Genomic DNA, 57,671 nt, shown 5'->3' on the forward strand with positions numbered 1-57,671 from the left:
TGGACCGGCTACGACGCCTCGCGCGCCCGCGCCGCCGCGCGCACCGGCGAGGACGAGTCGGTTGTGTGCGTGCGCGCGGACGTCGCCGGCACCCCGGCGGTGCTGATCGCGTTCGAGTTCGGCTTCCTCGGCGGCTCGCTCGGCGAGCGCACCGGCGACCGGCTGGTGGCGGCGCACACGTACGCCCGTGAACACCGGCTGCCGGTGGTGTCATTGGTGGCGACGGGCGGCAGCCGGATGCAGGAGGGCATGCTCGCGCTGACGCAACTCCAGCGGGTGGCACGGCAGTCGGCGCTCACCCGGGCCGCCGGGCTGCCCCAGCTGGCGGTGCTGCGCGACCCGACGACCGGTGGCGGCTGGGCCACGCTGGGCGCGGGGGCCGACGTGGTGCTCGCCCTGCCGGGCGTCCAGGTCGGCTTCGCGGGCTCCCGGGTGCGCCCGCCCGACGCGGACCCGGCGGCGTACACGGCCGAGGCACAGGTCGCCGCGGGCACGGTCGACGCGGTGGTGCGGCCCGAGCGGCTGCGCGCGGAACTGGGACTCTGGCTGGCGCTGGCGACGGCGCCCTCGCGCGAACCGGCGCCCGTGCCCGGTGCGCTCGGCCCGACCGAGCCGCCGGCCACCGGCTGGGACGCGGTACGTCGCGCGCGCGATCCGCGGCGCCCCCGCGCCCAGGCCTACCTCGACGCCTACTTCACCCGCCGCACCGTGCTCAGCGGTGACCGCTGCGGCGGCAGGGACGCGGGCATGCTGTGCGGGCTGGGCAGCCACGGCGGCCGAACCATCGCGTACGCGGCCCAGACCGGCACCGCGACCCGCCCCGCGGGATACCGCACGGCCGCCCGGCTGATACGGCTGGCGGACGCCCTCTCCCTGCCCGTGCTGACCCTGGTGGACACCCCGGGCGCCGCCAACGACGCCGAGGCGGAACGGCAGGGCGCGGGCGCCGCCATCGCGGACCTGTTCGGCGCGGTCGCCGCCGCCCGCACACCCCTGACCTCGCTGGTGATCGGCGAGGGCGGCTCCGGCGGGGCGCTCGCGCTGGCCGCGCCCGGCAACACCTGGGCCGCTCCGGACAGCTACTTCTCGGTCATCGCGCCCGAACTGGCCGCCGCCATCCTCAAGCGTCCGCCCGAGCAGGTGCGGGCGACGGCGGACCAGTTGCGTCTGCGACCCCAGGACCTGGTGGAACTGGGGGTCGTGCGGGGCGTCGCGGGCGGGGCCGCGGGCTGAGCCGGCCCACCCCCGCTGGCCCACCCCGACAGGCGCGGCCTGCCTTCTCGGCACACGATGGAGGTGGAAAGGACCGCCTCCCGGCGGCCACCCGCGGTCTGTTCTCGGAAGGTTGCCGCCATGACCGTCAGTCTGGACCAGCTGCGCCGCTGCCACTTCGCCGTCGACCTGGGGGCGGCCCGGACCCGTGTCTACGTCAAGGGTGAGGGGCTGGTCGTGGACCAGCCCAGCGCCGCGGCCGTGAACACCCGGACCGGTGCGCTGATAGCGGTCGGGGAACTCGCCGAGAAGATGACGGGACGGACGCCTTCGTACATTCGGGTGACGCGGCCGGTGTCCGGGGGGACCGTGGTCGACATCGACATGGCCCAGCGGATGCTGCGCCAGCTCCTGGGCGAGAAGCTGCGCAGGCGCCTGCGCCGCAAGCCCCGGCTGCGGGCCGCCGCCTGCACCCCGCACGACGCCGATCCGCTGGCCGAACGCGCCGCCATCGAGACCCTGGTGGGGCTCGGGGCACGGCGGGTGGAGCTGGTCGACACGCTGGTGGCCGCCGCCGTGGGGTGCGGGCTCCCGGTCGAGCAGCCCGAGGCGTCCATGATCATGGTGTGCGGGGCGGCCGCCACCCAGATCGCCGTGCTGTCCCTGGGCAACATCGTGACCGCCGAACGGGTGCCGGTGGGCGGTGAGGCCGTCGACCACGCGATCGTGCAGCATCTGCGGCACGCGCACGCGCTGATGCTGCCGAGCCAGTCCGTGCGGCCGCTGCAGATCGCCCTCTCCGACAACGGGCTCAGTCCGCACGGGCCCGTGTCCACCGAGATCCAGGGCCGGGACGTGGCGACCGGGCTGGCCCGCTCGGTGCGGGTGGACACGGCCGCCGTACGGGACGCCATCCAGACTCCGCTGACGGCCGTGCTCGACGGTATCGGCAAGGTGCTGCGGGACTGCCCGCCGGACCTGGTGGCCGACCTCGCCGACCGCGGGATCATGATGGTGGGCGGCAGCGCGCTGCTGCCCGGCCTGGACCAGATGCTCCGCCAGGCCACCGGCATGCCCGTGCACATCGCCGAGCGGCCCGACATCTGCGCCGTGCAGGGGCTGGGGGAGATGCTGGAGGGGAGGATCCAGCCCCTGGTGCTCAACCCCCTGGCCGCGTAGGCGGCGTGCGGGAAGGCCGGTTCACGCCGCCCGCCGCTGCGGCGCGTCTCGCGTCGCGGACCGCCGCGCGGTTACGGTGAAGGCGCAGCGAAGCGGTCGGCCACGCACCGGGGGACGTGATTGTCGTGTCTCGCACCAGCGTCATCGGCGTCACCGGGCACCGCAGGCTCCCCCAAGCGGTGCTTCCCCTCGTACGCCGCGGCATGACCGCCGAACTGTGCGCGGCCTCGACCTCCGGGGCGCTCAGCTCTCTGGCCGCCGGCGCGGACCAGCTCTTCGCCGGGCTCGCCCTGGACCGCGGCGTCCCGTTGACCGCCGTCATCCCCGGGATGGACTACGAGGCCCATCTGGGCGGCGAGGAGGTCAGGGCGTCGTACCGCAGGCTGCTCACGTCGTGCGCCGCCCGTGTCGACCTGCCGTGGGAGCGCACGCACGAGGACGCCTACGACGCCGCGGGCCGCTGGATCGTGGACCACGCGGACCGGCTGGTGGCCGTCTGGGACGGGCATCCGGCCCGGGGCCGGGGCGGCACCGCCGAGGTGGTGGCCTACGCCCGCCGCACGGGCGTGCCGGTGACGGTGCTGTGGAGCCCCGGCGTCGCCCGGGAGTAGTCGCCCGGGAGTAAGGGCCGACGCCACCAGGGACGCCCGCTCAGGACCCGAAGCGCACCAGCCAGTCGGTGTGCTGGGGGCTCACCAGCCGCTCGGCCTCCGCCACCGCCTCCGCCCACTGCCCCTCGGTGACCGTCGTGCCCATGGCCACCCGCAGTGTCTCCAGGTCCTGTTCGATGAGCGAGTGCGCGTACGTCAGCGGGCGGTGCCTGCGGACCTCCTGCCAGGCGACGGCCGCCGCCGCGCCCGCGCTCAGCAGCCCGGCGAAGTCCCAGTTCCCGAGCACCCCGACGGCCCGGAGCGCGGCGGCCAGCAGCCCGAGGGTCGTCAGCGCGGCCGTGAGGGAGGACCAGCGGACGGAGGCGCGATGGGACTGGGCGGCCCGGTTGCCGTACCAGACCAGTTGTTCGAGCACCCGGTCCCTGAGGTAGATGTCGCGCCGCGCGGCGAACGACTTGGCGCGGACCGCCCGCATGCCGGGGGTGATCTGCCCCGCGCCGCCGGCACCGCCGCTCCCGGCCCCTGCGCCCCCGGCCCCGTCCGCGTCGTCCCGGATGTCCTGCCAGCCGACCTTGCGCAGCTCCCGCAGCCGCTCCTCCAGCCGCTCCGCGAAGACGGCGTCCGGGTTGCCGACCCCGGAGTGGAAGGGCCCGCCGTGCACCATGTACTGCCAGGCGAGCGACTTGAGGGTCTCGGCGGCCGCCCGGTGGGCCTGCCAGTGGGCGCGGGCGCGGCGGCGGGCGGTGTGCAGCCCGATGACGGTGGTCAGGGCGTACAGGGCGGCGGCCACCCAGGACGCGAAGTGGCTGCGCAGGTGCTCGGCCAGCGCCGCCGCGGCCGTGGCGAGCATCAGGAAGGTCAGCTGGGTGCGGACGGCGCGCAGGGTTTCACCCTGCCGGGCCAACGCACGCCGGTCGTTGGCGACGTACAGAGGAGGAAGAACCGTGTCACCCGTGGTCGTGCTCGGTCCCGTGACGGTCACGTCGGCACCTCATGTGGTCGAGGGCCTCCATCGTGCGGCGTCCGGCCGGAGTAGTTCCAGGGCCTGGACGGGACTTCCGAGCGGCCGACCGGAGTCGCCTGGTGTATGTTTCGCTATCAGACCCGACATAGGTCGCGCAACAACCCCTGTTCGGGCCGGGCTGTCTCTCGCGCCACACGTCGAATCACCCTCGCAGCACCCACTGTGTGGCAGCGACCTCTGTGACAGGAGGCCGCCGATCCACCCCCGCGGATTCGACGATTCGACGAACAGACCAGAACGAGGCCGTCATGATCCTTCAGGTTAAGACGAGCGGTATGGCCCCCACCCGTCGGGAGCCCCAGCAGCACACGCCGCTCTCCGCCGCCGCAGCCCGCCCCCAGGACGCCGGCAGCCCGGCGCGCGCGCAGGCCCCCGCCAAGGCCACCTTCAACTCCTCGATCTGAGTACGCGCACCGCACGCGTATTCCAGAGCCCCGACCCGCGTCCCCGGCCCCGCGCACCACGCGACCCGGGCGCGCACCGAAGTGCTGGGCCTTTCGGATCCGTCAAACTCGCCCCACCAACTGGTGAGTTGCCTCGGCCCAGCCCTTTGGACCGACTACCGTGTCAGCGGTGACGACCGCGCCCGCGCTACAGCAACTGGTCCTCAAGGTGCACTCGCGTTGCGACCTGGCATGCGACCACTGCTATGTCTACGAGCACGCCGACCAGAGCTGGAGCCGACGGCCCAGGGTCATCTCCCCGGACACCGTGCAGCAGGTCGCCCACCGGTTGGCGGCCTACGCGAGAGAGCGCGAGCTGCCCAACGTCTCGGTGATCCTCCACGGCGGCGAACCCCTCCTCGCCGGCCCCACCCGGCTGCGCGCCGTCTGCGAGACGCTCACCACCGCGCTCACCCCCGTGACCGCACTCGATCTGCGGATCCACACCAACGGCCTGCAGCTCGGACCGCGCCATCTCGACGTGTTCCGCCAGTTCGGCGTCAAGGTCGGGATCAGCCTGGACGGCGACCGCGCGGCGAACGACCGCCACCGCCTGGACCGCGCGGGCCGCAGCAGCTACGACCGGGTCCTGCGGGCTGTGGACCTGCTGCGCGCGCCCCGCGACCGCCATCTGTTCGCCGGGCTGCTGTGCACCGTGGACGTGGCGAACGACCCGGTCGCCGTGCACGACGCGCTGGCCGCCCTCGACCCGCCGCGCATCGACTACCTGCTGCCCCACTCCACCTGGGACAACCCGCCGCCCAGGCCCGAGGGCTCGCGGGTGCCCTACGCCGACTGGCTGCTTGCGGTGTACGACCGCTGGGCGGAGCGGGGCCGGGGCATGCCGGTGCGGATCTTCGAGTCGGTGCACAGCACCCTGAGCGGCGGCCCCAGCCTGACGGAGGCGCTCGGGCTCGCGCCGTCCGACCTGGCGGTGGTGGAGACCGACGGCACCTTCGAGCAGGCCGACTCCCTCAAGACCGCGTTCGAGGGCGCCGCCGAGACCGGCTACGACGTCTTCCGGCACGGCTTCGCGGAGCTCGCCGCGCACCCGGGGGTACGGGCCCGGCAGCTCGGCATCGACGGGGTCAGCGCGACCTGCCGGACCTGCCCGGTCGTGGAGTCCTGCGGGGGCGGGCTCTACGCCCACCGCTACAGCGGCACGCGCGGGTTCGACAACCCGAGCGTGTTCTGCGCGGACCTGCGGGCCTTCGTCGAGGGCGTGGCCGAGCGTCGCGGCGGGGCGCCCGGGTCCCGGCCGCGTGCGGAACCGCGGCCTGGCGAGGAATCCCACGACGGGTCCCGTGACGGCTCCCATGGCGGATCCGGTGACGGATCTGGTGACGGGGCGGGGGACGGGTCGGGTGACGAACGCCGGTATTCCCAGGTCGAGTTGGCGCGGCGTCTGGTCGCCGCCCAGTTCCACCGGCTGGTCGCGCGGCCCGGCGGCAAGGACGCGTGGCGCCTGCTGGAGGAGCTGGACGCCGACCCGGGGGCCCGGCCGGCCGTCAACACGGTCCTCGGACACCCGTATCTGCTGCCCGTGCTCAGCAGCCTCGGGCTGGTCGACGGCGGGGGCGCCCTGTTCATGGCACTCGTGGCCGCCTGCGCCGTACGGGCGGGGAAGGCCGCGAGCCTGGCCTGGGACCACCCCTCTCCCGACCTCCACCTCCCCACCCTGGGCACCGTCACCCTGCCCGCCCCCGGGCCCGTGGACCTCACGGTCGGCGAGGACGGCTTCCAGATCCGCAGCGGTCCCGACACGGCGCCCGGATCCTGGCGCCCGCTGGCGTACGTCGAGACCGCCGAGGGCACCCCGCCCGTCCTCGTGGACGACGCCGACCCGCTGCGCCGCGACTCCTACCCGATGCCCCTGCCCGCCCCGCTGCCGGCGGACGCGCTGGACGCCTTCCGCACCCGCCTGCGCTCCGCGTACGCCCTGCTGGACGCCCGCACCCCCGACTGGCGCGAGGGCCCCGACACTCTGGACGTCACCACCGTCACTCCCCTGCCGCCGGGCGCGGGACTGCGTGTGGGCAGCCACGGGCACGGGGCGCTGGGGCTGGCCCTGGACTTCTCGGCGCGGGAGTTCGCCCGCGAACTGCCGCGCCTGGGAGGGTCGGTGCTCCCGGTGGACACGGCAGCGCATGGCTGACGCCCGCGCGCTCGGCGACGCCCTCGCCGCCCTGGGCGTCCGCCGGGGCGGCACGCTGCTGGCCCACTCCTCCCTGAGCGGCAGCGGCCTGCGCGCGGCCGACGTGCGTGACGCGCTCCTCGGGGCGCTCGGCCCGGACGGCACCCTCGTGGTGCCCGCCTTCACGCCCGAGAACTCGACCACCTCCACCGCCCACCTGGAGCGCGTCGCGGGCCTGACGGAGCGCGAAGCGGCCGCGTTCCGCGCCGCGATGCCGCCCTTCGACCCGGCCACCACCCCCTGCCCGTCGATGGGGGTCCTCGCCGAGCGGGTCCGCACCACGCCGGGCGCGGTGCGCAGCGGGCACCCCCAGACCTCCTTCGCGGCGCTCGGCCCGCGCGCCGCCGAGCTGATGGACGGCCACCACCCCCACTGCCATCTCGGCGAACGCTCACCGCTGGCCCGGCTGTACGAGGCGGACGCCCAGGTGCTGCTGCTGCGCGTGGGGTTCGCGGCGTGCAGCGCCTTCCATCTGGCCGAGTACCGCGGCGATCCGCCCCCGCCCCGACGGGCGTACCACTGCGTCGTGGGCACCGCGGGGAACTGGGTCACCTACGAGGATCTCGCCCTGGACGACGGCGACTTCGCCGAGATCGGCGCGGCGTTGCCGCCCGAGCGGCTCGCCACCGCCGAACTGGCCGGCCGGCCCGTGACCCTGGTGGGCCTCAGGGACGCCGTCGACCACGCGCGCGACGCGATGACCGGAATCCGACGATGAATGGCCCGAAAGACGCACCGTGTTACGGCGGGTCGTCGGGCACATTTGATTACTCCCGGCGGGGCGGTGCGCGCACTTCCCGCCGGACGGGTGACGTGCCACGGGTGTGCGTACCGGTCGTCGGGCGGGGGGTCGTGTGGATTACCCAGGACGTGGCTGGCTGTCCGACACCAGGCCCTACTTCTTCCTGAGTTACGCGCACACACCGACCTGGGGCTCGACCCGCGGCGACCCCGACCACTGGGTGTACGTGCTGTACAAGGACCTGTGCGACAACATCATGCACCTCACCGACCTGCCCGCCGGCGCGTCCGCGGGCTTCATGGACCGGGAGATGCACTCGGGCGACGGCTGGCCCGAGACGCTCGCCGAACACCTCGCGATCTGCCGGGTGTTCGTGCCGCTGTTCTCGCCCCGCTACTTCACCAGCGAGATGTGCGGGCGCGAGTGGTTCGCCTTCAACGAGCGGATACTCCGCGCCCGGGCGGCCGGGGCGGGCAGCCTGCCCGCCATCGTCCCGGCGCTGTGGGCGCATGTCGACTACGACCAGCTCCCCGAGTCCGTGCGCCACATCCACGTGGACCACGCCGCGTTCGGGCGGCGCTACGCGGACGAGGGCATCTTCAGCCTGATCAAGCTGAACCGGCTGCGCGACGAGTACGAGGAGACGGTGATGCAGCTGGCCCGGCGCATCGTCCAGGTCGCCCACGACTCACCGCTGCCCCCGAGCCAGCCGCGCCGCTACGAGAACACGCCCAGCGCGTTCAAGCCGCGCGGCCAGAGCACACGCAGCATCCATCTCACCGTCGCCGCGCCCACCCGCCACTCCCTGCCCGAGCACCGCGACCCGCGCCCCTACGGCGAGCACCCGCACGACTGGAACCCCTACCCGCAGGAGGCGGCCCGTTCCCTGCCGTCCCTCGCCGAGGAGTTGATCCGCTCCCTGGACTACCGGGTCACCGTCGCCTCCTTCGACGACGAGGACACCGGGCCCGAACCGCTCGCCGGGCCGGAGGACGACAAGCCGCCGGGACGGCCCGGCATCCTGCTGATCGACCCGTGGGCGCTCGGCGACGAGGAACGCTGCCGCAGGCTCTCGGTGTTCGACACCAACACCCGTCCCTGGATCAACGCCATCGTCCCCTGGGACCGCAGCGACGGGCAGTCGCAGAGCGAGGAGGGCAAGCGGCTCACGGCGAAGCTGGAGCGGACGCTGCCGCTCACCCTGGACCGCGGGCGCCGCACCGACTGCCGTATCGCCGTCAACGGCGTGCCCACGCTCACCGCGTTCACCGACGTGCTGCCGAAGGTCGTGGCGCACGCCACCAAGCAGTTCTTCAAGCACGCCACACCGCACCCGGTACCCGGACCGCACGTCCCGCGGCCGCGCCTGACGGGTCCGACGCCCTCGACCCACCCGCCCGCGCGGGACACCACGATGGAGGAGAAGCATGACGGCGGCTCCTGACGGACGCATCATCACCTTCTACTCGTACAAGGGCGGCACCGGGCGCACCATGGCCCTGGCGAACACGGCGTGGATCCTCGCCGCGAACGGCAAACGCGTCCTCGCCGTGGACTGGGACCTGGAGGCACCCGGCCTGCACCGGTTCTTCCACCCGTTCCTGGACACGGACGTCCTGGCCTCCACCACCGGTGTCATCGACATCATCACCGAGTTCCACTGGGCCGCCACCACCGGCGCTCCGCGCACCGGCGACTGGCACCGCGCCTACGCGCGCGTCCAGCGGCACGCCGTGTCCCTGCACCCCGAACGGCTCGGCTGGATCTTCCCCGACGGCGGGGGCCTGGACTTCCTGTCCGCCGGACGCCAGGACCGGGCGTACTCGGCGACCGTGTCCTCCTTCGAGTGGGACAACTTCTACGAACGCCTGGGCGGCGGCCAGTTCCTGGACGCGCTGCGCGACGACATGAAGGCGAACTACGACTACGTCCTCATCGACAGCCGCACCGGCCTGTCCGACAGCGCCGACATCTGCACCATGCAGATGCCCGACGTGCTGGTGGACTGCTTCACCCTCAGCGACCAGTCGATGGAGGGTGCCGCCGCCGTGGCGCGCAGCGTGGAGGAGGGCTACCACCCGCACGACATCCGGGTGCTGCCCGTCCCCATGCGGATCGACGAGGGCGAGAAGGAGAAGGTCGACGCGGGGCGGGCGCTGGCCCGCCTCAAGTTCGACGGGCTGCCCAAGGACCTCGCCGGCGAGGAGCTGACCCGGTACTGGGGCGCCGTGGAGATCCCCTACCGCCCCTACTACGCGTACGAGGAGACCCTGGCCACCGTCAGCGACGAGAAGGGCCTGGCCAACTCCCTCCTGTCCGCGTTCGAGCGGCTCACCGCCGTGGTGTCCGACGGTGAGATCACCCAGCTGCCGACCGTCCCCGAGTCGGTGCGACTGCGCTGCAAGGACGCCTACGTACGGCGGCGGCCGATGGCGAAGGTGGCCGAGGTGGTCATCGTGTACGTGGCGGAGAACCGCATGTGGGCCGAGTGGATGGAGTCGGTCCTGATCCGCTCCGGGTGCAGCGTCCTGCTGCGCGACGTGTCCACCGCGCCGATGGAGCGGCCCGGGCCCGGCAGCCGGGTCCTGGTCCTGCTGTCCACACCGTTCCTCAACTCGCGGCACGCCCAGGACACCTGGCGGGCCCTCGCGGACACCTCGGCGGGCGGGGCGGCCGTCCCGTTCGCGCCGCTGCGCGTCGACGACGCCCGGCTGCACTCCTCCCACCTGGAGCACAACCCGGTCGACCTGCACCGCCTGGACGAGGCGCACTGCGTCGCCGGCGTGCTGCGCGCCCTCGAACTGCCCGCCCAGCCGCTCGACCCCGGTGCCGGCGCCCCGCGCTTCCCGGGCAGCGTGCCGCGGATCTGGAACGCGCCGCAGCGCAACGTCACCTTCACCGGCCGCAGCCTGGTCCTGGAGCGGCTGCGCGACCAGCTCGGCGGCGGCAGCATGTCCGTCGTCCTGCCGCTGCCCCAGTCCCAGGCCCTGTTCGGGCTCGGCGGCGTGGGCAAGACACAGCTGGCCAACGAGTACGTGCACCGCTTCATGGCCGACTACGACCTGGTGTGGTGGATCTCGGCCGAGCACGCCGACAACGTGGTGGCCTCGCTGGCCGAACTCGCCACCCGGCTCGGCGCGCCCGTCGGCGACGACATCTCCCAGGCCTGCCAGGAGGCCCTCCAGCGGCTGGGGCGGGGCACGCCGGGCCGCTGGATCCTCGTCTTCGACAACGCGGACGACCCCGAGGAGCTCAAGGCGTACTTCCCCCGGGGCGGCGGCGGCCACATCCTGATCACCTCCCGCAACCAGGCCTGGGCCCAGCAGGGGCCCTCGCTGCCCATCGACGTGTTCCTGCGCGAGGAGAGCGTCGAGCACCTGATGCGCCGCGCGGGCAGCCTGAGCGCCGCGGACGCCGACCGGGTGGCGACCGCCGTGGGCGACCTGCCGCTCGCCGTCGCCCAGGCCGCGGCCTGGCTCGCCGAGACCGCGATGCCCATCGACGACTACCTGGAGCAGCTCGACCGCCAGACCGCCGACGTCCTCGCCCTCAACCAGCCCGCCGACTACCCGCAGCCCGTCGCCGCGACCTGGAACATCTCCATCGCGCGCCTGCGGGAGCGCTCGCCCGCCTCGGTACGGCTGCTGGAGCTGTGCGCGTTCATGGCCGCCGAACCGATCGCGGCGCAACTGCTGTACAGCAAGGAGATGATCGACGCGCTCAAGCCGTACGACCCCGCCCTGCAGGAGAAGCTCGTCCTCGGGCGGGTCATCCGGGAGATCGGCCGGTTCGCCCTCGCCAAGATCGATTCGATGGGCACCAGCATCCAGGTGCACCGGCTGGTGCAGGCCGTCATCCGCTCCCAGCTCTCGCCGCAGCAGCAGGAGGAGACCCGCCGGGTCGTGCACACCGTCCTCGCCGGCGCCCGCCCCGACGAGGACGAACCCATCGACGACCCGGCGACCTGGTCCCGGTTCGACCTGATCTGGCCCCACCTGGACGCCTCGGACGCCCGCGGCAGCATGGAGCCCGAGACCCGGCGGCTGATGATCGACCGGGTGCGCTACCGCTGGAAGCGCGGTGACTTCGCGCGCGCCATGCAGCTCGCGGAGGAACTCCTCTCCGACTGGAAGGACCTGCTGGGCGAGGACGACGTGCAGTATCTGTACCTGCGCTGCCAGCTCGCCAACATCCAGCGCTCGCAGGGGCGTTACATCGAGGCGCGGGAGATCGACGAGGAACTCCTGGCCCGGCAGCGGTCGGTGCTCGGCGCCGACCACCCGCACACCTACGTCACCACCTCCAGCCTCTCCAGCGACCTGGCCGCGCTCGGCGACTACCGCAACGCGGTGGAGCTGGCCCGCGAGGCGCACGAGGGCTTCAGCCAGATCTTCCACGAGTCCCATCCGCGCACCCTGAACGCCGCCAACAACCTCGCCCTCGCCCTGCGCATGGTCGGCCGCTACGGCGAGGCCCGCGCCCTGGACCAGGACGTCCTGGACCGCCGCATGGAGGTGCTGGGCCCGGACCACATCTACACGCTGTCCTCCGCCGCCTCCCTCGGCCGGGACCTGCGCGAGGTGGGCCGCTACGACGAGTCGGTGTCGCTGCTGTCCCGGACCTACGAGGCGCACAAGCGGATCCTCGGCAAGAGCTTCCCCGGCACGCTGTCCTGCGCCAAGTCCCTCGCGGTGTCCCTGCGCCGGGCGGGCCAGTTCGAGGACGCGCGCCGGCTGACGACGGCCACCCGCGCCCAGTACCGCGCCCAGTACGAGGCCCCGAACCCCGACACGCTGGCCTGCGACCTCAACATGGCGGCCGACCTGTACGCCGCCGACGAGCGGGAGGCGGCCCGCGAGGTGGCCCTGGAGGCGCTGTCGGCGTACATGAAGGTGCCGGGCGAGGCCCACCCCTACACCCAGGCCGCGTTGAACAACCTCGGCATCTTCCACTGGGGCTGCGGCGACACCGAGGAGGCCGAGGCCGTGTTCCTCCAGGTGCTGCCGCGCATGCGGGAGGTGCTCGGCGAGCAGCACCCGCACACGCTGTTCACGGGCGTCAACTACGCCAACACGCTCGCCGAGACGGGCCGGCTGGAGGAGGCGCGGGAGCTGGAGGACCAGGCCGCCGCCGCGCTGCGCACGGTGCTCGGCCCGCACCACCCGGAGACGCTCGCCGTGGTCACCAACCTGGCGCTGACGCTCATCGCGCTCGGCCGGGAGGAGGAGGGGCGGACCCTGCACGACGAGGCGGTGACCGAACTGCGGCTGCTGCTCGGCGACGACAACGGCATCACCCGGCTGGCCAGCCAGGACCGCAGGGTGTACCGGGACCTGGAGCCGCTGGCGGTGTGAGCCTACGCCGCCGCGGGGTCCGTGAGCAGCCAGCCCAGGACCGTCGGCAGGGCGCTGAACGCCGCGAAGTGGGCGGCCGACGGATCGAGCACGGCGGTGGCGCTCGGGATGCGGGCCGCCAGCCACGAGGAGTGGGCGGCCGGGGTGAACACGTCCAGTTCGCCGTGCCACAGCAGGACCGGCACCCGGATGTCGGCGGGGTCGAAGCCCCAGGGGCGGCACAGGGCGAGCACGTCGTCGATCCAGCCGTAGGCCGAGGTGCGCAGCGCCTCACGGTAGTTGTGCAGCAGGCCCGTGCGGATGCCGTTGTCCGAGACGATCAGCCGGTCGGCGTCGGTCAGTTCGCCGCGCAGTTCGTCCAGCAGACGGGCGGGGTCGCTGCGGATCGCGGCCGAGCGCGGGATGAGACGGGCCGCGAACCCCTCGGGGTCACGGCCGGCTCTGCGGAACTCGCTGACGTTCGACGGCGCCATCCCCTCGAACCAGTCGAGGCCCTCCGCGTCACGGGGCGCGAGGCCCACCATCGCGGCCGCCCGTGTCACCCGGTGCGGCAGCAGGGCGGCGCAGGCGAGGGCGTGCGGGGCGCCGCCGGAGCGGCCCGCCACCGCGAACCGGTCCACGTCGAGCGCGTCGGCGACGTCGGTCACGTCCTGGACGACGTCCACGACCCTGCGGCCGGGCCGCCGGTCGGAGCCGCCGTAGCCGGGGCGGTCGTAGCTGATGAGCCAGGCGCCGCGCTGGTAGAGGAACATCGAGCGGGGACGCGGCCCGACCCGGCTGCCGGGCATGCCGTGCAGCAGGAACACCGGGCGGCCGCGCGGATCCCCCGTGCACTCGACCCGTAACAGCCTGCCGTCGGCCGTCCGTACGTGGTCGATGGCGCGCGCCCGCTCCGGCACAGCGCTCCCCCTCCCTCGGTCCGCGGACCGGGACGACGCTGCTTCGACATTGCCCCGGGCCCCCTTCCACGAAACGAACCGGGCTCGCTCCCGGACCGCCCCGCCACCGGTGTGACGCGTGTCGTAAAGGTTGCGCATGGAAGCCGCTGTGCTGTCGGTGGCGTGCGGTACGGTCAGGTCCGGGCGCCCCTGATGGTGCCGTGGCCGCCCCGGTGGCGTGGCCACCGACCCTGACGTCGCCGATGTGCCACCGAACGGGGGAGAGATACGGCATGTCTGAGTTCGCGGGGCTCAACCCGCATCGTGTGCGCCTGCTCGCCGACAAGCTGCAGGCCCTGGCGGACACCCTGGCCCGCGAGTCACCGAACATCCAGAAGCTGTTCGGCCAGTGGGGCGGCACCCTCAACCAGGGCATGCTGACCCGTCAGGTGACGCAGGTCCACGACGACGCGCGGGACATGGCCAAGCGGGCCGACGAGGCGCTGACCCTGCTGCACGGCCCGCGACTGGTGGATCCGAACGACCCGCACAAGGACATGATCAACGTGCCCTGGGACGTCTCGAAGATCAACACCACGTACGAGGCGCAGCAGGAGGCGCAGTACCTCAAGAGCGCCATGGACGACCCGGACGACCCCGCCTCGCGCGAGACGATCAACGAGATCTCCCAGTCGCTGTCCGACCACAAGGACGACGCGGCCTACCTCCAGGCGTTCATGGCGAACGGCGGCATGACCCAGGCCGCCCGCGCCGCGCGGATCCTGCACGGACAGGACGGCACGCACGACGGCGAGGTGCTCTCCAAGGAGTCCCAGCAGATCGTCGCCCGCTTCAGCCAGGGCGTCCAGGCCGCCACCAGCCTCGCCCAGGCGGGCAGGATCACCCTGCCGGCGAACGCCGTGGACGCGCTGACGAAGCCGCAGGGCGGCGACATGTGGTCCGTCGGCATGCTCTTCAAGTACGGCCCCGACGGCGACAAGTGGGACCCGAACGTGCTGTCGGCGGTGGGTGGCGCGATGCTGGACTGGCGCCAGAAGAACGAGATGCGGCCCGACTACGAGAAGGACCCGAACGGCTTCGTCGGCAGCTATGTGGGAGCCGACGACGCCTGGTACAAGTCGCTCGGCATCGACGTCGACTACCGCCACGGCGGCACCCCGATGGACCACGCGCGCGACATCGCGGCCATCGACGCCAACGACCCGTCCATCGCCCTGATGCAGCGGGTCAGCGAGAACGCGGACGCCTCCCGCCTGCTGGTCACCGGGAAGGAAGGCCCGCAGCACGCCGCGGCCCTCGTCAGCGACAAGTGGGCCACCCCCGGCCCGGACTCGTTCGACGACGCGAAGTTCCCCGCGGCCGTCATCCGCGCGGCGACGCTGGACCGGCAGCACCACCCCGACGCGTCGGCGGAGGCGGCCGCCAACCTGATCAACGCGGGCACCGCCGAGTACAACAAGGAGAAGACCAAGGACGACTACGACCGGGAGCAGTACCCGGTCAACAAGGGCATCACGAAGGCCCTGTCGACGGTCTTCCAGGCGTACGTGCCGGACTTCGCGGACTCCTCGGGCACGCCGGGCATGTCGGCCTACGCCAAGAACGGCGTGATCACCGTGGGCCACGACCAGGCCCGGGACTTCCTCAGCGAGATCATGCAGAACAAGGACGAGGCCGGAAACGTCATGCAGGCGATCGACGCGCAGATCAGCCTGTCGGCGCAGAGCGGCCTGGACGACAAGTCCAACACCGGCCGCCTGAGCGACTTCGCGGAGCTGCGCGGCACGGCGTTCGCCGCCGGCAAGGCGGTCAAGCTGGACGCGGACGCCCTGGTCGACGCGGAGAACACCCAGCGGCTGCTCTGGTTCAACATCGTGGCCAGCGGTGCCGCCGCCATCCCGAACCCGACGAGCAGCATCCTGCCGAACGCCATCCAGGCGGCCATCTGGGCCGGAATCCCCTACGGCGACTCGAAGTTCACGACCAACACGCAGGCGACGGACGCGGCCGCGTTCGCGCACGAGGGGTACGACCAGGCCGCCTTCATGAGCGTGCCGATCGTCCAGGGCCTGCTGCGCGCGCACAAGATAGCGCCGCCACCGGAGCACCCGGAGTGGGCCGACGGGAACATCCAGTTCCGCAAGGACACGAACGACGCCAAGGACTTCTACGCGTGGTGGAGTCACGACGTCAAGCAGCGGTGGGGCTACCTGCCCGACCATGTCGACCAGGACATGGCCAACAGCTTCAACCGAGGGAACCTATAGGGGCATGGGAGTGCCGAAAGTGTCAAGGTCCAGGGGTCCGGCGTCCGGTGGACGCGGTGGTGGCCGCGCGCGTCGCGGGCTTCTGCTGCTGTCCGCCCTCGGCCTGCTCGCCGGCGCCACCGCCTGCAACGACGGCGGCGGTGACGGCGCCTGGGAGGCGCCGGGCAAGGGGCAGGCGGCGGTGCTGCTGGACCGCGCGCACTCCGGCGCCCTCGACCTCGGCGACGACTTCGACGGGTTGACCACGGCGTCGGACGGCAGCGTCTACGTGCTGCGCAGCGGCGACGGCATACAGCGTGTGGCGAGAGACCGTACGGTGAAGTCCTCGCACAGCGGGCTGCGCGACGCCTCCGGCCTGGTGGCGCTGCCGGACGGCTCCCTGGTCTTCGGCCAGGACGACACCGTCGAGAAGCTGGACCGCGCCGGACACGTCAGCGCGCTCGCGGGCGCCACCGGCCCTCGGTTCTCCGACGGTGCCGTGACCGCCGTCGGGGTGCGCCCGGACGGCGAGTTGATCGTGATCGACGCCCACACGGTGTGGTCGCTCACCGGCAAGCTCGCCAAGCGCGTGTACCAGGTCCCGGCCGACGAGCGCAGGTCCCGGCACCTGTTCCCCACCTCCGACCTCGCCACGGTCGGCCCGGGCGGGTCGATCTACGTGGGCAGCGGCCCGCCGAACTCGGGGACGGTCACGCCCGGCGAGATCATCGCGATCCACGCCGACGGCTCGGTCGCCCCTCTCGCCCTGCCCCGGTCCGTCGCCGGGCTTCAGGGGAGTCCCGCCGACCTGCGGGTCGGTTCCTTCACCGCGGACGGGGCCGACGGCATCTACACCGACGCGTACGACGACGCGGGGACGTACGTCCTGCATCTGCACGCGGGGCGGGCGGAGCTGGTGGCCCGCCACCTGAGGTCGAAGGACACGGAGAACCCGGAGGACTGCCTGTTCACGCATCCGGTGGACGCGAAGAACCTGCCGTGCGACCTGCCCTCGTCCATCACCTACGGAGCGGGGAAGCTCGTGCTGGGCGGCCACACGAACCACCTGCTCCAGATCGGCATCATGTGACGCGTCGCGTACGCGACGCGCAACGCCTCAAGCAACGGGGAACGGACCATGGGCATACCCGACGAAGACAAGCTCGGCTATCTCTGCCGACAGGACATGAACAAGATCGAGACATCCGTCTCCTCCATCCGCGCCGCCATCACGGCCGTCAACAACCTCATCGGCTGCGAGACCTGGGTCGGCTCGGTCGCCGACCAGTGGGGCACCGACTTCCAGGGCCGCATGGGCGCGCTCGGCAAACTGTTCGACTCCTACCCGCCGGAGGAGAACCGCCTGGTCGCCAAGGCGCAGAAGGACCAGGCGGCCATGGACAACAAGCGCACTGCCGGGGCGGGCTGAGGGCGCGCCCCCGAAGGGGCGCGGTGAACCGCGGCGCCGGGCCGCGCCCGAGCGGGCGTACCGGAAGCCCCCTCGGGCGCCCGGCACACCCGGCGGGGACTCAGGCGTCCTTCTCGAACCTGCTCGGGACGGGGAAGTAGTCGTCCAGGAAGGTCCTCAGCACGCGGTCGCAGCGGTCGAAGTCCGCCTCCGTGGACAGGGTGTCGTTGAGGCAGAAGACCTTCCTGTCGCGGTGCAGCAGCAGCCGGTCCATCCGGTTCGCCGCGTTGGGCAGCGACACGTCGATGTAGACGTACGACAGGTCCGAGGGCACCGCCCGCTGGGTGTGGAACGCGTGGTAGTGGTAGAGGGACGAGGCGACGGACACGTCGTCCGGCCCCCGGAAGCGGGCCCCGGCCGTCGCCCGGTGCTGTTCGGGGTACTCCCGCTCGATCTCCTCCAGGACGGTGCGCCGCAGGGCGTGCGGGACGTGGCGCATCTTCTGCACCAGCGTCGTGCCGAAGCGCTCCTGGACCAGGGCCCTGTTGTTCTTGCCCGCGAGGGCGACCGGCGGGTCCTCCTGGTCGCGGGGGCCGAGCGGCACCAGCGCGGGCGAGGGGAAGAACTTGCTCAGGCCGCTGGCCAGGAAGAAGTCCTCGGGGTGGGCCTCCTTGCCGAGGAACACGTCGTCGTTGAAGTAGAGGAAGTGCTCGGACAGGCCGTCGATGTGGTGGAGCTGGCTCTCGATCGCGTGCGAGTTGAACGTGGGCAGGTGCTCGCCCCGGCTGAAGATGTCCCGGTGGCTGACGACCTCGATGCCCGGCTGGCTGGTGTCCAGCCAGGCCGGGGTCTGGTCGTCGGTGACGAGGTAGACGGTGCGGATCCACGGGGCGTTCATGCACAGGGAGCGGATCGAGTAGCGCAGCTCGTCGTGGTTGGCGTAGCGGCCCGCGTTGGCGGCCTCCGCGTGCAGTCCGTCGCTCGACACCGACGCCCGGCGGCGCAGCCACGCCGGGTCGCTGCCGTCGACCCAGGTGTACACCGCGTCCACGGGGAAGGTGACGTCCCCGGGGAGCAGCGCCGTGAACTCCTCACGCGTGCGCACGGTGGCGGTGGCGGTGGGGCGTTCCGGTACGGCCGGAGTCGCGAAGGCGGACGCCGGGGTGCGCACCTCGGGGGCGTCCAGGGGGATGGACTCGCTGACCGCGTTGCGCCGCGGCGCCCTCAGCACACCGTCCTCCGCGTCCCAGAACTCGACCTCGCAGGCCTGCTCGGGACCCAGCACCAGGCGGCCGCTCGGCTCCGTGTGGAACCAGAACAGGCTCAGCGCCGGCGCCTTGGCGACGGAGCGCCAGGCGTGCGCGTGGTAGGCGGGAAGGACGCGGGTGCCGCCCTCGCCGAGGGTCAGCAGATACGCCGGAACCTCACGCGACAGCTCCTGGAGCGCGCGCACGGCCCGCGACCGGTCAGCGGCACGGACGCCGACGACGGGCACATGGCGCTCCAGGCCGCGTACGCAGAAGTAGTCGACGCCCGAGCGTTCCAGAGCGCCCGTCACCCGGGACAGGTTGGCCGCCCGGACCAGGTGCGGGGACAGGTCGTCCAGGCACAGCGCCATCCGCGCACGGCCCTGCGCCCACGCCACGACGGCACCGGCGGCCGTGATCCGGGAGCGGTGCAGTTGGGCGAGCCCCGAGCGCCGGGCGCGGCGCACCTCCGCCGTCATGAACGAACCGCTCATCACGGCCTTGAGCCGGCGCCGCCCCTCGGGCGAGTAGCGGCGGGCGATCCCACGACGCAGCCGGTTCGGCATCAGCGCACGGTAGGCCTTGACGAGGGCGGCGCCCTCCACGTTGACCGAGCGCTTGCCCGCGGCCGCTTCGGCAACGGTGTTGCTGGGCAGCGGCTGGGTCACGGTCGTCCCCCCTGGTGCAGTTGAAGCCATGGTCATCTCCCCCGGTTCACCGGCCCCTTGAGGGCGCGTGGATCGCGGCGCCACCGGTCGTAGGGACCTTCACGGCTGGGAGATGTCACAGAAAACGGACAGGTTCCCTCCACGAGGAGTAACGGGGCTCACACACGAGAAAGGGAACGCGGGGCAACGGAATGCGGTCCTGCTGGCTGGCCGACAAGTGTCCGTCCGGTGCGGACGCGACCCGTCCGGCCGCCCGTCGCATCCCATCCCGCCCCGGCCCGAGGTGACCGAGCGTCATGAGCCAAGCCCTGTTGTCCCACGCCGTGACGATCGCGGCGAGCGCCCGCCGTACCGCCGGACGGGCCCGCCGCGGCATGGAGCAGCTGCGCACCGTCCCCGCGTTCGGCGGCTCGGGGCGCGGCCGGCCGAGCCTGCGCCCGATCCACCTCTCGGTGATCGGCGGCGGGACGCTGAACATCGCGGTCCCCCTGCCCCCCGGCGCCGAGGCGCCGGAAGAGGCGTATCTCCAGGTGGAGCGGCGCAACGAGTCACGCCGGGTGCCCCTGGAGGTGGAGCCCCAGTGGGAGGGCCCCACCCTGCTGACGGCCACCACCGCGCTGCGCCACCCCCGCCATGACGGACCCGAGCGCCCCGGCCTCGACGTGGGCGACGGCCTGTGGCAGCTGACCGTCGTCCTCGTGCACCGCTCGGGCACCGCGCGGCGGTTCGCCGTCCTGGCCCCGCCCGCCCCCGTCTCGACCGGGCCCACGCTCGCCTCCAGCCCGAGCGGCGGCTCCGGCGCCGTGTTCCGGGTCATGCGCTCGCTCGACGGCCTCGCCATGCTCAAGGTCACCGCGCCCCGCGCCCAGGCCGAGCTGACGGGCTTCACCGTGCGCTGGGACCGTGTCACCGTCCGCGGCCGGCTGATCGCGACCGCCGTCCCGCCCGCGTCCTTCACCGCCGAGGCGGTCCCCCGGGCCGGGGGCGCCGCCGTCCCGGTCTGGACCGACTGGCAGGGCGACCGCTTCACCTTCGACGTGCCGTTCTCCGCCATGACCGGGGCCATGGCCGAGGGCAGGAAGGCGGCGCAGCGCTGGGACCTGCGGCTGCGGCACGGCCGTACGACCCTGGACATCGGCCGCCGGCTGACCGACGTCAGGAACCCGCACAAGGTCCTGCGCACCACGTTCCGCACGCTCGCCCTGGAGGACGGCACGCTGCTGCGCGTCCACCCCCACCTCACCGGAGCCGGCAAGGCCACCGTGAACTGCACCATCATCACCACGATCGAGGACGGCACCCGATGAAGATCACCTTTCTGCTCACCTGGGCGGACGGGATGGGCGGAACGGAGATGGCCGTCTACACCCAGGCGGCCCACCTCGCGGGACGCCACGAGGTGGAGGTGCTCAGCGTCTTCAAGACCCGCGACGAGCCCTTCTTCGAAGCAGGCCGCGCGGTGCCGCGCCGCTACCTCGTGGACCGCACCGGCGAGGTCGGCCGGCCGGTGCGCGCCAGCACCCTGGACGAGACGACCTGCGCCGTCCTGACCTCGCTCCCGAGCGAGATCATCAAGCCCGAGTGGGAGTCCACGTTCGACCGGCTCTCCGACATCGAGATGACGTCGGCCCTGTCGACCCTGGACACCGACGTGCTGATCACCACGACTCCGGCGCTCATGGCCGCCGCGGCCGAACTGGTGCCCTGGGACGTCGTCACCGTCCACCAGGAGCACCGCGCCTCCCAGCTGCGCGGGGTCACCGGCGAGCCCCTGCTGATGTACGCGCCCGCCGTCGACGCGCTGGTCTCGCTGACCGAACGCACCAGCGAGTGGTTCGCCGACTCCCTCGGCGCGACCGCGCCGGTCCTGGCCGCGATACCCAACGCCGTCCCGGACGGCTTCCGGCCGCGCTCGGACCTCACGAACAAGACGATCGTGCTGGCCGCCCGCATGACGCCGGAGAAGCAGCTCGACCATGCCATCGAGGCGTTCGCGTCCCTGGCCGAGGAGCACCCCGACTGGACCATGCGCGTCTTCGGCGACGGGCCGCAGGAGGTGCGCCTGCGCCGCATGGTCGACGGGCTGAACCTGCACGACCGGGTCCACCTGCTGGGCCAGAGCGACCAGATGACCAGCGAGTGGGCCAAGGCCGGCCTGGCCGTGCTGCCCTCCCGCAACGAGGCGTTCCCGCTCGTCCTGCTGGAGATGATGGCCGCCGGACTGCCCATCGTCGCGTACGACATCGTCACCGGCCCCGCGGAGATCATCCGCCACGGCGTCGACGGCCTGCTCGTGCCCGCCGGGGACAAGGAGGCCCTCGCCGAGGCCATGTCCCGGCTGATGGCCGACGACGCGCTGCGCCGCTCCTACGGCGAGGCCGGGCGCACCGGTGTCCGGGACAGGTTCTCGGCACAGCGGATCACCGCGCAGTGGGAGGACCTCTTCACCCGGCTGACGGCCCGCCGGGGCTCGGCCGCCCGCGGCACGGACCGCGCGGACCGCATGGCCCGCCGGGCCGCCTTCGGGGGAAGCCGCCACTTCAACGTCGCCGCCCCCGTCACCCTGCTCGCGGCCTCCACCGACGAGCAGAAGGCCCGGGAGGTCCTGCTCCAGGCGCAGGACCGGACGGGCGGCCTCGTCCGCAGCGCCGGCCGGCTCGCCGAGGTGCGGGACGACATCCCCGCCGCACGCATGGCGGAGCTGAACCTCGACGTCGTGACCGACGCGCTGACCGCGCACGACGTGCCCTACCTGATGCTGCGCGACGGCTCCGCCACCCACCGTCTCGCCGTCGAGGTGGAGCACCGCGAGCGAGTGCTCGACGCGCTGGCCACCGAGCTCCACGCCAAGCCCGTCTACGCCGAGCTGATCACGCCCAAGGGCGTGGCGCCCGGCGCGGTGCTGGCCGAACGGCTGCGGACGGTCGGCGAGGTGATGGGACTGCGGGTGTTCAAGCCGGTGACCACGCAGAGCCGCACCCTGCGCTACGGCCCCGCCTACGGCTGCCAGATCGAGTTCTGGGCCGAGAACGACGAGAGCGACGAACTGCCCGGCTGGCGCAGGGCGCCCCGCGGCACCACCCTGGTCGGGCCCTGCCTGCCCGACCTGAAGCCCACCGCGCGACTGCGCGTCGGCGAGCGCGAGCATCCCACGGCGGCTGCGTTCACCGAACGCCTCATGGGGGACATCGACTTCCCCGTCGACGTCGTCTACACCTGGGTCGACGACACGGACCCCGCCTGGCGTGAGCGGCGCGACACCGCGAAGAAGGCCGCGGGCATCCTCGACGAGGCGTCCGAGGCGGCCGACAGCGGCGACGTGCGGTTCCGCAACCGCGACGAGCTGCGCTTCTCGCTGCGCTCGCTCGCGATGTACGCCCCCTGGGTGCGCGACATCTACCTCGTCACCGACGACCAGACCCCCCACTGGCTGGACACGACCCAGCCGGGCATCAAGGTCGTCAGCCACCGCGACATCTTCCGCGACCCGAGCTGGCTGCCGACGTTCAACTCCCACGCCATCGAGAGCCAACTGCACCGAATCGAGGGCCTGTCGGAGCACTTCCTCTACTTCAACGACGACGTCTTCCTGGGCCGCCCCGTCACCCCGCAGGCCTTCTTCACCGCGGGCGGCAACAGCCGCTGCTTCTGGTCGCCGACCGCGATCCCGCCCGTGCCGCCGTCCCCGGAGGACGAGGGCTACTTCGCCGCCGCCAAGAACAACCGGGCTCTGCTGCAGCGGGACTTCGCGCGCACGGCGACCCACGGCTTCCTGCACACCCCGCACCCGCTGCGGCGCAGTGTGCTCGCCGAGATCGAGGAGGCGTACGCGACGGAGGTCGCCGCCACGGCGTCCGGGACCTTCCGGGCGAACACCGACCTGTCCGTGCCGTCCTCGCTGCACCACCACTACGGCTACCTGACCGGCCGGGCGCAGCCCTCCACCATCTCCAGCACCTTCATCAACGTCGGCCGCTACGACCACCACACCCGTCTGAGCCGCCTGCTGGCCAGCCGCAGCCACAGCGTGTTCTGCATCGGCGAGTCCGCGGACGCCGAGGTCCCCACCGACGAACAGGACCGCGTGCTGAGGGCCTTCCTCAACGCGTACTTCCCGGTGCCCTCGCGGTTCGAGCGATCCGGCGGGCAGGGCTTCGAGCGGAGCGGGGACCAGGGACGTGCTTGACCAGAACATCCATGACGGCGGGACGCGTGAGGTCCGGGAGCCGCGGGAGGACCGGGCCGCCCGGACCGGCCGGGCCGCCGGTGAACGCCCCCGACGCATCTACCTGTTGGACGCGCTGCGGCTGATCGCCGCGCTCGCCGTGCTGTCGTACCACTACATGGCCCGCGGCGGCGGCTGGCACACGGACGTCAAGGCGGTCTTCCCGACGGCCTTCCCGTTCGCCGCCTACGGCTGGCTGGGCGTCCAGCTCTTCTTCCTGATCAGCGGCTTCGTCATCTGCATGAGCTGCTGGGGCAAGTCGCTGCGGGAGTTCTTCGTCTCGCGGGTGGTGCGGCTGTATCCGGCCTACTGGTTCGCGGTCGTCGCCACCACGGTGACCGTCGCGGTGATTCCCGGCGGCGCCTCCAGGCCGCGCTGGAGCGACGTCCTCACCAACCTGACGATGCTTCAGGAAGCGTTCGGCGTCGAGCACGTGGACGGTGCCTACTGGTCGCTCTTCGCGGAGCTGCGGTTCTATCTGCTGTTCGCCGTCGTCGCCTGGTGGGGCCTGACCTACCGCCGTGTGCTGCTGTTCGCCTGCGTCTGGGCGGCGGCCAGCGTGCTCTACGCCCGGGCCCCGGTCGACGATCCGATCAGGGTGCTGATCATGCCGGACGACAGCTGGTACTTCATCGCCGGCATCGCGCTCTACCTCATGCACCGGTTCCGCCCGAACCTGATGCTGTGGGGCGTGGTCCTGCTGTGCTTCTGCTCCTCGCTGCCCTTCGCGCTGAACACGTGGAAGAACACCGCCACGTACATGGGCCACGCGGTCCCGTCCTGGCCGGTGGTCCTCATCATCGCCGCGAGCTTCGGGGTCATGGCGCTCGTCGCCACCAAGGACCTCTCCTTCATCAGATGGCGATGGCTGAGCTACGCGGGCGCCCTCACCTACCCGCTGTACCTGCTGCACCAGGTCATCGGCCGCGAGCTGTTCTCCCTCCTGGACGGCCGCATGCCCACCTACGCGCTGCTCGCCCTGGTGGTCACCGGCATGCTGGCGGCCGCCTGGCTGGTGCACCGCTTCGTGGAACGCCCGCTGGGGCGGCGCCTGAAGCACGGCCTCGCCCAGCTCTGATCCGGGCCGCCGGATCCCCGTACGTCTCTCCCCGCTCTACCCGTTGTGGAAGGTCCCCCAGGCCATGCGTCTGTTCAATCGCCTCTCCGCCGTCTCGCTCCCGGGCCGGCGCCCGCCCACAGGCGTGGCACCCCATGTCCAGATCTGCGCCCACACCGACGACGATCTGTACTTCATGACACCGGACCTGTGGGAGGCCGTGGAGGCCGGAACACCCCAGGTCAGCGTCTACCTGACCACGGGCGAGGCGGACGGCGTCAACCTGGCCATGGACGATCCGGCCCGCAAGGACGCGACGCCGGACTTCCCCGGCTACACCGCCGCCCGCCAGCACGGCATCCGCGCCGCCTACGCCTTCATGGTCACGGGTGACCGCCGGGCGCCCTGGGAGCGTTCCACCACGCGGATCGGCGACCTGACAGCGGAGATCAGCACCCTCGAGGACGGCCGCATCACCCTGATCTTCCTCAACCTGCGCACCGGTCGAGGCGCCCCGGAGGCGAACCTCGCGGCCCTGTGGCGGAAGTCCAGCGCCAGGATCGCCACCCTGCGTCCGACCTCCAGCCCTCTCCCCGCCCGCGAGGACGGCCAGTCGCTGACCCGGGACGCCGTCATCGACGTGCTGGCCGAGGTGCTGCGGCGCCACGAGCCGTCCGTCGTGCGCATCATGGACCCCGACCCGCAGTGGACCGCCGTCGACAAGGCGAGCGGCGGCATCACCTACTGCGACAACCCCGACCACACCGCCACGGCGCTGTTCGCCATGGCGGCGCTGGAGAGGCACGAGAAGTCCGGGCGGCGGCGGCCGGCGGCCGTCGAGAGCTACGTCGGGTACTGCAACAAGCTGCGCCCCCGCACCCTCAGCCCCCAGCAGGCAGCCCGCAAGTTCTCCTACCTGACGGTCTACGGCGGTGAGGACGGCCACGACTGCGAGCAGCCGCCGGGGCTGTGCGGGGACAGGCCGCTGGGCGACCGGGCGTACAACCGCTTCTACGGGCAGAGCACCAACTACCGCTGGCAGACCAGCACCAGCTGGCTCCAGCAGCTGGCCGACGGCCGGCTGGCCGCGTTCACCGTGCTCGGCGGCCGGCCGGTGGTGTGGACCCAGGACCGGCCGGGCGGCGACAGCTGGTCGGGTCCGGCGCCGCTCGGTCGCGTCCCGGACGGCGACGGACGCTTCCTGCCCCGCCTCGACGTGACGCGCGACGCGGACGGCCGTATCCACGTCCTCGGGATGCGGGCAGCGGTCGGCCCCTCCCCCGAGCACCAGCAGCGCGACCTCATGCACCTCACCCAGGACGGCGCGAGCGGCCCGTTCGGCACCTGGACCGACCTCCGTAGCCCCTACGCCGCCTCCGCGCCGCACGAGGCCCGCCGCCGCTCCCTGGGCATGCCGGTGCTCACCGCCTCGGGCAAGGGCGTTCACCTCGCCCTGCGCAACTACGGCTCCGGGCTCAGCGGGCGCCTGTTCACCGACGGTGAGTGGGGGCCGTGGAGCGACCTCAAGGGCGGGGTCCTGGAGGGCCTGTCCGCGCTCACCCGGCGCGACGGCAGCGTCGAGCTGTACGCCACCAGCAGCAACCGGGACATGGGCATGCTGCGCTGGCACCAGTCCGCCCCCGGTGTGGACTTCGTCCGTGATTACGGCACCCAGCTCCCGGCTCCCGCGGCCCCCGCGACCCTGGTCGAGCAGCCGGACGGCCGTCTGCTGATGTTCTCCCGCCAACCCGGCACCGGCTGGCTCGTCGCCCACCACCAGGACCGGCCGGACGGCGCCTGGACCACCCAGCCCGACCTCGTCGCCACCACACCGGGCTTCGGCCCCCTCGCCCACACCGTGCTGCCCTCCGGCCAGGTCGCCCTGGTCCAGCGCACGGACGAGGGGGGCCTGAGCCTGTGCGTCCAGCCCCTGGACGGCACCCCGGTCCACACGCGCTGGACGCCCCTCGGAGGCGGCCCCTTCGTGCACACCCCGGCCACCGCCCTGGACGCCCACGGCCGCCTGGTCGTCGCCCACATCGACCCCCAGACCTGTCTGCGCACCCTCACCCTCGACCCGTCCGACGCCCACGGCGAACCCGCGGTCCCCGGGTGGGTCACGCATCACGTCCCGGAGTGCCGCCCGACGGCGTGAACGCGCGGGGCCGGTTCGAACCGGTTCGCAAGGGCACACATTTACCCATATCTTGTGAAGATCACATATCCTCCCCCTCTCGCACATCGATCAACCGCCGTGGCCGCCCGCCCCGTTGGAGACATCTCCACACCTCAGACCAAGGGCGACCACGCAGGGGGGAAGGAAAACCCATGAAGAAGTCGACCACGCTGCGGCGCCGCCTCGCCGTCACCACGCTCACCGCTCTCACCGTCGGCGCGGGCGTCCTGGCGACCGCGCCCTCGGCCGCGGCCAAGGCGAACGCGCTCACCATCAACCGCGTGTCGCTCCAGAGCCCGGACGTGCAGGTGCAGCTCACCTACTCCTGCGACCCGGACCTGGGCACGGAGCTCGTGGCCAACGCGACGGCCATCGGCGGCAAGACGGACGGAGCCGTCGCCGCGGGCATCCTCAGGGAGAACAAGCTCGTCTGCGACTACGGCGACCACACCACGAAGGTGACCCTGCACCCGGTGGGAGGGACGCACCTCGCCAAGGGGGACAAGGTCAAGGTCGCCGTCTACTACTTCGACCGTGACGGCTACAGCACCGCCGACCAGACGGCCGTCGTCGTCCTGTGACCCGACGCCACTGACACCCTCGCGTCGGGGCGGCACCCGACCCGGGCGCCGCCCCGACGCGTCACCACGCACCCCCGGTCGCCACCGCCGTCAGCGAACGGACCACCGCACGCCGCGGCCGTCGAGCGACCCTCACATCTGACGACCCCGCCCCCTCATCGGCTCCGCCGCACGGAGGCGACCACCGCGCAGACGACGCCGGTCGCGGCGAGGCAGCCCAGCATGACCAGCCCGACCCCGATGACGAAGAGGCCGCTGGAGTCGTCCGACCAGTCGTAGAAGGCGGCGGCTGTCAGCCCGGCCGTGGTACCGGCCACGGCGGCCACGACATGCCGGCGCCACGCCGCCCAGCACACCGGGACCAGCAGCGTCAGTACCAGTCCGGCGATCTGCCACGCCCCGTACGGGCCGGTCGTCGTCCCGTCGGGGTGCGCGTCACGCCGCTGATCCCAGCCCATCCAGCCGGCCCACGCCCCGACCGCCAGCGCGGCCAGGGCGACGAGCGCCGCCGTCTCGGACACGGGCTTCCACAGTGCTGTTCTCATACGACGAGCCTGCCGGTCCACCGCAGCACCGCCCAGAGCACGCGTACTCAACCGCCCCTGAGTACGGCCGGCCGCCACAGGCACGGTCAGAACGGCCCGTGCCGCATCTGCTCGACGTTCTGGCGGACAATGGCCAGAGCCTCCTCGGGGTGCCCGAGGTCATGGGCGGCACCTCCTTGTCCCCCACGAGTCTCACGACAGCCTGGCTCCTTCGCGTACGCACAGCATTGGCACGCTCCATCAAAGGATGACGGGCGGTTCATCCTCCTCTACGAGAACACGGCGGAACCGGCGGCCGAGACTGGACAGGTCCCGAGGCGGAGCCCAGGCGGCGGCGCCCGGGAGTGCCCCGTGCTCCTCGACAAGCCCCGAACCGGGAGGGATCGTGTCCGTCCTTCGTCTCCGCGCGCCAACCTCGGCACCCGCACCCGCACGGTACGGGGCCCTGGCCCGGGCACTGGGCGGTGGCCTGGTCATGGCCGTGGCACTCGGCACGGGCACCGCACTCGGCCCTGCCCTGGCGCATGCCGCCGGTGTCGACGGCCTGCCCGCACGGCTGATCCCGGCGGCGTTCGTCACCGCGCTGGCCGTACCGCTGATCGTCCGCCTCGCACGCCCCGGCTCCCTCGGATTCGGCAGTGCGGCCCGCAGTGCGCGAGCGTTCCTCACCGGTGCGGGGGTCACGGCCGCGGCGGCGGCGCTCGTTCTGGGCGCGGGCACGGCCGGCGGCATGCTGCGTTGGGGGCGGCCCGACCTCGCGTCCCTCGCCGGATTCCTCCTCTCCAACACCGCGGTCGCCCTCCTGCTCGAAGCCCTGCCGGAGGAAGCGACCCTGCGCGGCTACACCTGGACCTCGCTGCACGAGCGCTTCGGCGCCACCGCCTCTGCCCTGGGCACGACGGCGGTCTTCCTGCCGGTACCGGGAGTCGCCTCGCTGGTGCATGCCGGAGTGGCGCGGCTGATCGGCGAGGAACCGGGGCCGGTGGGACCGGCCCCGGACGGGCAGAACCCGGTCGACTACCTCATCCTGCTGACCGTGTTCGGACTGATGCTCGCCGCTGCGAGAACCGCACGGGCAGGCGCGCCGTTGTGGACCGCGATCGGAGCTCACCTCACCTTCCTGACGGTGAACCGGATCGCGCTGCAGGGCACCGACCGTGCCGCGGGCTGGTCCGCGGAGCAGACGACACCGCACGCGGCGCTGCTCATCCCGGCCTACGTACTGGTCGCCACCGCCGGCTTCCTGGCCTGCGGCCGCATCACACGCCGCGGCTCCTGAACACCCCGGTCAACTCCCCGACCCAGGCAGGGGCGTACACCTTGAGGGGCTACGGGGCGGGGGCCGAACGAGGGATCCTGCGGGGGTTCGGCGTGGAGGGCGTGGGGGCGCCTCGGCAGTGCTAGGCGTGAAACCGAGGTTAGTCGCGAAGACGTCCCTGTCGTTGAACGGCCGGTGGAACTGGCGTCTGTTCGGTGGCTTCCCGAACGGCTTCGTCGGTCCCACAAGCAGTGCAGATCCGAACGTCACGGTCGAGTGACATCCGGGACCAGCGGGCCGTCCGCCGAGTGGGCCGCAGCAGCCCCCGACCGGCTCGCCAGGCCCGCCGCGGCCGTGGTCGACGAATCCCATCAGCGGGTGGTGCCCGAACGTCTCCTTCCAGGTCGCGGCGGCGTCATGCTTCCTGGAGTGCGCCAGGACGAGGATGCCTCGAGGTCCACGAGCACCTGCTCACGTGCGTCCGACGCCGCATCCCCGGCCAACCGCCATACGGGTGCGCGCACTTCGGCGCGGGCGCTGCGGAGCGCGGCCAAAATCCGCTTGCCGCCCGACGCCAACTGGCCAACCAGGCGGGAGACCATCGAGTCGAAGGCCACTGGCCCGAACACGGCCGGCCCAGACGTCGTAATGACGAACGAGACCCGAGTAACTGTTGGATTAGATATCAGATATCCCAACCAACAGCTCAGGGGCCTCGTTCGTCACGCTTCGCGGAACTTCACCTGGTACGCAGTCAGGTCGCTGTCACTCTCGTCAGGGAGTCTCCCGCCACTGCACCCCGCAGCCGTGTCGAATTTGAAAGGATCCGCTGCGAAGGCTCTTCACCCAGAAGCAACAGGTCGACATACCCTGGAATTTCCACACCACCGTACAGGACTACTGAATCCCAGTCATCGGCGTCGGTGATTCCGCGATAGTCGCACACAAGCGCGCGGGTAGGTGTCGACACTCGAGACACGGTCGACATGACGGCAGAACTGAACGCCTTGATCTGTTCAAGCCTCAAGCCATCCACCCAGAATGTCTGGACTTCGCAGCCAAGCGGTTCACATGCATACGAGTCAACGACATTGACATCCGCCGTGATCCACCAATTGATGCTGATGGACGGAAGCCTGAGCCCAACGAGTTGGTCGAGTACATCAAAATCGACGGGAACGTCATCGCCGTCGACGTTGACCACCGTGGCGACCTTGGTCGTGGGGTGCTCGAGAGTCACGCCGTGCTGATTGAATGCAGTCACCTGATCGGAAAAGACCGACTCGGCACCCGCCTCACGGTACCAGCGAATAAATCCGTCTCCCACTGTCACCCCTTCGGCAGGTTGAAAAGATGAACGTTGTCGGGACCAAACACTTTGCGCGCTTGGTTGATTGCCGACTCGGGCGTATTGGCCGCGTCCAAGTAGTAGATGGCTGGGACGCCCGCCTCGTCAGCGGCATACTTGTTGATTTTGAGCGCCTTTCCGAACTTCGCAGGATCGGCCGCTTTCGCTCCTCCGCCCACGTAAACGTATTCGCCGTTCGGCCCTATCACATCTAGACCACTGGATCCTACATTAGGCATGACGATCTTGATGTCTTGCCCCTTGGCATTCTTAGCGACCTTGCCCCCAATCAGGTCTGCTACATAGTCTTCTCTTCGATTCCCCAGTGCTCCTGCCTCCGCCCCCTTGGAGGTGCCTCCACCGCCTGATGCACCTTCCGCTTCGCGGAGGGCTTGTCCAAGGCCGTCGCTGAAGCGATCGATGCCGTCTGCGGCGCCGAAGGCCCCGCCGACCACCAGGGTCGTGCTGGCGACGATCGCTGGGGCACCGGCCAGGCAGCCGATTCCGGTGATGCAGAGTACGCCGCCGGCTATGTCGCCGCTGACGCCGACGCCGATGCTCAGGACGCTGAGCCCGGTCTCGCCCAGACCTGTCCAGATATCCGAGTTGCTGATGATTGCGGCAGTGTAGGTGCCGACTGTGTTGGCGGCGTCCTTGAGCCAGCCCGGTATCCAGCCCCCGTCGTCATCCTGCTGGCTCTGCTTCTTCTGCTCTTCGTACCACTGCCGCCACTGCTCCGCCTCCTGCTGCTGCTTGAGGACTACGGTGTGGTAGGCGTCGGTGGCCGCTTGTTTCGCGGCGACGGCGTCTTTGCCCGCAGCGGTGGCTGAAGCCCTGGCGTTTTGGGCTGCGGTCCAGGCAGAGTCGGCGGAGTCACGCGCCGAGCTGGCTGAGTACTCGGCTTGGGTCGCGGAGGTGATCGCTGCGGCTGCTGCGTTCTCGGCGTTCAGTTGGGCGTTGCGGGCGGTGTTGGCCGAGGCTGCGGCGTCTTTGGCGGACTGTTCAGCCTGCGTGGCGTAGCTGTCGGCCTGGGCCGCGCATTTCTGGGCGTCCTTGGCGGCCTGTTGGGCTTGTTTGGCGTATCCGGCGGCGTCGGTCGAGGCCTTGGCGGCGGTGGCCGCGGCGTTGCCTGCTTCGGCCGCGTTCTTCTGCGCGGTGGCGGCCACACCCGCAGCCTGGGCGATCAGTTGCTGGATCTGAGTCTCGTGGGTGGCGGTGAGCTGGTCCTGCCGCTGGGCCTTGTACTGACCCACGGTGATGAAGGCGTGGAGCAGGCCGGAGGGGCCTTCCAGGGCGATGCGGGCCGCCGCTTTCACCTGTGGGCCGGTGCTGTGGTTGCCGGGGTCGGCGAGTTGGGCGGCGCGGACGCGTTCGTCCTGGACGCGCGCCTGCGTGTCGCCCGTGGTGATGAACTGGCGCAGGGCATCCGTTGTGCCGACGTCCAGTACGGCGCGGCCGGCCTGCTGTTCGATCGGGCCGGCGCTTGCGATGGTCCGGGCGACGACGAGGCGCATGTCCTGCTTCATGGCTTCGTACTGGCCAACAGCAAGGAAAGCACTGGCTGTTGCGTCGTCACCCTGCAGAGCCTTGGCGGCAGCAGACCGGACGTCAGGAGAGCCGGCGACTACCGCGAGGCGTCCGGCGTCCTCGCGGTCGTCTTGGCCTGTGGCGTCTTGGCGGCCGGTGCGGATGTAGGCAGTGATGTCCGTGTCGGAGCCGGCCAGGGCTACGAGGGCTGCGGACTGGCTCCACGGGCGCCCGGTCCTGGCTGTTGCCAGGGCCACCTTCCGGATCTCGGGAGCGATCTTCGTCGGGTCGGCGCCGGGCTGGGTGGCCTGATCGGCGAGCTTGTCCGCCTGGGCCTGAAGGTCCTTCGCCTGCTGGACGGCTGCCTGCTGCGCAGCGGTGCGCTGGTCCTCCTGGGCTTTGAGGTCCCTGGCCTGGGCGATGGACTCGTTGGTCCGCGCGGTCAACTGCTCGGCGTCGATACGGACGGCGAGGTCGTGGACCTTCTGAGCCTTGGAGACCGCGGCGCTCGCGGCGTCGGCATCCTTTTTCGCTTCTTTGGCGTGCGCTGCGGACTGCTTGGCGGCGGTCGCCGCCTGTCCCGCGTGGGCGGCGGCGTCGTCGGCTGCCTTGGCCGCGTTCTCCGCGTGGGTGGCCGCGTCGTTCGCGGCGTCGCGGGCTTCCGTGGCGGCGGACGCCGCCTCGTTGGCCAGGGCGACTGCGGCGTCCGCGGCCCGGGCCGCCTCGCGGGCGTGACGGTGCGCGGCAGCCGCGGCGTTCTGTGCCTGGGCGGAGTGAGCTCCGGCCTGGTCGGCCAGGGCGTTCGCCTGGTCGGCCGCGTCCGCGGCGTTGTCGGCGTCGCTGCCTGCGCCGCTGGCCTCCTTCGCGGCGTCGGCGGCCGAAGCCGCAGCGGTGCGAGCCGAATCGGCGGCCGTGGCGGCGGCGTGGGCGCCCGCAGCGGCGTCCCGCGCGTCCTGGGCCGCCTTGCGCGCGGTGCCTGCCTGATCCGCGTGGATGGCGGCGTTGGCGGCGGCGTCCCGGGCGCGGGAGGCGGCCTCGGCCGCACCGGACGCGGCTGAGGCCGCCGCGGCGGCGGCGTTGGCGGCGACACGGGCGGCGTTGGTGGCGGCCTGAGCGGCGGTGATGGCTGTCTGCGCCGCGTCGGCGGCCTGCTGGGCGGCTGATGCGGCTCGGGCGGCTGCGGCCGCCGCGTGCTGGGTGTCCTTCTGCGCGGCCTGGGTCTGCTCGGCGGCCTTCTGCGCGTCAGCCTTGGCGAGCTTGGCCGCCTTCACCGCACGGGCGGAGGCGTCCTTGGCGGCCTGGGTCTGCTGCCCGGCCAGCCTGCCCGCCTTCGCCGCCTGGTCGGCGAGCTGCGCGATCGTGGCGTGTTCCTGGTCATGGGCGCGGGCCACGTACTGGCCGACCTGGAGGAACTCGTGGACGTCCTCCGGCGAGCCGTTCAGCGCGATCCGGCCCGCCGCCACCACGTTCGTGCCGGCCCCGCTGAGGATCTGGGCGACCTGGACGCGCTCGTCCTGCTCACGCCGGTCGAACTGCCCGTCGGCGAGGAAGGCGCTGATGTCGTCGGGTGAGTTGCTGTCGAGCGCGGCGCGTCCCGCCTTCTGGACTTCGGGGCCACCCACGTCGATGATCTGTGCGATGCGCACCCGCTGGTCCTGGAGCAGCGGCGCCTTCCACCCGTCCTTCAGAAACGCCTTCAGGGCGTCCGACGAGTTGCTGTCGAGGGCCTTGCGCGCGGCATCCTGAAGGCTGAGGCCGCCGATGCTGGCGACCTGCGCGGTCGCGACGCGGTCGTCCTGAAACTGGAGATCGGAAGACTGCGCCAGAAATGTCCTGACGTCGTCGTCTCCTCCTATGAGAGCCACCTCCGCGGCAGCCCTCATACCCGGCCCGCCCGACTCCCACAGGCGCACCACCTTGGCCCGCTCGGTATCCGGAAGGGGGGTGCTGCTACCGCTGTCGGGCGCGGGGTCGTCGGCTCTGGCGGGGCTGGGTGCGGGGCCCAGCAGACCCAACACGAGCGCACCGGGCAGCAAGCTCAGACACAGCGTGCGGAACGCACGCCGCCGGCCTGCCACAACGGCTCCCCGTGAGCGTCGTGGATGTATCACTGCCAACTCTCTTCATCTGGTGGAGGAAGGGTCTGCCGCACGATCGGGTGACATCTGATCTGGCTTGCCCTGTAGGACAGGTGGGAAGGATGTCGCTGTGCCCAAGCCCTATCCGGAAGAGTTCCGCCAGGACGTCGTGCGGGTTGCGAGGAATCGCGGCCCAGGCGTCACCGTGGAGCAGGCGGCCGCCGACTTCGGCGTCCACGCGATGACGCTGTGGAAGTGGATGCGCCGCGCGGACATCGACGAGGGGACGAAGCCCGGCACGACCACCCAGGAGAGTGCGGAGCTGCGGGAAGCGCGTCGGCGGATCAAGCTGCTGGAGCAGGAGAACGAGGTCCTGCGCCGGGCGGCGGCCTACCTGTCCCAGGCGAACCTGCCGGGAAAAGGATCTACCCGCTCGTGAAGGAGCTCGCTGGGGACGGGGTGCCCGTCGCGGTGACGTGCCGGGTGCTGAAGCTCGCCAGACAGCCCTACTACCGGTGGCTCGACTGTCCGGTGGCGCACACCGCGCTCGAGGGGGCGTATCGCGCGAACGCGCTGTTCGACGCGCACCGTGACGACCCGGAGTTCGGCTACCGCTTCCTGGCCGACGAGGCCCGCGGCCAAGGGACGCGCATGGCCGACCGGACGGCGTGGCGGATCTGCCGGGACAACCGCTGGTGGAGCGTGTTCGGCAAGAAGCGCGGCCGGACCAAGAAGGCAGGCCCGCCGGTCCATGACGACCTGGTCCGCCGGGATTTCACCGCGCCCGGCCCGAACCGGCTGTGGCTCAACGACATCACCGAACACCGGACCGGAGAGGGGAAGTTGTACCTCTGCGCGATCAAGGACGCGTTCAGCAACAGGATCGTGGGCTACTCGATCGACGCGCGGATGAAGTCCCGTCTGGCGGTGACCGCCCTGGACAACGCCGTGGCCAGGCGCGGGGACGTCGACGGGTGCATCCTGCACAGCGACCGCGGATCTCAATTCCGCGCAGGAAGATTCGTCCGGGCGCTCGGCCGGCACCGGATGGTCGGCTCGATGGGTCGGGTCGGGGCCGCAGGCGACAACGCGGCCATGGAGTCCTTTTTCAGCCTGCTGCAGAAGAACGTCCTCGACCGTCGCGCCTTGGCCACCCGTGAGGAACTGCGGATCGCGATCGTGACCTGGATCGAACGGACCTACCACCGACGCCGCAGACAAGCCTCACTCGGCCGCCTGACCCCCGTCGAATACGAAACCGTCATGCCACCGGCCACCCTGGCCGCGTGACCGAGCCTGTCACCTGAAGGTGCAGCAGACCCGGCGGAAGAAGCTCGCCAAGCTCACCGCCAAGGATGTGCGCACCTGGCTCAACCAGTTGCGCACCACCTGCCAGTGCTGCACGCGCGGCCTCGACGCCGCCCGCGACCAACCCATCTGCTGCGCCGCCGGAACGTGCTGCTCCAAGCGGCTTTCGCCGCTGACCCTGGCCTACATCCACTCCGTACTCAAGTCCGCTCTGGAGCACGCCGTGCGCGAGGAGGAGATCCCGCGCAACGTCGCCCGCAACGTCCGCACCGGCACACCACGGCCCCGCCGCTTCGACCCCCTCACCGCCGCGGAAGCGCGCGAGTTCCTGACCGCCGCCAGCGGTCACCGATTGCAGCCGCTGTTCGAACTCGCTCTGCACACCGGGCTCCGCAAGGGCGAACTCCTCGGCCTGCGCTGGGAAGACCTCGACCTGGCCGGCGGAACCGCCAGCATCCGACGCACCCTCCAGCGCACCAACTCCGGCGGCCTGACCGCCCTCCCGACCAAGACCAAGAGCTCCGAACGGCGCATCGCCCTACCGACGCCGTGCCTGTGCTCTCTCAAACAGCACCGCGACCGACAACTCCAGGAACGCGAGGCAGCGGGGACGGGCTGGAAGGATAGCGGCTTTGTCTTCACCCGCCCGGACGGCGCTCCGGTCGAGGGGTCCACCCTCACCCGGCACTTCAACACCCTGCTCCGCCAGGCCAGACTCCGCCGCATCCGGTTCAACGACCTCCGCCACTCGACGGCGGCCCTCCTCCTGGAGCAGGGAGTGGAACTCGTCGTGATCAAGGAGCTGTTGGGCCACGCCCACATCGGCGTCACCGCCACGGTCTATGCCCACGTCCGGCTCCGCCTCCAACGCGACGCCATCGACCTCCTCGGCCACGCGCTCCGAAACCCCGCCGAGATCACCGGCAAGCCCGACGACGGCGACGAACCACCCCTCGTCGGAGCCCCTGTCCGCTGACGTTGCCGTCAACTAATGCCGTCAAGAGCCCCAAGTGCCCCACCAGCAACAGTCGCTGGTGGGGCACTCTGGCGTTTCCTGGCCACCCAAGGAGGGGGCTTAATTGATTTCTAGAACGACGCGGAGAACCGATCTAGATCTCTACGGATCGGCCCAGAGCACGGAATGCGCGTCCACCACCATCCACGGACCTTAGACTCACCACCATTAAGCCGAAGGAGGGCGCCCAGTTCGTCAACTTCCGTGTAGGAGAGAAATCTCGAATCCGCCTCATCGAGGGCGACGAGGTAATTTCTCGCCCCTCCCTCCGGGATGCTCTCCAACCCTCTGGCGATGAAATCTCGCAGGGAATCGGCCGCAATCAAGTCATGCGCACCCCAGACGGACCTGTCGGAATCGGGGAGGTCGAGCTCCCTCTCCATCCGCGTCACGTGCTCGTACCAACCAAGTAGCAGCGCGACCAGGCCCAACGATCGAGCAGGGGCCACACTGACCACAGTCCGATCAAGTTGGTCTGCTTCAGCGACTCCCAGGTGGCGACCAAGCCACTCACGGGCTTGAACTTCCGACATGACATCACCTTCCGGGGTAGTAGGCCGTCGATTTCCATGGCATATCCCAGTTCACGATGACGCGAACTCCATCATGGTCGAATCGCGATGAATTCTGCCCTTCGATCTGACGGGGCCCAGCTTACCTCAACGTGGTTTCTACCTCTGCCGCCGAAGGTCTACCCATCGCCGGATTCCCATCACCCGTATGCCCATTCACGAACTCAGTGATCTCGTCCAGGGAGTATTCACTACCGTGGAAATCTTCCCCGCCAAGGTGGTCACCATTCTTACCCCCAAGCGGAACCCCGCAGTTTGGTCCTGAATTGTGAACGAGTACCGGCGTCTGACCAGCAAGTACATAGTACGTGTGCTACGCGGTACCCCTCTACCTGCTTCTTCGCAGGTCAGCGCGTGATTTGCGTTCCGCTGGAGTCCGTGGATGTGCGGGGAAATCCGTGGGCGTTGCCGTCGCTACTGCCGTCAACGGCTCGGGGCACGCGATTGCGCTGGCGTGGTGTCGGTGCAGCGGGACTCTACTGCCATGCCCCGGGTTCGGCGCGGACGAGGGCACGGGCGGTCTGCTCGTACAACTCATGGCCGCTCTGGGCGCAGTGTCCGGCGATCCAACGGGTCAGTTCGTCCGGGGTGTGCAGTGTGCCCGAGGTGGCGCCGCAGTTGCGCTCTTCGCCGGTGACGCAGACCGCCTCGAACGCTGGCAGGGCCATGGGGTCGGGGGCGGTGGTCACGTGGTACTCGCGGAAGCGGTAGCGCCCCCGAGCGGCGTTGCGTACTGGTGCGCTGGCGTTCGGAGAGTCAGGCATCCTCGGCTGCCTCTTCCTGATCCGGGATGCGCTGCCCGCGCGAGTCCGCGACCCTGAGCGCGTCCGCCAGGGCTTCGGTCAACCGGCAGGCCAGCCAGCGGTATTCGGTCGCCGACAGGGTTTTCGCGCTGGGTGCCGTGGCGTCGCGGGCGTATTCCAGCAGTTCCTGGCCCATGCTGAGCTGTACCGTCTCGATGCTGTCGGCGAGGGTGGAGAGGTAGCCCCGGCCGTCGCTGCTCAGGTAGCAGGGCTTCCCCTCCGGGCTGGTCCACGGCAGTAAGCGGGGACCTCCCCGACCCGACGCGGCGTCGTACAGCTCTCTGCGACGCATGCGGTCGGCATCGCTCCTGGGCTTGGTCACTGGGCACCCCCGGCCTGGGTCACTGACGGTGGACGCACTGACCGTAGGCACTGACGGATCGACACCCCAGGCGGTAGCTATGGCAGTTCGAGACTCCTGGTTCACGAACTGCCACGCTGCGTGGCAGCTACCCGACAACGCCCAGGTAGTCGGCCATTTCGCGCATCTCCGTCGTGAGGGTCCGCTTGCGCTTGCCGAGGATCTCCTGCATGGTCTCGGCGGCCCCGTTCTGGTGCCGCAGCCACTGTGGTGCGGCTTCCCTGGCACGGGTCAACTCGTCCATGGCGGCGGACAGGTCGCCGGTCCGGGTGTGGGCGCGCGCCACGTCGAGGGTGAAGCGGTTCCCGTCGTTGGTGCTGGGCCTGCCCAAGCGCTTCCATGCCTTGGGCGACAGCTCCTCCTGCTCGCCTGCCTTGCGCACCACCGCGCGGGCGTCGCCGATGACCAGGGAGTCTTCGAGGGCCTTGACCGCGACGGTGACCGGGCCGAAGACGGACCAGTGCCGGGAGACGTTGCGATGCGCCGTCCCGACCGCGGTTGCCGCAACCCGGGCAGCTTGACGGTACTCCTTCGCCTCGTCGGGACGGTTGTTCCTCGCGGCTGCGGCGGCAGCTTCCATCGCCAGCCCGCCCCACACCGCGTAGTGGTCCGGCTCGGCCCCGGTGATCTTCGGCTCCACCGCGTCCATGCTCCGGGCGGCGACCTGTTCCGCCTCGTCCAACCTGCCCTGCCTCACCAGCAGCCAGCACATGCAGCCGACACCGGAGCCCGCCGCAAGCAGGTCTCCGGCCTGGCGGGCGTCCATGATGGCGCATCGCACAGCGGCGTACGCGATGTCGTACTGCCGTACCTGGGTGAGGTAGGTGCCGGCCAGACGCAGCGCCTCGGCGCGGGCCAGCAGGGCCTGCCGGTGCTCGTCCCCACTGTCGTAGTAGGCGACGGCTTGTGCGGCATCACGCAGCAGGCCCGGCAGTTGAGTCGCGACGCTCTTGTAGCTGTCGGAGAAGTACAGCACCCGCGCGTCTTGCAGCGTCCGCCGGAAGATGCGCAGGTTCGGTTCCTCGGCCACGGCTTCGGCGTCCTGGTCCACGAGCCCGACGGCGGGCGTGAGCGCGGCGCGGAGCTGGATCAGGTTGACCCGGTTCGGCTCCTCGGCCCGCCCGACGGGCTCCGGTGCATCCGAGGCCATCAGCGCGGCCGTGGTCACCCCCAGCGCGCGGGCAAGCGTGTGCAAGGTCTCCATACGGATGGTGCCGCCCTGCTCGGCCTTGCGCACGGTGCCCGGCGATACGCCTGCGGCGTGGGCCAGTTCCTCCTGGCTCATCCCTGCGCGACGCCGGTACTTGCGGACGTTGTCAGCCAGCTCCGTGGTCATCAACTCACCACCTCCCACTCCACGGTACGCCCGGCCGGCACATCAACCGGGGTGATCCGACAGGCACCCGCCCACAAAGGTGCCCCACCTTGCGGCGGGCCGGACTCCGGCAGGACCGGGGGCCTGAGCGGGTGGGGTCCCTCGTCGGTCGGGCAGCTTCGCCGTACCAGGGTTCCCCGGGGGCCGCCAAGGCTCACCCCGTGACGCTTGCGCTCGGCCTTGGCGGCCCCCGGGGGTTCCTGGTACGCCTCCGGTGACCGGACGGCGAGGGACGCCACCCGCGCCCCGCGACCACTCACCACGACGAAGCCGCACCCGTAAGTCGGCCCCCTGCCCCTCGGAGGAAGGGCCGGGGTCTGGGGCAGAGCCCCAGGGTGGTTCGCTGTACGACTGTTGCGCGCCCGGACCGGCGGGGCCGACGGCAAGCGGGGCGGAGACAGGAGCGGGCGGCGGCCCCGCAGGGCCGGAGCGCGCGCGGGCCGCGTCAGCGGGCCGCCTTGATCAAGTAAAGAAACTCTGAACAACACTCCCCGTGCTACGCGTCCTGCGGCTCCCCCGGGTGCGGCAGGTTCAGCGTCGGCGTCTGCCTTCGTTCAGCCGGTTGTATAGGCGCTGGACGCTGGCGGCCTGCTCTTCGGGCGTGTAGTTGCCGCTGAGGCGCTTGCGTTGCTCCATGACGGCGCGCATGGCGTTGCGGTGGGCGGTGGCGGCTTCGAACTCAGCGCTCGCCTTGGTGAACCGTTCCTCGGCGGCTTCGAGTTCGGCGGCTACCTCGTCGTCGCTCTTGCCGCTGAGCCGCACCACTTCCTCGTCCGCCCGGCGCTGCGCCGCCATCTCCTCCAGCCCCTCGTTGTAGCGCTTGAGGAACTGATCGCGCGGGCTGAGCTGGCGGACGAAGACGCCCCGGCCCTGCACGGAGTAGATCAGCCCCTCCTCCTTGAGGACCCGCAGGGCGTTCTGCGCGGTGGAGTTGGCGATGCCGTACTGGGCTTGCAGGTCGCGGGCGGACGGGAGCTTGGCCCCCGGCGCGAGCCGACCGTCCTGAATCTGCTTGCGGAGCTCGTCCGCGGTCCGCACGTACGGGGGGCGTGGATCGTCAGCGGGACTGTCGGCGGTCTGCCAGCCGCGCCGGAGGTCGCCGAGACCTGTGTACACGGGATCGGATTCGCCGGAGTCGGTCTCGTCGCCCCCTGCGGCCTCCGTCTCCGCTTCGGCCGGCGCTTCCTGCGCGCGTACGTAGCTGCCTCGGCCCAGGACGGAGTAGATCAGTCCTTCGTCCTTGAGGAGCCGCAGGGCGTTTTGGACTGTGGAGCTGGCGATGCCGAAGCGGCGTTGCAGCTCGCGTGCGGCGGGGAGCCGCTCGCCTGGGCGCAGCTCGCCGTCGTGGATGGCGGCGCGCAGGACGTCGGCGGCCTGGACGTACGGCGGCCGGGAGTCCTCTCCCAGGGGCAGCTTCATGGCACGAGGGTAGCGGCGTCGGTACTCGCGGCACACCCGGGCGTCCTCTGCGTCTCAGCCGTATCGGTGTATCGATACGAATCGAGTGTTGCGGGTGTAGCGAGTGTGCCGCTATGGTCATGGCGAGTCGATCAAGCGCTCCATTGAACAAGGATGTGATGGCATGGCCATGACCCGTATCCGTGTTGCCCTGCTGCCGTCGGCGGTGTGCATCGCGGGCACCGACCCGGCGCTGAAGATCAAGGACCAGCAGACCGGGGAGGTCGCCACCGACCGGGAGACCGGCGCGTCGCTGTACACGGTGACCGTGATGCTCATGGAGGACGGCCGCGCCGAAGTCCTGAAGATCACCGTTCCGGAGACGGGCCTGGCGGCCGGGCTCAAGCCGGGGGCAATGGTGCGGCCAGTGGAGCTGTTCGCCACCCCGTGGGCGCGGATCTTCAACGGTCAGCTCTCCGATGGCGTCGCCTACCGTGCCGCCCGCCTGGAGCTGGTGACGGTGGAGGCGGCCCAGTGATCTGCCTCGAACACCACGTGCCGGAACGGGAGTTCTTCGCACTCCGGCCCCTGCCGAACACCGAGGGCAAGGCCACGTTCGCCGCCTCGGCGGCGGTGCTCGACCTGCTCGATCTGCTCGACGTGAGCCCGGAGCACGCGGCTCGCCTCGACCTCGGCGACGTGCTGCGCCTGATACACGAAGAGGGGGTATGACGTGGAAACCGTGGCGGGATACGTCTCGTACGCGCTGCCGATCGCTACGACGCTCGTCGGTGTGTGGCTGCTGGTGACAGTGGTCCGCTACGTGCGTGCCGACAAGGGCACACGGGCCAGCATGCGGCAGGCCCTGCGGGTCCGCTGGGGCTGGATGCGCCTCGCGCGGATGGCCGGGCTGACGGTCACCGACAAGACCCCGAGCCTGCTGGCACAGATCACCGCGCAGAAGGACGGTGCCGCTCCCACGCCCCGGGTGCTGACTCCGAAGATCAAGGTCAGGCCCGACCAGTTTGGGGTGATCGTGCGGGCGAGCACGCTGCCGCGGGTCGGGTTGGAGGAGTACCAGAAGGCGGCGCGGTTCCTGGCCGATGCCTGGCGGTGCACCAGGGTGTCAGTGCTACCGGACGGCCCCGGCAAGGTGGTGATCCGGGGCGTGCGCTCCGACCCGCTCACCACGCCCACCCGCCATCGGCCCACCGGCCGCCCACCTGCGGATCTGACGCGCTGGGAGCTTGGCGTGGACGAGTACGCCGCCCGGGTGTGCGTGTCCCTGGCCAACGTGCCCGGGGTGACTGTGGCCGGCGTCCCGGGTGCGGGCAAGACGTCGGGGGTCAACAAGTTCGTGTGCGACTTCGCGCCGTCGGCTGCTGTGCAGATCGTGACGGCGGACGGGAAGGTGTCGCGGGCCTCGGAGGGCGATTACGCCGACCTGGTCAAGCGGATGTTCGCGTTCTGCGGGGACGACCTCGATGAAGCGAACGTGCTGTTCAAGCGGCTGGTGGAGCTGCGCAAGCGGCGTTCTGCGACCATCCGGGACGTGCTGGGCGTGAAGAACATGTGGCACGTCGGCCCGTCACCGGAGTGGCCGCTCACGGTCCTGATCATCGATGAGGCGCACACGTACTTCCGCGAGTACAAGGGCGGCGACGCCGAGACGAAACGTCTTGCCGCGCTGACGGCGGAGAACGCCCGGCTGGTGGAGGACCTGGTCAAGAAGGGCCGCAGCGTCGGCATCCTGGTGATCCTGATCAGCCAGAAGACCACCGGCGACGCCATCCCCACCTTCATCCGCGACGTGTGCCCCGTCGGGCTGTCGTTCGCACAGAAGACCGTGGAAGCCGCGGTGGCCGCACTCGGCGAGGACATTCGCAACTGGCCCGACGCCAGCCCCGTGACCTTGCAGGACCCCGCCTACGTCGGCGTCGCGGTGATGGCGATGCAGGGCCGCCCCGGCTACACCCGCATCCGCACCCCCTACGTCTCCGACGCCGACGGGGCCCGCGTCGCCGAAGAGACCTCGCATCTGACCGCCGACCCGGACCTGTGCCTCGACGCTCTTCTCCGCTCGACCGGCCGGACGACGACCCCCTTGCCGTCGCTCACCAAGTAGCCCTGAAAAGCCACGCCAGAAAGGAGGTTGAGGACATGGCGGAGGAACGGTTCACCCGGCGCACCGTGACCGTGGTCATGGCGGTCATCGCGGCCCTGGCCTTCGTCTTCTCCTTCGGCAACGTCTGGGCCCTCGCCCTGCGCCTCGGCGTCCCGCATCCGATCGCCCCGCTGATCGCGCCGATGGTGGACCTGTCGGTCGTCGGCCTCCTGGTCGCCCTGCGCTTCCTGGCCCTGCGCGGTGTACCGAAGGCGGAGTTGCGGGCCGGTACCCGGCTGCTGCACCTGTGCGGCCTGCTCACCCTCGCCCTGAACACCGCCGAACCACTGCTGACCGGCCGTTACGGACGCGCCTGCCTGGACACCGTCGCCCCGCTCCTGCTGCTCGGCTGGGGCCACGTCGGCCCCGCCTTCCTCGCCCAGTTCCACACCCCCACCCACCCCACCGAGAACCCGGAGGCCGCCACCCCCGTCTCCGAACCGGTGCCCGACGAAGCACCTACATCCGCGCCCTCGACGCCCGCCCCGGTCGTCGCCGCCTCCCCCGCCGTGGAACCGCAGCCCGATCCGGCTCCGACCGCCGTCGCCAAGACGGCCCGGCCCGCTTCCGGCACGGCTCTGCCGGTCGCCCTGCTGAACGCGGCCCGGCATATCGCGGACACCCACCGCACCGAACACGACACACCCATCACCGCAGCCCAGTTGGGCCAGCGCATGGGCGTCGCCCTGCCGGTCGCCACCGCCGCCCTCGCTCAACTCTGAGCCCCGGCCCCACCACCCGCATCACCCCTCGCCCGCCCCTGGGCTCGGTTCGTCATGCCCCGAGCAACACCAACACGCCTTCCCTCCTGGCTGGTTGCTGCTCGGGACAGCCCACCCGAACAGAAGGGACACGCCCCGAATGGTCACCCTGGACCTGCGCCACGTGGCAAGCCCCGCCGTACGGGACCTGCTCCACCTCACAAACCACCCCGACTTCGACCGCGCACAGCAGCAGATCGAACGTCTCGGCGGCTGCACCGAACCCATCCGCCTGACCGGCCACACCACCACCGTCGACACCACGACCGGCGAGGTCCTGCGCTCCTACACCACGTCTGACGAGCCCACGGGCAGCCTGCTCACCGCGTGCGGCAACCGCCGCGCCTCCCGCTGCCCGGCCTGCTCCCGCCTCTACGCCGCCGACACCTACCACCTCATCCGCGCCGGCCTCTCCGGCGGCAAGAACGTCCCCGACACCGTCCGCACCCACCCCCGCGTCTTCGCCACCCTCACCGCCCCCTCCTTCGGCCCCGTCCACAACCGCCCCGACGCCCGCCCCTGCCGCTGCGGCACCCGCCACGAACCCGCTGACCCTCTGCTCGGCACACCGCTGAATCCGGCGACGTACGACTACGCGGGTGCGGTCCTCTTCAACGCCCACGCCGGGGCCTTGTGGGCACGCTTCACCACCTACCTGCGCCGGGAGCTCGCCACCCGACTCGGCCTGACCCAGAAGGCCGCCCACGCGGTCCTGCGAGTGTCCTTCGCCAAGGTCGCTGAGTACCAGAAGCGCGGCCTGGTCCACTTCCATGCCGTGATCCGCCTCGACGGACCCAACGGCAGCACTCAGCCTCCGCCCTCGTATGCCACCGTCGGGGTGCTCAGCGACGCCATCCGGGCTGCCGCACCGCGCGCCCGCAGCACGGTCGAGTCGGGCGCAGTCGGGGAACGCCAACTCGGCTGGGGCCCCCAGCTCGACGTACGCGAGATCGCCGCCTTCGGCACCGACGCCGAACTCACCGATCAAGCGGTTGCCGCCTACGTGGCCAAGTACGCCACCAAATCCGCCGACGCCTCCGGCACCCTCGACCGCGCCCTCTTCTGCCGCCCCTGCCAGGGACGCGGCGCCACCCTCCTGCCCCACGGCACCCCGCTCCCCTGCACCACGTGCGACGGCACCGGCCAGGCCCGCCCGTTGCCGCGACTCGCCGTCGCCCGACACGTGCGGCAGATGATCCGCACCTGCTGGGACCTTGGCAGGCTGCCCGAGTTCGCCCACCTCAAGCTCTGGAAGTGGGCGCACATGCTCGGCTTCCGGGGCCACTTCTCCACCAAGTCCCGCAGCTACTCCACCACCCTCGGCGCGCTGCGCGCCGCCCGCCGCGCCTGGCGCACCGAACAGGCCCGCGCCCACGCTGGCCTCCCCGATTCCCATGCGGACACGACTCTCGTCGTCGGCCACTGGGACTACCTCGACTCGGGCTACAGCCCCGGCGCCGCACTCCTCGCCGCCCACGTATGGCACCGCAGGGAACTGGAACGGCAGTTCACAGCCGAAGGGGGCTGCTGATGGCCTCGCCCCCGCTCACGGCCCTCCACCGTGCGGAAGCGGCACCGGTGCTGGATCTACTCACGGTGCCCCAGGTGATGGCCCGCCTCCAGCTCGGCCGCTCCGCCGTCTACGACCTGCTCCGCACCGGGCAACTCGGCTCGATCACCCTCGGCCGCGCCCGCCGCATCCCCACGCACGCCCTCACCGATTTCATCCGCACCCGCATGGAACAGGAAGCCGCCTGATGACCTCGTCTCGCCCCGCTTCGTCCCGCCGCTCCCGTACCCGTGCGAACGGCGACGGAACCGTCTACCAGCGCAAGGACGGACGGTGGGAAGCCGCCGGATACGTCCTGGCCCCCGGCAACACCCGCAAGCGCGTCCGCGTCTACGGCACCACCCGGAAGGACGCGATGACCAAGCTCACCGAGAAGATCGCCGCCAGCAACCGCGGCCTCCCCGTCGCAGCGGCCGACAGCACCGTGAGCGCCTACCTCACGTACTGGATGGACGGCGTCGCCGTTCACCACCTGCGGGAGAACACCCACACCCGCTACGCCGCCGCCATCCGCCTCCACCTCAACCCCCGGCTCGGCGCGAAGAAACTTGCCCGGCTCACCACCCGCGACGTCCGCACCTTCCTCGATGGACTCCGCACCACCTGCCAGTGCTGCGCCCAGGAACGGGACGCTGCTCGACGGGCCTGCTGCGCCATCGGCCAGTGCTGCGAGAAGCGACTGTCACCGCTGACCGTGACGTACGTCCACGCGGTCCTCAAGTCCGCCCTGGAACACGCCGTGCGCGAGGACGAACTGCCGCGCAACGTCGCCCGGAACGTCAAGACAACCGCGCCCCGCCCCAGGCGCTTCCAGCCCCTCACCGCCGCCGAAGCCAGGCAACTCCTTCAAGCGGCCAACGGCGACCGGCTTCACGCCCTGTACGAACTCGCTCTGCGCACCGGACTCCGCAAGGGCGAACTCCTCGGCCTCCACTGGGAAGACCTCGACCTCGACAGCGGCACCGCCACCATCCACCGCTCCCTCCAGCGCACCCGAAGCCAGGGCCTGACCGTCTTGCATACCAAGACCCTGGCCTCCGAGCGGCGCATCGCCCTCCCCACCGAATGCCTGAGTTCCCTCAAGATCCACCAGGAAGAGCAGCAGGAAGAGCGCCAGGCGGCCGGAACGAGCTGGACGGACAACGGACTCATCTTCACTACCCCGAAGGGCAGGCCGCTCGACCCCGGCAACCTGACCCGCCGCTTCCGCCGCCTCCTCCACAACGCAGGACTCCGGACGATCCGCTTCCACGACCTCCGACACTCGACCGCCACCCTGCTCCTGGAACAAGGCGTCGACCTCGTCGTCATCAAGGAACTCCTCGGCCACGCCCACATCGGCGTCACCGCCGGCGTCTACGCCCACGTACGGCTCCGCCTCCAGCGCCAGGCCATCGACACCCTCGGGGGCATCCTCAGCCAGACCGACGCCCCGGACGACCCGCCCACCGCAGCCGTCGTCCGCTGACGTTGCCGTCACCGTTGCCGTCACAAGGCGCCAGGCCCCGCCGGAGATCATTCCGGCGGGGCCTGTTTAATCTGTTTTCCCGAGCAATGTAAATGCTCCGGCTATTAGCCGTACCGCACCAGGCGCCTACCGAACCCCTTGACTCGATCCAACCTATCCGCGCGAAGAAGTATCACTCGCCGGAATCGTATAGGAGGCTGCGAGACTCTCGTCGAAGAACACGATCAGCTCGTCAGGCATATACGTGAACCCCTCCCCCTCAGCCGAACCTAGAGCAATAACCAGGCTTGACCTATTGGAGAATCCAAGGCGATACGCCCACGGCATTTCAGGACACCCGTCATTGGGAACGTGCCAGGCAGGACTGATCTCCACAATATCCGCCCCAAGGAACCTCTCCCAATCGACATGGTCGCTCACGTCGACAGTGTCCCCAGGCAAGTCGGCGTCCGACTCTCCAGGTTCCCTAAGCTCGATTGCCATCCCTTCGTTGAGGCCATCCATCGCCCAGGACAGGGACAGTGCAGCCCCGGTACTCATGACCAGATCAACGGCCATGTCGACTTCATGAGCACGATCCTCCCTGTGCCCTTCGGGCCAGGTTTCCCCCTGCGGAACTACGTAGCGGACCGCACTCACAGACGCCCCCGCGATCGCACCCCGAAGGTCAGCGAGACTAGCGTCGCCGCGCGCCTTTGCATCCCACGGCTCGATTACCAACATGCCTAGTACCGCCCGAAGTATTGGAACTGTCCATTTGCGTCGAAGGTCGCACCGATCCCGCGCCCACCAGCAGGGTCCGGCATGATATACCGCGTTCCGCCCGCGAAGTTGCCGGAATTGACAGCGGACGTAGTGGTTTGCGGATTGGTCAGAATATCGTCCAACAAATCCTGCCCGGCGGTCTTCAATTCCTTGCCGGGAACCACAGGAAGATCGCCGCGGTTCATGTGCTTCTGGTATTCACGGCCTGCATGAGTCGTCTTCCCCTTTGCTGGACGCATTCCACTCTGCGAAAGCGCATCCAGATCAGGGCAGCCTCCGGAGTTATGCACGAGCACGGGAGTCTCGCCCGCCAGCACATAGTACGTGTGGACGTCATTGATTGTGAGGTCGTATGTGGTCTGCCGCTTTACGAAGTGGCGGACTGAGAGGATTTTGACGGTATGTCCGCCCGAGGTCAGCAGGGTCAGTCCGGCATGGAGATCGCCACCGTTGACCCAGTCTCCCTTGGAGGGGGACCAGAAGGGGTGAGTGGTTGTCGCAGTCACCGACCCCTTGGGGGTGCCATCTGATGAGGCGGCCAAGGTGACCGTGACGAAGCTCTTGTCGTCCTTGGTGATGATTGTGCGCACAACGTTGCGCGTGCTGCTCTTTCCGGTTTCCGGGTCGGTTGCTGTGACTCTGTCACCGACCTTGACATCTTGGATGGGCTTGGAGTCGCCGTCGGCGAGTTGCACCTCGGTGCCGCTGGTGAAGCTGTGGCAGCCCCCGGCCCCCTCGGCTGCACCTCCCTTTCCGCGATACGCCTCCCCGGCAAGCAGGGAAGCGGAGATGGTGTCCTGCAGGGCATATGAATGGAACGGGGACTCCACCAGGTGTCCGGTGAGCAGAGCCTCAATGGGGCTGTTGCAGTGAAGGAACTGGCAGTAGTTGTGCAGAAAGTATGAAATCTCGGATTCCGAGAGGCCGTACATCCACAGCTGGAGTGCCGCTTCATCCGCAAGTCCGCCATTCGGCTTGTCGTACATGCGGAACGCTCGGTGGACTTCTTCCTCCGAGGTGTTGCTGGGGTTCCTTACCGTCTTTTGGCCGCGGGTGTACAGGTAAGTAGCGACGTCGTAGGCATCATGAGTTCTCGTTACGATGGCTTTGCTTGTTGCGCCCTTGATCCCCGGGACGTCCGTGCCGCAGGTCTCTTTGTAGCAGCCAGGTGTGGGGCTTGCGGGGCCGGCGGCGACGCCGGGGGGCGCGGGCTCGTTGTGGCCGGTTCCGTCGTCGAGCCACATACCGGTGGGGTCGCTGCCGGAAGCGGGGTTGTTGTCGGCGTAGCTGTAGCCGTTGAGGGATTGGGCGTCGCTGGTGTCGAGGACCGGGTCGACGCTGAGGAACTGGCCGGTGGTGGTGTCGTATTCGCGAGCGCCGATGTGGGTGAGGCCGGTGGTGGTGTCGCGGGTTTTGCCGAGGAAGCCCTTGTCGTCGGGCCAGGGGCCGTTGAGGGGTTTGCCGCGGTCGGCGCCGAACGGTGTGGTGGAGCGCTTGGTGAAGGTCTGGGTGGTGTCCGGGTTGACGGTGAGGGTGGAGGTGCCGTGGTGGTCGGTGGTGAGGTAGGTGAGTTTGTCGGTGCCGGACTCGTTCGAGCGCATGGCGGCGGTCATGCCGCCTGCGGTGTAGTAGCGCTGCGCCCAGGTGGTGCCGTTGGTGCGGAGGTGGAGTTCCGTGGCGCCGGCGTACAGGATGCGCTCGCCGTTCTGGGTGGCGCGTGTCAGGAGGGTGCCATCGGCCCCGTAGACGTAGTCGGTTGACTTTCCGCTTTCGGTGAGCTTGGTGAGTTTGCCTTCGGGTGACCAGTTCAGTTCCTGGGTGGCCGTGGTGCCGGGGCGGTGCCAGGTGTTGCCGGTCTTGTCGTAGTCGTAGGTGCGGTCCGGCCTGGTGCAGTCGGTCTTGGTGGTGGTGCCGGTCAAGGTGTGTGGCTGCTTGGTGTTGGTGTAGCAGTAGGTGGTTTTCGTCGCGCTGCCGGCCTGGTGGGCTGTCTCACTGGTTCGCTGGCCGGCGGTGTTGTAGGTGTAGCTGGTCCAGTACGGTGCCGGGCCGGAGAGGCTGGCGGCGTTACGGGGGTCGGAGCACTTCTGTGACGCGGGTGTCCAGGCTTCGGTGAGGCGCTGGTAGGCGTCGTATGCGAAGCACTGGGTGTCGGCGCTGGAGGTGCCGCCCAGGGTGGTGGGATCGCTGATAGTGGTGACGTTGCCGGTCTGGTCGTAGGCGTAGTTGAGATCCTGCAGCATGTACGGGTGGGTCTGGTCCGTGACATGGCTGCGCGTCAGGCGGCCGGTGCCGTCCTCGTAGGTGTTGGTGACGAAGAAGGACTTGTTGCCACTACCGCCAGTGCCCAGGGTGAACTGCTGCGGCTGGGCGAGCGCCGAGTAGGAGACACCGAGAAGGTAGCCGGTCGCTCCGCCGAAGGAAGTCAGGTCGCCGAGGTCGTCATAGCGGTAGTCGATGGCTTCGGATGGCAGCCCTCCCGCGGCGGGCTCCTTGGTGCCCTTCACTGTGCCGTCGACGTTGTAGTACGTCTCGAAGGCCAGAGTGGATGGCGTGCCCGCCTTGACGAACGGGTCGTTGGACGGCAGGACCAGTTGGCTGCCGGTGGGCCGGTTGAGGTTGTCGTAGGCGGTGACGGTATGGGTGTACGCGGAGCCCGCCTTACCGCCGATGTAGCGGGTGGCGGAGGCAGGCATGCCCTTGAGGACGGAGTCGTACGTCAGGCTGGTGAGCTGGTTGGCGTCCGTCTTCGTTCCGGTCCAGGTGCCGGTCGGTCGGCCCAGTTCGTCGTAGTCGGACAGGACCGTGGTGCCGCGTGAGTCCGTGGACTTGATGGCCTGGTCCAGGGCGTTGTACTCGGTGGTAGTGGTGCCCTTGTCCGGATCGACGGTGCTGGTCTGACGGCCGAACAGGTCGTAGCCGTAGGTCCACTTGGCGTTGTCCGGGCCTGTGACCGTCCCTTGCCGTCCGTCCAGGCCGTAGGTGAACTTGGTGGAGGTGTACGGGGTGCCGGGGCTAGTGCCGAAGTCGCTGTCGGTCGGGCTGGTGCCGGCGTACCGGCGGGTTTCGGTGGTCCGCCCGCGGATGTCGGCGATCGTGCGTTGGGCGGAGCCGCCCTCGAGGCCGGTTGTCGCCGTGGAGTCGCCGGTGTAGCTGGTGTTCGTGGTCCACTTCTTGACGCCGAACACATACAGGCTGGAGGCCGTCGCCCGGCCGGCGCCGTCGAACACCGTCTGCGTCTGGGCAGGGGCCTCGCCGTACTCGGCTCTGGTGTAGGTGTCGTTCGGCGTGCTCGTGGTGTCGAAGATGTCCGCGTAGCTCTCGTAGGCGAGCCCGCGGGTGTCATAGCGGGTGTCGGTCAGCAGACGGCCTCCCTGCGGGGTCGGCGACTGGGTCTGCAGCGGGCGAAGCAGGGAGTCGAAGAGCGCGTAGCTGGTGTTGTAGGTGTCGCTGTTCTTGAGTTTCGAGGTCGAGACCCAGGACGGTTTGGTGTTGTCCAGGTGGTAGGTGAACGTGGTGTTGGCCGCCTGGCTGCCACGGATCCGGTCGGGCAGCCAGACCTCGGTGAGTCGGCCGAGCGCGTCGTAGTTCAGCTCGGTCTTCTTCAGGTTGGCGTCGTAGCTGCGCAGTGTCAGGCCGCGCCGCGGGTCGAGGAAAGCGACCACCTTGTACTGCTTCGGATTGGTGATGATGGTCTTGGTGAGGGGGCCCGCGTCGGTGGGGGTGTAGGCCGTGGAATTGGTGTGGCCCGCGCTATCGGTGATGCTCAGCGGACGGCCGAGCGTGTCGTAACCGGTGGTGGCGATCGTCTGCCAACCGGTCGCAAGCCGGTCGCCGTCGGCGTCGGGTGTGGTGGCGTAGCCGGTGGGGCGGCCTGTCCAGGTCACCTCGCCCTTGGTGGGCTTCTGGGTTGCCGACCATGTCACAGCCGCGGGGTTGTCGTAGACGGTGGCTGTGTCCGACAGGACGTCACCGCTGGTGGTCGTGGTGGCCGGGAGGCTGAGGCTCGCGTCCGTGAGCGAACAGGCTCGGGCGACGGTGCGGGTCCGGGAGGTCAGGCTGGTGATGCCTACCGCATCGTTGCGGGCGTACCAGGTACGGGTGCAGGTTTCGTCGCCCTCGGTGGATTGCTGACCGGAGTCGCTGATGGTGACGGGCATGCCGTAGCCGTCGAACGTGGTGCTGACCGAGCTGCTGCGCCACGTCCGCGAGGCGGTCAGGTACGTGTACATGCTGGTCTTGGCGATGCGCGTATAGCGGGCCACCATGTCGGCGGCGTCCGGGGCTTTCTGCCGGGCGGTCTCCTTCGCCCAGGGGTCGTTCACCGTCGCGGAGATCGCCGTGTCACCGTCGTAGGTGACCTGCTCGCGCAGCTGGCCTGCGTACTGGGTGTTGTCGGTGAGAGAGGCGGCGCCAAGACTGGGTGAGGAGAGCGGGGCGAACTGAACGGACTTGGTGGTGCCGTCCTTGTTCTTGTCCCCGTCCATGCCCTGCATGTAGAGGGAGACCGTCTTGGAGCGCGTCACGCTGGTCGCGCCGGTCCATACGGTGACCTGCCGGTATCCGCGCCAGTCGGACCAGGTGCGTTCGTCCTTCGGTGTGAACGGGTCGTCGGCGTAGTGCCAGGCTGCGCCGCTGTAGTCGTAGGAGTGCTCGACCGCCTCGTTGTTCGCGGCCGGGTCCGAGACGGTCACGGCCAGGACCCGGTACTTGTGGAACCAGTCCACCGAAGCGTCCTTGGCACCGTTGATGTGCCAGTACTGCGGATAGCAGGAACGTGTGTTGGAGTCCTGCGCCGCGTTCAGGACCTGGCTGCGTACGCACTCCGGTGAGGACAGCGTCACCGTGGTGATCGCTCCGGTCTCCGAGGTGAGAGTGGAGATACGGGGCCGGGTCAGCGGCAGGATGTCATCCGTGGCATCCACGCGGTTGGGGCGCATCTGGTAGGTGAACGAGAGCGGCTTGAGGGGGATGCTCGTGTCGCCCGCCTTGCCGGTGTGAGTGAGTGACGTCAGTGTCAGGACCTGGTCGGAGGTGTCACCGATGTCCCCGCCGTCGAGGTACTGCTCGGTGAGCGCCCAGGAGTCGACCGGGTCGTAGTAGTTGCTGGTGGCGTTGTAGGAGGAGGTGTCTATGCCGGTCAGGCGTTTGCGGGTGAAGAACGAGGGGCCGGCGGTGTTGCAGTCGTCGTCGTCCTTGGAGCAGATCGCGTCGAACGGGATGTCCGGCCAGTTGTCCGCGGTGTCCTTGGTCAGGCTGGAGCAGTCGGAGGCGGTGCAGCGCTCCGCGTAGTCGAAGGAGACCTTCGCGTCCGCCTTGTCGGTGAACAGGGCGCCCTTACGCAGCCCGTACTCGATCTGGGTCAGGTACCCGCCGCGGGTGTAGGAGGCGCCGGCCGTGGTCGCCTTGTTCTTCTTGTAGTAGTTGGATTCCTTCGCGTACCAGTATGTGGCCGCGTTGCCGTGCGTGTCCTCGACGTAGTCGAGGTTCCAGCGCCACGCCTGCGTCAGGGCCCGATCCGCGAAGGTGCTGCCTCCCGCATAGCCGGGTTCGCCCGAGTCGTCGCCGAACACCGGTACCGTCCATGTGGAGTTGGTGCGCTGGGTGTCCGCGCCGTCGAGCTTGTCCAGGCCGAACACGTACTTGACGCCGTCGCCGGTGGTGACGGTCCAGTACTCGCCGTCGTCGTCACCGTTGTCCGCCCCCGTGGACCGGGTGACCTTCGAGGCGTTGTCGTCCTCCAGCCGCCACTGGCCTGACGCGTCGTCCTTGACCAGACGCGTCGACTTGCCGTTCAGCACCAGGCGGGCGTTGTCGTACTTCCAGCACAGGTCGGAGACGTCCGCATGACCGTCGTCGTCGCAGGAGCCGTAGCTGCGCTCGATGTAGGACTCGGTCAGGGTGAAACCCTCACCGACCGACGTGCCCTGGTTGTTGGTCGTACCAGTGCGTCCGTCCACACTGCCCGAGTCGTACGACAGCGACAGCGGCGGCACCGGGCCGGCAGCCGCAGGGGGCATGGTGAAGGCGTACGACCACGTGAAGGCGCCTGAGTTGCCGCCGGCCTCCCAGGAAGAGGACGCTGACAGAGGCGTGGCCGAGTAGTTCCCGGTACCGGCCGCGGACGGCCCCGAGCCACCGCCGCTGCCACTGGCCGTGGCTGCGGTCAATGCCAGCACGGTCACCGGGCCGGCGGTGCCAGAGGCGGAACGCGTCAACTGCGAGGACAGCCCGTGTGTGGCCCCGGCCAGGCCTACCTTCGCCGACACCGACTGGTGCGCGATGTCGTTGTCAGAGGTCAGCGGTGTCTGCTTGCGGCATTCCGTCTTGTCCGGGGTTGTCAGCGCGCAGGCGGGCAGTTGCGCCAGACGCAGCCGCTGGGACCAGCCACCGCCGATCGTCGAGGCGAATGTGCTGTAGTCGACGCCGACGGTGACGGTGCCCGCCGTCTCCGCCTCGGCCGTCAGCAGGACACCCGTGACACCGGCCTTCCGGGCCGCGTCCTGGTCGAGCACGGTGACCTGGGCCGTACCGCCGGCTCCGTCCTGGCCCGCCCGGTCCTTCTCGGCGGCCACGGGTGCCGAGGTCATGGTCACGGAAACGCCACTCGGTGAGGCGTTGACCGCCTTGCCACCGGCAAGATTGAGCGTCGCCTTGCCCTGCTTGGGCCAGGCCGCCTTCTGCTGTGCCAGGGCTTGCTTGGCCTGGGACGCGTTGGCGTTCTTGTCCCGACTGACCTTCTCCCGTGCCTTTCGCGCGCCAGGGCCATCGAACGCCTCGACCTTGCTCACCCGGGACTTCGGCACACCGGGCCGCCCGAGTCCCTCCACACCCTTGGCATCGGCCACCTGCACCACACCGACGGGCACTACCAGTGCCAGGGCCAGCGACTGCATCAGCAGTCTGCCGGCGCCGAGTCTCACGAGGCCGCCACCCCTCTTTGAGGCGCCCATGCCAAACAACATCGTGTTCTTCCCACCCAGTCCCGTAGAAAGTTCCCGCGAACCATGCGCGGACCGTCGTGTCCGACCTGTTCAAAGGGTGGGGCAGCCGGTGAGACCGGCTGCCCCACCCTCATCGATCAGTCGCCCACGGATTCCCCGACCTGTTCCCAGCCGGCCATCGCACCGGCCCACAGACGTGCCTCCGCCACGCGGCCCGGCAGATAGTGCTGCCACGTACTCTTGGTGAATCCCTTGCCGACCGCGAAGTCACCGGAGCCCGCCTTCGCCGTGAACGCGGCGCCGTCACCACTCGGGTTGCCCCCCAGGTAGAGGCTGATCTCGCCCGCCTGGGCGTCGAAGACACCGGTCAGCCGGACCATGCCGTCCACGAGGGCGCTGTCCTCGGACGACACCGCGCTGAACGAGCCGTCCGCGTTGAGCCGACCAAAGCGCCACAGGCCGACGGGCACGGTCTTCTCCTTGAGTGTGTCCTCGTCCAGGACGGTCTTCTTGTCCGTCACCTGATACCACAGCCCCCAGGCCGACCCGTCAGCCGTGCGCTGCCCCAGCACCTGCGCGGTGTACCCGACGGGCTTGGCGGCGAGTTTCTCCCCGTCCAGCGAGACAAGTGTGGTGACCGTGAACGATCCGCTGTCGTCCACCACCGGTCCGGCCGTCGACGCCGCGCCGTCCACGCCGTCCAGAACGACCGACTCACCATCCAGCGACGCCCCGCCGGACAGCGTGAGCGATCGGCCGTAGCCGGATGCAGTGTCGGGCACGCTGATGCCGCTTCCCTGGTCTGCCGACCAGTCGGCCACCAGCTCCACGCCAGCGGACTTCTGCGACGTCAACAGCTTCGCCTCGTCCGCGATCTCCGTCGACGTCAGGGCCCGCTGCCATGTGGCGACCTCATCGACGTCACCCTGGAAGTAGTCCACGTAGTTGTCCGCGTACATCGCTCGGCCGAACTGCAGCGGACCGGTCGCCTTCCACGCGGCCCCGGAGTCCACGGTGGACTGCAACGCGCCGTTCAGGTAGAGGCCGATCTTCTTGTTGTCCGCGTCGAACACCGCCGCGACATGCGTCCATGCTCCCCGCGGCGTGGCCTGCTGTGCTTTGGCCTCATGAAATGATCCGTCGCCGGCCATCACGCGCACGCTCCACGTGTTGTCCCCTCCACCCGCGTACGACAGCAGGAACGGGCTGAACTTCTGGCTGAAAGGACTCGCGCTCTCCGGTGTCTGGCTCAACACCGTCAGTGTGTGCGACACACCGGAGTCGACCCGCATCCATGCTGAAACCGTGTACGACGAGGACGTGTCGAGCACCTTCTCGGTGGTCGCCGCGTACGCGGTCGTACCGTTGAGGCTGAGCCCCTTGTCGGTGACCGGTGTGTCCAGCAGGCGTCCCTGTGCGTCACGGGTCAGGAGACCACGGCGGCCACGGTCATCCCGGGTGGCACCGCCGGTGAGGGTCGCGTTGTGTCCTGTCGTACCGGCTGCCACGGAAGAGTCGATCGCGTCACCCCCGGCTTCTGAGAAGTGCCAACGTCCGACCGGACTGGTCCCGTCATGGACGGCGAAGTCGAAGTACTTCCAGGCACCGGCTCGGCCGGAACCGACCTTGTCGCGGGCACGCACAGCGAGGTGGTAGGTACCCGCGTGATCAGGAGTGATCACGGCTTGCCACCCGATGAACAAGGGAGAACTCTCGGAGATCGACTGGCAGTACTGAGATATCCTGCACACCTTTTTCGCGCTCGCCCAGTTCGATCCGGAGTTCAGACTGTACTCATAGGCCACGTTGTTCGTGTCGCCCGCAGCAGCCTTGAACGTCACGGTCGCACTCCGACCGGGGCTGCCGCCGGCCGCGCAGACGTTGGTCGTGCATTCCGTGTACGGCGAGCTGATGCTCACCTGTGGTGCCTTCGGCGCGGTGGGGTCGACCTTGAAGTAACACCAGCCGGTGGTCGATGCGCTCGACGGTCCTGACAGGTAGTCCTTGCCGCCGTTGTAGTAGGAACGCACCACCGCCTGGTACCGGTAAAGGGTGCCCTCGGTGAGGGCTGACCAGGTCAACGAGGTCTTCACTCCGTCGCCCACGTAGCCGGTGGAGGGTCTCAGATCACCGTTGCCGGCCGAGGTGTCGGACCACGTGCCGTCACTGCGCCTCTGACTGATGTCGAAATTCACCCTCAGCTGGGCGTCCTGCTCCCCGCCCGACTGGGTCTGTGCGGTCGCCATCAGTGATGGTGTCGGCGCGGACACCAGCAATGGGTCCGTCGAACTGGTCGAACACATGGGTTTGTTGTCGACGTTCAGCCCGACCCCGGTCGCCTTGTCCGGCAAGCCGACGAAGTCCACCGCCAGCACCGCGTCGTCCTTGAACCGCTTCCACGCCGATGCGTCCGACTCATCGTGCGCCCGCACCTCCAGCGTCAGCCGGGAGAACTTCCCCGCCGCGAAATCACGCACCGTCGGCGTCAGGTTCTCGTCCGGCTCATCCGCACTGTCGTGGAACTCGATGGGCGCGTCCGGGGAGTCCGGATCGCACATCGACCCGCGTCCCGCAGACACGGACCGGTCCACCATCCAGTCCAGTTCCTTCGGCCGCGTCGACCATGTCGTGGAGGAGGAGATGTTGTCCGTCCGCACCAGATCCACCAAACGCGGATCGCACTGGAACGCCCACGGTTCCGTCACCCGGAACGTCGCGTCCAGTACCTTCTTGCCCTTCAGGCTGGACGGCGAGAACTCGAAGTACAGCTTCTGCACATACCCCGGACCGCAGTAATAGCCGTTCCAAGAGCCACATTTGCCCGAGCCCTTGCCCTCACCGTCATCCCCGTTCCCCCACCCGTAGGACTCGTACCCGTCACTTCGCAGCAGGGTGCGCTCCGACTCGCCCCATGTCACCGTCGGGTCGATGAACACCGGAAACGCCGACTTGCCCGTCCTGTTGAGCATCCGCGCGTCCGGGACCACCGACAGCTTGTCCTCGCCGACCTCGACGTCCATACGGGCCACCGTGTCGCCCTGCCCCGGCTCCACACCCGATCCCGAGGGCGCCGACTCCGACGGGTCGGAAGGCTCACCCTCGTCCGCACCGGCCGCCCTTCTCAACGCCAGCTGAGTCTGCGGCGCCG

The 57,671-nt window shown here is 70.2% G+C and carries 38 protein-coding genes and 2 pseudogenes (2 of these 40 only partly in view); 26 read left to right on the forward strand and 14 right to left on the reverse strand.

Annotation, left to right across the window (positions count from 1 at the left end; translation table 11 throughout):
• The 3 genes from AB0C59_RS07590 to AB0C59_RS07600 all read left to right on the forward strand — a co-directional run.
• Positions 1-1,233 carry the 3' portion of a carboxyl transferase domain-containing protein gene (locus AB0C59_RS07590; RefSeq protein ID WP_363001645.1) on the forward strand. 105 nt of this gene lie to the left of the window's left edge, so only the last 1,233 of its 1,338 coding nucleotides appear in the window; its start codon lies beyond the left edge, outside the window; it ends in the stop codon at positions 1,231-1,233.
• Between the two features lie 120 nt (positions 1,234-1,353).
• Positions 1,354-2,391 (forward strand): rod shape-determining protein, encoded by a 1,038-nt coding sequence (locus AB0C59_RS07595; RefSeq protein WP_363001647.1) that lies wholly within the window; start codon positions 1,354-1,356, stop codon positions 2,389-2,391.
• Between the two features lie 125 nt (positions 2,392-2,516).
• Positions 2,517-3,002, forward strand: coding sequence for a hypothetical protein (locus AB0C59_RS07600; RefSeq protein WP_363001649.1), 486 nt, complete (start codon positions 2,517-2,519; stop codon positions 3,000-3,002).
• Positions 3,003-3,042: 40 nt separating this feature from the next.
• Here AB0C59_RS07600 and AB0C59_RS07605 read toward each other — a convergent pair whose 3' ends face one another.
• Positions 3,043-3,984, reverse strand: coding sequence for a DUF4231 domain-containing protein (locus AB0C59_RS07605; protein WP_363001651.1), 942 nt, complete (start codon positions 3,982-3,984; stop codon positions 3,043-3,045).
• 290 nt (positions 3,985-4,274) lie between these two features.
• Between AB0C59_RS07605 and AB0C59_RS07610 the strand changes: the two genes are divergently transcribed.
• The 5 genes from AB0C59_RS07610 to fxsT all read left to right on the forward strand — a co-directional run bounded on the left by AB0C59_RS07610 (position 4,275) and on the right by fxsT (position 12,759).
• Positions 4,275-4,430, forward strand: coding sequence for a hypothetical protein (locus AB0C59_RS07610; protein WP_363001653.1), 156 nt, complete (start codon positions 4,275-4,277; stop codon positions 4,428-4,430).
• A gap of 169 nt (positions 4,431-4,599) precedes the next feature.
• The gene (locus AB0C59_RS07615; RefSeq protein ID WP_363001655.1) at positions 4,600-6,624 is read left to right on the forward strand and encodes an FxsB family cyclophane-forming radical SAM/SPASM peptide maturase; all 2,025 of its coding nucleotides are present in this window, start codon (positions 4,600-4,602) and stop codon (positions 6,622-6,624) included.
• Entirely contained in the window at positions 6,617-7,381 is a 765-nt protein-coding gene (locus AB0C59_RS07620; protein WP_363001657.1) for an AAC(3) family N-acetyltransferase, read from the forward strand. The genes AB0C59_RS07615 and AB0C59_RS07620 overlap by 8 nt, the downstream gene beginning before the upstream one ends.
• 136 nt (positions 7,382-7,517) lie before the next feature.
• Positions 7,518-8,849 (forward strand): TIR-like protein FxsC, encoded by a 1,332-nt coding sequence (locus AB0C59_RS07625; RefSeq protein ID WP_363001659.1) that lies wholly within the window; start codon positions 7,518-7,520, stop codon positions 8,847-8,849.
• Positions 8,833-12,759 (forward strand): FxSxx-COOH system tetratricopeptide repeat protein, encoded by a 3,927-nt coding sequence (gene fxsT, locus AB0C59_RS07630; RefSeq protein ID WP_363001661.1) that lies wholly within the window; start codon positions 8,833-8,835, stop codon positions 12,757-12,759. Before AB0C59_RS07625 ends, fxsT begins: the two co-directional genes overlap by 17 nt.
• Positions 12,760-12,761: 2 nt before the next feature.
• Here fxsT and AB0C59_RS07635 read toward each other — a convergent pair whose 3' ends face one another.
• A complete protein-coding gene (locus AB0C59_RS07635; RefSeq protein ID WP_363001663.1) occupies positions 12,762-13,658 on the reverse strand; it encodes an alpha/beta hydrolase in 897 nt (298 codons plus the stop codon).
• A 272-nt stretch (positions 13,659-13,930) separates the two neighbouring features.
• Here AB0C59_RS07635 and AB0C59_RS07640 point away from each other — a divergent pair, with 272 nt between their 5' ends.
• The 3 genes from AB0C59_RS07640 to AB0C59_RS07650 are packed head-to-tail and all read left to right on the forward strand — an operon-like array spanning position 13,931 to position 17,333.
• On the forward strand, positions 13,931-15,925 hold the full coding sequence (locus AB0C59_RS07640; protein ID WP_363001665.1) for a hypothetical protein: 1,995 nt from the start codon (positions 13,931-13,933) through the stop codon (positions 15,923-15,925).
• A gap of 19 nt (positions 15,926-15,944) precedes the next feature.
• Positions 15,945-16,994: a hypothetical protein gene (locus tag AB0C59_RS07645; protein ID WP_363001667.1), complete on the forward strand. Its 1,050-nt coding sequence runs from the start codon at positions 15,945-15,947 to the stop codon at positions 16,992-16,994.
• 48 nt (positions 16,995-17,042) lie between these two features.
• Positions 17,043-17,333 carry a hypothetical protein gene (locus AB0C59_RS07650; RefSeq protein WP_363001669.1) on the forward strand — a complete coding sequence of 97 codons (291 nt, stop codon included), beginning with the start codon at positions 17,043-17,045 and terminating at the stop codon, positions 17,331-17,333.
• 100 nt (positions 17,334-17,433) lie between these two features.
• Here AB0C59_RS07650 and AB0C59_RS07655 read toward each other — a convergent pair whose 3' ends face one another.
• The gene (locus AB0C59_RS07655) at positions 17,434-19,227 is read right to left on the reverse strand and encodes a stealth family protein (RefSeq protein ID WP_363001671.1); all 1,794 of its coding nucleotides are present in this window, start codon (positions 19,225-19,227) and stop codon (positions 17,434-17,436) included.
• A gap of 296 nt (positions 19,228-19,523) precedes the next feature.
• Between AB0C59_RS07655 and AB0C59_RS07660 the strand changes: the two genes are divergently transcribed.
• From AB0C59_RS07660 to AB0C59_RS07680, 5 genes are all read left to right on the forward strand, one after another.
• On the forward strand, positions 19,524-20,534 hold the full coding sequence (locus tag AB0C59_RS07660) for a hypothetical protein (protein WP_363001673.1): 1,011 nt from the start codon (positions 19,524-19,526) through the stop codon (positions 20,532-20,534).
• Positions 20,531-23,413 (forward strand): stealth conserved region 3 domain-containing protein, encoded by a 2,883-nt coding sequence (locus AB0C59_RS07665; protein ID WP_363001675.1) that lies wholly within the window; start codon positions 20,531-20,533, stop codon positions 23,411-23,413. The genes AB0C59_RS07660 and AB0C59_RS07665 overlap by 4 nt, the downstream gene beginning before the upstream one ends.
• Positions 23,406-24,530, forward strand: a complete 1,125-nt coding sequence (locus tag AB0C59_RS07670; protein ID WP_363001677.1) for an acyltransferase — start codon at positions 23,406-23,408, stop codon at positions 24,528-24,530. Before AB0C59_RS07665 ends, AB0C59_RS07670 begins: the two co-directional genes overlap by 8 nt.
• 64 nt (positions 24,531-24,594) lie before the next feature.
• Positions 24,595-26,664, forward strand: a complete 2,070-nt coding sequence (locus AB0C59_RS07675) for a PIG-L family deacetylase (protein ID WP_363001679.1) — start codon at positions 24,595-24,597, stop codon at positions 26,662-26,664.
• Between the two features lie 173 nt (positions 26,665-26,837).
• Positions 26,838-27,266: a hypothetical protein gene (locus AB0C59_RS07680; RefSeq protein ID WP_363001681.1), complete on the forward strand. Its 429-nt coding sequence runs from the start codon at positions 26,838-26,840 to the stop codon at positions 27,264-27,266.
• Positions 27,267-27,421: 155 nt separating this feature from the next.
• Here the strand turns inward: AB0C59_RS07680 and AB0C59_RS07685 are convergent, their stop codons facing one another.
• Positions 27,422-27,811, reverse strand: a complete 390-nt coding sequence (locus AB0C59_RS07685) for a hypothetical protein (protein ID WP_363001683.1) — start codon at positions 27,809-27,811, stop codon at positions 27,422-27,424.
• Positions 27,812-28,196: 385 nt separating this feature from the next.
• On the opposite strand from AB0C59_RS07685, the gene AB0C59_RS07690 reads away from it, so the two are divergent.
• A complete protein-coding gene (locus tag AB0C59_RS07690) occupies positions 28,197-29,090 on the forward strand; it encodes a CPBP family glutamic-type intramembrane protease (protein WP_363001685.1) in 894 nt (297 codons plus the stop codon).
• Positions 29,091-29,396: 306 nt separating this feature from the next.
• On the opposite strand, the pseudogene AB0C59_RS07695 reads toward AB0C59_RS07690, so the two are convergent.
• From AB0C59_RS07695 to AB0C59_RS07705, 3 genes and pseudogenes are all read right to left on the reverse strand, one after another.
• A pseudogene (locus AB0C59_RS07695) lies at positions 29,397-29,710 on the reverse strand (IS1380 family transposase); the annotation flags it as partial.
• 113 nt (positions 29,711-29,823) lie between these two features.
• On the reverse strand, positions 29,824-30,396 hold the full coding sequence (locus tag AB0C59_RS07700; RefSeq protein WP_363001687.1) for a hypothetical protein: 573 nt from the start codon (positions 30,394-30,396) through the stop codon (positions 29,824-29,826).
• 2 nt (positions 30,397-30,398) lie between these two features.
• On the reverse strand, positions 30,399-34,022 hold the full coding sequence (locus tag AB0C59_RS07705) for an ALF repeat-containing protein (protein WP_363001689.1): 3,624 nt from the start codon (positions 34,020-34,022) through the stop codon (positions 30,399-30,401).
• A 130-nt stretch (positions 34,023-34,152) separates the two neighbouring features.
• On the opposite strand from AB0C59_RS07705, the gene AB0C59_RS07710 reads away from it, so the two are divergent.
• Both AB0C59_RS07710 and AB0C59_RS07715 read left to right on the forward strand, forming a co-directional pair.
• Positions 34,153-35,312 (forward strand): IS3 family transposase gene (locus tag AB0C59_RS07710; RefSeq protein ID WP_363001691.1). Its coding sequence is split into 2 segments (ribosomal slippage): positions 34,153-34,437 and positions 34,440-35,312, totalling 1,158 coding nucleotides; the frame shifts between segments, so codons are not numbered across the junction.
• A 34-nt stretch (positions 35,313-35,346) separates the two neighbouring features.
• Positions 35,347-36,306, forward strand: a pseudogene (locus AB0C59_RS07715) (site-specific integrase); the annotation flags it as partial.
• 1,087 nt (positions 36,307-37,393) lie between these two features.
• Here the strand turns inward: AB0C59_RS07715 and AB0C59_RS07720 are convergent.
• The 4 genes from AB0C59_RS07720 to AB0C59_RS07735 form a co-directional block, all read right to left on the reverse strand.
• Positions 37,394-37,681: a hypothetical protein gene (locus tag AB0C59_RS07720; RefSeq protein ID WP_363001693.1), complete on the reverse strand. Its 288-nt coding sequence runs from the start codon at positions 37,679-37,681 to the stop codon at positions 37,394-37,396.
• Positions 37,674-38,012 (reverse strand): hypothetical protein, encoded by a 339-nt coding sequence (locus AB0C59_RS07725; RefSeq protein WP_363001927.1) that lies wholly within the window; start codon positions 38,010-38,012, stop codon positions 37,674-37,676. The genes AB0C59_RS07720 and AB0C59_RS07725 overlap by 8 nt, the downstream gene beginning before the upstream one ends.
• A gap of 157 nt (positions 38,013-38,169) precedes the next feature.
• Positions 38,170-39,417, reverse strand: coding sequence for a helix-turn-helix domain-containing protein (locus tag AB0C59_RS07730; RefSeq protein ID WP_363001695.1), 1,248 nt, complete (start codon positions 39,415-39,417; stop codon positions 38,170-38,172).
• A gap of 570 nt (positions 39,418-39,987) precedes the next feature.
• Complete coding sequence (locus tag AB0C59_RS07735) at positions 39,988-40,875, reverse strand: GntR family transcriptional regulator (protein ID WP_363001697.1); 888 nt, start codon at positions 40,873-40,875, stop codon at positions 39,988-39,990.
• A gap of 163 nt (positions 40,876-41,038) precedes the next feature.
• Between AB0C59_RS07735 and AB0C59_RS07740 the strand changes: the two genes are divergently transcribed.
• The 7 genes from AB0C59_RS07740 to AB0C59_RS07770 all read left to right on the forward strand — a co-directional run bounded on the left by AB0C59_RS07740 (position 41,039) and on the right by AB0C59_RS07770 (position 46,817).
• Entirely contained in the window at positions 41,039-41,392 is a 354-nt protein-coding gene (locus AB0C59_RS07740; RefSeq protein ID WP_356226204.1) for a hypothetical protein, read from the forward strand.
• Positions 41,389-41,586 carry a hypothetical protein gene (locus AB0C59_RS07745; RefSeq protein WP_363001699.1) on the forward strand — a complete coding sequence of 66 codons (198 nt, stop codon included), beginning with the start codon at positions 41,389-41,391 and terminating at the stop codon, positions 41,584-41,586. The genes AB0C59_RS07740 and AB0C59_RS07745 overlap by 4 nt, the downstream gene beginning before the upstream one ends.
• Position 41,587: 1 nt before the next feature.
• Positions 41,588-42,979 (forward strand): cell division protein FtsK, encoded by a 1,392-nt coding sequence (locus AB0C59_RS07750; protein ID WP_363001701.1) that lies wholly within the window; start codon positions 41,588-41,590, stop codon positions 42,977-42,979.
• 35 nt (positions 42,980-43,014) lie between these two features.
• Positions 43,015-43,740: a DUF2637 domain-containing protein gene (locus tag AB0C59_RS07755; RefSeq protein WP_363001703.1), complete on the forward strand. Its 726-nt coding sequence runs from the start codon at positions 43,015-43,017 to the stop codon at positions 43,738-43,740.
• Positions 43,741-43,879: 139 nt separating this feature from the next.
• Positions 43,880-45,310, forward strand: a complete 1,431-nt coding sequence (locus tag AB0C59_RS07760) for a replication initiator (RefSeq protein ID WP_363001705.1) — start codon at positions 43,880-43,882, stop codon at positions 45,308-45,310.
• Positions 45,310-45,537 carry a helix-turn-helix domain-containing protein gene (locus tag AB0C59_RS07765; protein WP_363001707.1) on the forward strand — a complete coding sequence of 76 codons (228 nt, stop codon included), beginning with the start codon at positions 45,310-45,312 and terminating at the stop codon, positions 45,535-45,537. Before AB0C59_RS07760 ends, AB0C59_RS07765 begins: the two co-directional genes overlap by 1 nt.
• Positions 45,537-46,817 carry a tyrosine-type recombinase/integrase gene (locus tag AB0C59_RS07770; protein WP_363001709.1) on the forward strand — a complete coding sequence of 427 codons (1,281 nt, stop codon included), beginning with the start codon at positions 45,537-45,539 and terminating at the stop codon, positions 46,815-46,817. The genes AB0C59_RS07765 and AB0C59_RS07770 overlap by 1 nt, the downstream gene beginning before the upstream one ends.
• A gap of 153 nt (positions 46,818-46,970) precedes the next feature.
• Here the strand turns inward: AB0C59_RS07770 and AB0C59_RS07775 are convergent, their stop codons facing one another.
• The 3 genes from AB0C59_RS07775 to AB0C59_RS07785 form a co-directional block, all read right to left on the reverse strand.
• Positions 46,971-47,375: a hypothetical protein gene (locus AB0C59_RS07775; protein ID WP_363001711.1), complete on the reverse strand. Its 405-nt coding sequence runs from the start codon at positions 47,373-47,375 to the stop codon at positions 46,971-46,973.
• 167 nt (positions 47,376-47,542) lie between these two features.
• Positions 47,543-54,475 (reverse strand): polymorphic toxin-type HINT domain-containing protein, encoded by a 6,933-nt coding sequence (locus AB0C59_RS07780; protein ID WP_363001929.1) that lies wholly within the window; start codon positions 54,473-54,475, stop codon positions 47,543-47,545.
• Between the two features lie 185 nt (positions 54,476-54,660).
• Positions 54,661-57,671: the 3' portion of a LamG domain-containing protein gene (locus tag AB0C59_RS07785; RefSeq protein ID WP_363001713.1), read on the reverse strand. 796 nt of this gene lie beyond the right edge of the window; 3,011 of the gene's 3,807 nt are visible here — the last part of the coding sequence; its start codon lies beyond the right edge, outside the window; its stop codon occupies positions 54,661-54,663.

The organism is Streptomyces sp. NPDC048664 (assembly GCF_040650555.1).
Taxonomy (GTDB): domain Bacteria; phylum Actinomycetota; class Actinomycetes; order Streptomycetales; family Streptomycetaceae; genus Streptomyces.

Coding starts and splice junctions, on each gene's coding strand:
- AB0C59_RS07595 (WP_363001647.1), top strand. CDS start 1,354: ATGACCGTCAGTCTGGACCAGCTGCGCCGCTGCCACTTCGCCGTCGAC.
- AB0C59_RS07610 (WP_363001653.1), top strand. CDS start 4,275: ATGATCCTTCAGGTTAAGACGAGCGGTATGGCCCCCACCCGTCGGGAG.
- AB0C59_RS07620 (WP_363001657.1), top strand. CDS start 6,617: ATGGCTGACGCCCGCGCGCTCGGCGACGCCCTCGCCGCCCTGGGCGTC.
- fxsT (WP_363001661.1), top strand. CDS start 8,833: ATGACGGCGGCTCCTGACGGACGCATCATCACCTTCTACTCGTACAAG.
- AB0C59_RS07640 (WP_363001665.1), top strand. CDS start 13,931: ATGTCTGAGTTCGCGGGGCTCAACCCGCATCGTGTGCGCCTGCTCGCC.
- AB0C59_RS07650 (WP_363001669.1), top strand. CDS start 17,043: ATGGGCATACCCGACGAAGACAAGCTCGGCTATCTCTGCCGACAGGAC.
- AB0C59_RS07660 (WP_363001673.1), top strand. CDS start 19,524: ATGAGCCAAGCCCTGTTGTCCCACGCCGTGACGATCGCGGCGAGCGCC.
- AB0C59_RS07665 (WP_363001675.1), top strand. CDS start 20,531: ATGAAGATCACCTTTCTGCTCACCTGGGCGGACGGGATGGGCGGAACG.
- AB0C59_RS07675 (WP_363001679.1), top strand. CDS start 24,595: ATGCGTCTGTTCAATCGCCTCTCCGCCGTCTCGCTCCCGGGCCGGCGC.
- AB0C59_RS07680 (WP_363001681.1), top strand. CDS start 26,838: ATGAAGAAGTCGACCACGCTGCGGCGCCGCCTCGCCGTCACCACGCTC.
- AB0C59_RS07685 (WP_363001683.1), bottom strand. CDS start 27,811: ATGAGAACAGCACTGTGGAAGCCCGTGTCCGAGACGGCGGCGCTCGTC.
- AB0C59_RS07720 (WP_363001693.1), bottom strand. CDS start 37,681: ATGCCTGACTCTCCGAACGCCAGCGCACCAGTACGCAACGCCGCTCGG.
- AB0C59_RS07725 (WP_363001927.1), bottom strand. CDS start 38,012: ATGCGTCGCAGAGAGCTGTACGACGCCGCGTCGGGTCGGGGAGGTCCC.
- AB0C59_RS07730 (WP_363001695.1), bottom strand. CDS start 39,417: ATGACCACGGAGCTGGCTGACAACGTCCGCAAGTACCGGCGTCGCGCA.
- AB0C59_RS07735 (WP_363001697.1), bottom strand. CDS start 40,875: ATGAAGCTGCCCCTGGGAGAGGACTCCCGGCCGCCGTACGTCCAGGCC.
- AB0C59_RS07740 (WP_356226204.1), top strand. CDS start 41,039: ATGGCCATGACCCGTATCCGTGTTGCCCTGCTGCCGTCGGCGGTGTGC.
- AB0C59_RS07755 (WP_363001703.1), top strand. CDS start 43,015: ATGGCGGAGGAACGGTTCACCCGGCGCACCGTGACCGTGGTCATGGCG.
- AB0C59_RS07760 (WP_363001705.1), top strand. CDS start 43,880: ATGGTCACCCTGGACCTGCGCCACGTGGCAAGCCCCGCCGTACGGGAC.
- AB0C59_RS07765 (WP_363001707.1), top strand. CDS start 45,310: ATGGCCTCGCCCCCGCTCACGGCCCTCCACCGTGCGGAAGCGGCACCG.
- AB0C59_RS07770 (WP_363001709.1), top strand. CDS start 45,537: ATGACCTCGTCTCGCCCCGCTTCGTCCCGCCGCTCCCGTACCCGTGCG.
- AB0C59_RS07775 (WP_363001711.1), bottom strand. CDS start 47,375: ATGGCCGTTGATCTGGTCATGAGTACCGGGGCTGCACTGTCCCTGTCC.
- AB0C59_RS07780 (WP_363001929.1), bottom strand. CDS start 54,475: ATGCAGTCGCTGGCCCTGGCACTGGTAGTGCCCGTCGGTGTGGTGCAG.